The 56,353-nt window shown below is 63.0% G+C and carries 52 protein-coding genes (2 of these 52 only partly in view); 33 read left to right on the top strand and 19 right to left on the bottom strand.

Annotated features, from left to right (window positions below; genetic code table 11):
• The 4 genes from pruA to GMST_RS18655 form a co-directional block, all read left to right on the top strand.
• A protein-coding gene (gene pruA / locus GMST_RS18640; protein ID WP_183356215.1) for an L-glutamate gamma-semialdehyde dehydrogenase crosses the window boundary here: on the top strand, positions 1–599 show its 3' portion. It extends 2,410 nt beyond the left edge of the window; only the last 599 of its 3,009 coding nucleotides appear in the window; its start codon lies beyond the left edge, outside the window; its stop codon occupies positions 597–599.
• 501 nt (positions 600–1,100) lie between these two features.
• Entirely contained in the window at positions 1,101–2,042 is a 942-nt protein-coding gene (locus GMST_RS18645; protein WP_183356216.1) for a class 1 fructose-bisphosphatase, read from the top strand.
• 107 nt (positions 2,043–2,149) lie between these two features.
• On the top strand, positions 2,150–2,410 hold the full coding sequence (locus GMST_RS18650; protein WP_183356217.1) for a hypothetical protein: 261 nt from the start codon (positions 2,150–2,152) through the stop codon (positions 2,408–2,410).
• 248 nt (positions 2,411–2,658) lie between these two features.
• Positions 2,659–4,113, top strand: coding sequence for a sigma-54-dependent transcriptional regulator (locus GMST_RS18655; RefSeq protein WP_183356218.1), 1,455 nt, complete (start codon positions 2,659–2,661; stop codon positions 4,111–4,113).
• A 96-nt stretch (positions 4,114–4,209) separates the two neighbouring features.
• Here GMST_RS18655 and GMST_RS18660 read toward each other — a convergent pair whose 3' ends face one another.
• Positions 4,210–5,256 (bottom strand): HD domain-containing phosphohydrolase, encoded by a 1,047-nt coding sequence (locus tag GMST_RS18660; RefSeq protein WP_183356219.1) that lies wholly within the window; start codon positions 5,254–5,256, stop codon positions 4,210–4,212.
• Entirely contained in the window at positions 5,253–7,574 is a 2,322-nt protein-coding gene (locus tag GMST_RS18665; RefSeq protein WP_183356220.1) for a PAS domain-containing hybrid sensor histidine kinase/response regulator, read from the bottom strand. Before GMST_RS18665 ends, GMST_RS18660 begins: the two co-directional genes overlap by 4 nt.
• A gap of 339 nt (positions 7,575–7,913) precedes the next feature.
• On the opposite strand from GMST_RS18665, the gene fliK reads away from it, so the two are divergent.
• Both fliK and GMST_RS18675 read left to right on the top strand, forming a co-directional pair.
• Positions 7,914–8,864 carry a flagellar hook-length control protein FliK gene (fliK, locus tag GMST_RS18670; RefSeq protein WP_183356221.1) on the top strand — a complete coding sequence of 317 codons (951 nt, stop codon included), beginning with the start codon at positions 7,914–7,916 and terminating at the stop codon, positions 8,862–8,864.
• Positions 8,848–9,132, top strand: a complete 285-nt coding sequence (locus tag GMST_RS18675; protein WP_183356222.1) for an EscU/YscU/HrcU family type III secretion system export apparatus switch protein — start codon at positions 8,848–8,850, stop codon at positions 9,130–9,132. Before fliK ends, GMST_RS18675 begins: the two co-directional genes overlap by 17 nt.
• Before the next feature lie 123 nt (positions 9,133–9,255).
• Here the strand turns inward: GMST_RS18675 and purN are convergent, their stop codons facing one another.
• A complete protein-coding gene (gene purN, locus GMST_RS18680) occupies positions 9,256–9,867 on the bottom strand; it encodes a phosphoribosylglycinamide formyltransferase (protein ID WP_183356223.1) in 612 nt (203 codons plus the stop codon).
• Positions 9,868–9,882: 15 nt separating this feature from the next.
• The gene (gene purM / locus GMST_RS18685; protein ID WP_183356224.1) at positions 9,883–10,929 is read right to left on the bottom strand and encodes a phosphoribosylformylglycinamidine cyclo-ligase; all 1,047 of its coding nucleotides are present in this window, start codon (positions 10,927–10,929) and stop codon (positions 9,883–9,885) included.
• Between the two features lie 143 nt (positions 10,930–11,072).
• Between purM and rimI the strand changes: the two genes are divergently transcribed.
• The 5 genes from rimI (at position 11,073) to GMST_RS18710 (ending at position 15,044) form a co-directional block, all read left to right on the top strand.
• A complete protein-coding gene (rimI, locus tag GMST_RS18690) occupies positions 11,073–11,522 on the top strand; it encodes a ribosomal protein S18-alanine N-acetyltransferase (protein ID WP_183356225.1) in 450 nt (149 codons plus the stop codon).
• Positions 11,512–12,321: a dihydroorotate dehydrogenase electron transfer subunit gene (locus GMST_RS18695; RefSeq protein WP_183356226.1), complete on the top strand. Its 810-nt coding sequence runs from the start codon at positions 11,512–11,514 to the stop codon at positions 12,319–12,321. The genes rimI and GMST_RS18695 overlap by 11 nt, the downstream gene beginning before the upstream one ends.
• Positions 12,322–12,324: 3 nt before the next feature.
• Positions 12,325–13,242, top strand: coding sequence for a dihydroorotate dehydrogenase (locus GMST_RS18700; RefSeq protein WP_183356227.1), 918 nt, complete (start codon positions 12,325–12,327; stop codon positions 13,240–13,242).
• Positions 13,242–14,276 carry a KamA family radical SAM protein gene (locus tag GMST_RS18705; RefSeq protein WP_183356228.1) on the top strand — a complete coding sequence of 345 codons (1,035 nt, stop codon included), beginning with the start codon at positions 13,242–13,244 and terminating at the stop codon, positions 14,274–14,276. The genes GMST_RS18700 and GMST_RS18705 overlap by 1 nt, the downstream gene beginning before the upstream one ends.
• Positions 14,277–14,651: 375 nt before the next feature.
• Entirely contained in the window at positions 14,652–15,044 is a 393-nt protein-coding gene (locus GMST_RS18710) for a TraR/DksA family transcriptional regulator (RefSeq protein ID WP_183356229.1), read from the top strand.
• Between the two features lie 95 nt (positions 15,045–15,139).
• On the opposite strand, the gene GMST_RS18715 is transcribed toward GMST_RS18710, so the two are convergent.
• From GMST_RS18715 to GMST_RS18725, 3 genes are all read right to left on the bottom strand, one after another.
• Complete coding sequence (locus GMST_RS18715) at positions 15,140–16,231, bottom strand: AAA family ATPase (protein WP_183356230.1); 1,092 nt, start codon at positions 16,229–16,231, stop codon at positions 15,140–15,142.
• Positions 16,232–16,300: 69 nt separating this feature from the next.
• The gene (locus GMST_RS18720) at positions 16,301–18,211 is read right to left on the bottom strand and encodes a SpoIIE family protein phosphatase (protein WP_183356231.1); all 1,911 of its coding nucleotides are present in this window, start codon (positions 18,209–18,211) and stop codon (positions 16,301–16,303) included.
• Between the two features lie 159 nt (positions 18,212–18,370).
• Positions 18,371–18,931: an HD domain-containing protein gene (locus tag GMST_RS18725; protein WP_183356232.1), complete on the bottom strand. Its 561-nt coding sequence runs from the start codon at positions 18,929–18,931 to the stop codon at positions 18,371–18,373.
• Between the two features lie 210 nt (positions 18,932–19,141).
• On the opposite strand from GMST_RS18725, the gene GMST_RS18730 reads away from it, so the two are divergent.
• Complete coding sequence (locus tag GMST_RS18730; RefSeq protein WP_183356233.1) at positions 19,142–20,542, top strand: sigma-54-dependent transcriptional regulator; 1,401 nt, start codon at positions 19,142–19,144, stop codon at positions 20,540–20,542.
• 135 nt (positions 20,543–20,677) lie between these two features.
• Here the strand turns inward: GMST_RS18730 and gptM are convergent, their stop codons facing one another.
• A complete protein-coding gene (gene gptM / locus GMST_RS18735) occupies positions 20,678–22,015 on the bottom strand; it encodes a geopeptide radical SAM maturase (RefSeq protein ID WP_183356234.1) in 1,338 nt (445 codons plus the stop codon).
• Positions 22,016–22,690: 675 nt separating this feature from the next.
• On the opposite strand from gptM, the gene GMST_RS18740 reads away from it, so the two are divergent.
• From GMST_RS18740 to GMST_RS18750, 3 genes are read left to right on the top strand one after another with little or no spacing between them, the layout of a single operon-like run.
• Entirely contained in the window at positions 22,691–24,574 is a 1,884-nt protein-coding gene (locus GMST_RS18740) for a TonB-dependent receptor plug domain-containing protein (protein ID WP_183356235.1), read from the top strand.
• A complete protein-coding gene (locus GMST_RS18745; protein ID WP_183356236.1) occupies positions 24,562–25,416 on the top strand; it encodes an ABC transporter substrate-binding protein in 855 nt (284 codons plus the stop codon). The genes GMST_RS18740 and GMST_RS18745 overlap by 13 nt, the downstream gene beginning before the upstream one ends.
• The gene (locus GMST_RS18750; RefSeq protein ID WP_246399871.1) at positions 25,416–27,005 is read left to right on the top strand and encodes a sensor histidine kinase; all 1,590 of its coding nucleotides are present in this window, start codon (positions 25,416–25,418) and stop codon (positions 27,003–27,005) included. Before GMST_RS18745 ends, GMST_RS18750 begins: the two co-directional genes overlap by 1 nt.
• Here GMST_RS18750 and GMST_RS18755 read toward each other — a convergent pair.
• Entirely contained in the window at positions 27,002–27,307 is a 306-nt protein-coding gene (locus tag GMST_RS18755) for a hypothetical protein (protein ID WP_246399873.1), read from the bottom strand. The genes GMST_RS18750 and GMST_RS18755 overlap by 4 nt on opposite strands.
• A gap of 269 nt (positions 27,308–27,576) precedes the next feature.
• Positions 27,577–27,771 (bottom strand): hypothetical protein, encoded by a 195-nt coding sequence (locus GMST_RS18760; RefSeq protein WP_183356237.1) that lies wholly within the window; start codon positions 27,769–27,771, stop codon positions 27,577–27,579.
• Between the two features lie 311 nt (positions 27,772–28,082).
• Here GMST_RS18760 and GMST_RS18765 point away from each other — a divergent pair, with 311 nt between their 5' ends.
• On the top strand, positions 28,083–28,634 hold the full coding sequence (locus tag GMST_RS18765) for a cysteine hydrolase family protein (RefSeq protein ID WP_183356238.1): 552 nt from the start codon (positions 28,083–28,085) through the stop codon (positions 28,632–28,634).
• Between the two features lie 3 nt (positions 28,635–28,637).
• Here the strand turns inward: GMST_RS18765 and GMST_RS18770 are convergent, their stop codons facing one another.
• Together GMST_RS18770 and GMST_RS18775 are read right to left on the bottom strand one after the other, a co-directional pair.
• Positions 28,638–32,042, bottom strand: a complete 3,405-nt coding sequence (locus GMST_RS18770; protein ID WP_183356239.1) for a PAS domain S-box protein — start codon at positions 32,040–32,042, stop codon at positions 28,638–28,640.
• A 57-nt stretch (positions 32,043–32,099) separates the two neighbouring features.
• Positions 32,100–32,996, bottom strand: a complete 897-nt coding sequence (locus GMST_RS18775) for a transporter substrate-binding domain-containing protein (protein ID WP_183356240.1) — start codon at positions 32,994–32,996, stop codon at positions 32,100–32,102.
• Positions 32,997–33,450: 454 nt separating this feature from the next.
• On the opposite strand from GMST_RS18775, the gene GMST_RS18780 reads away from it, so the two are divergent.
• The 9 genes from GMST_RS18780 (at position 33,451) to GMST_RS22665 (ending at position 40,894) form a co-directional block, all read left to right on the top strand.
• Entirely contained in the window at positions 33,451–33,618 is a 168-nt protein-coding gene (locus GMST_RS18780; RefSeq protein WP_183356241.1) for a hypothetical protein, read from the top strand.
• Entirely contained in the window at positions 33,603–34,184 is a 582-nt protein-coding gene (locus GMST_RS18785) for a M48 metallopeptidase family protein (RefSeq protein WP_246399875.1), read from the top strand. The genes GMST_RS18780 and GMST_RS18785 overlap by 16 nt, the downstream gene beginning before the upstream one ends.
• 19 nt (positions 34,185–34,203) lie before the next feature.
• A complete protein-coding gene (locus GMST_RS18790) occupies positions 34,204–34,965 on the top strand; it encodes an SDR family oxidoreductase (protein ID WP_183356243.1) in 762 nt (253 codons plus the stop codon).
• 381 nt (positions 34,966–35,346) lie between these two features.
• The gene (locus tag GMST_RS18795) at positions 35,347–36,189 is read left to right on the top strand and encodes a DUF302 domain-containing protein (RefSeq protein ID WP_183356244.1); all 843 of its coding nucleotides are present in this window, start codon (positions 35,347–35,349) and stop codon (positions 36,187–36,189) included.
• Positions 36,190–36,280: 91 nt separating this feature from the next.
• The gene (locus tag GMST_RS18800) at positions 36,281–36,766 is read left to right on the top strand and encodes a ferritin-like domain-containing protein (RefSeq protein WP_183356245.1); all 486 of its coding nucleotides are present in this window, start codon (positions 36,281–36,283) and stop codon (positions 36,764–36,766) included.
• Positions 36,767–36,771: 5 nt separating this feature from the next.
• Positions 36,772–37,113, top strand: coding sequence for a DUF488 domain-containing protein (locus GMST_RS18805; RefSeq protein ID WP_183356282.1), 342 nt, complete (start codon positions 36,772–36,774; stop codon positions 37,111–37,113).
• Between the two features lie 349 nt (positions 37,114–37,462).
• Complete coding sequence (locus tag GMST_RS18810; protein ID WP_183356246.1) at positions 37,463–39,406, top strand: aconitate hydratase; 1,944 nt, start codon at positions 37,463–37,465, stop codon at positions 39,404–39,406.
• A complete protein-coding gene (gene pdhA / locus GMST_RS18815; protein ID WP_183356247.1) occupies positions 39,396–40,373 on the top strand; it encodes a pyruvate dehydrogenase (acetyl-transferring) E1 component subunit alpha in 978 nt (325 codons plus the stop codon). The genes GMST_RS18810 and pdhA overlap by 11 nt, the downstream gene beginning before the upstream one ends.
• Before the next feature lie 191 nt (positions 40,374–40,564).
• Positions 40,565–40,894, top strand: a complete 330-nt coding sequence (locus GMST_RS22665) for an Arm DNA-binding domain-containing protein (protein ID WP_183356248.1) — start codon at positions 40,565–40,567, stop codon at positions 40,892–40,894.
• Between the two features lie 87 nt (positions 40,895–40,981).
• On the opposite strand, the gene GMST_RS18825 is transcribed toward GMST_RS22665, so the two are convergent.
• Complete coding sequence (locus GMST_RS18825; protein ID WP_183356249.1) at positions 40,982–42,844, bottom strand: PAS domain S-box protein; 1,863 nt, start codon at positions 42,842–42,844, stop codon at positions 40,982–40,984.
• A gap of 426 nt (positions 42,845–43,270) precedes the next feature.
• Here GMST_RS18825 and GMST_RS18830 point away from each other — a divergent pair, with 426 nt between their 5' ends.
• From GMST_RS18830 to GMST_RS18840, 3 genes are read left to right on the top strand one after another with little or no spacing between them, the layout of a single operon-like run.
• Positions 43,271–43,438 (top strand): hypothetical protein, encoded by a 168-nt coding sequence (locus GMST_RS18830; RefSeq protein ID WP_183356250.1) that lies wholly within the window; start codon positions 43,271–43,273, stop codon positions 43,436–43,438.
• A 43-nt stretch (positions 43,439–43,481) separates the two neighbouring features.
• Positions 43,482–44,768, top strand: a complete 1,287-nt coding sequence (locus GMST_RS18835; protein ID WP_198424576.1) for an alpha/beta fold hydrolase — start codon at positions 43,482–43,484, stop codon at positions 44,766–44,768.
• A complete protein-coding gene (locus GMST_RS18840) occupies positions 44,765–45,550 on the top strand; it encodes an MlaA family lipoprotein (protein ID WP_183356251.1) in 786 nt (261 codons plus the stop codon). Before GMST_RS18835 ends, GMST_RS18840 begins: the two co-directional genes overlap by 4 nt.
• Positions 45,551–45,726: 176 nt before the next feature.
• Here the strand turns inward: GMST_RS18840 and GMST_RS22735 are convergent, their stop codons facing one another.
• The 5 genes from GMST_RS22735 to GMST_RS18860 all read right to left on the bottom strand — a co-directional run bounded on the left by GMST_RS22735 (position 45,727) and on the right by GMST_RS18860 (position 48,015).
• Complete coding sequence (locus GMST_RS22735) at positions 45,727–46,047, bottom strand: low affinity iron permease family protein (protein WP_443093446.1); 321 nt, start codon at positions 46,045–46,047, stop codon at positions 45,727–45,729.
• On the bottom strand, positions 45,971–46,177 hold the full coding sequence (locus tag GMST_RS22740; RefSeq protein WP_443093447.1) for a low affinity iron permease family protein: 207 nt from the start codon (positions 46,175–46,177) through the stop codon (positions 45,971–45,973). The genes GMST_RS22735 and GMST_RS22740 overlap by 77 nt, the downstream gene beginning before the upstream one ends.
• Positions 46,178–46,234: 57 nt before the next feature.
• Complete coding sequence (locus GMST_RS18850; RefSeq protein WP_183356252.1) at positions 46,235–46,522, bottom strand: sll1863 family stress response protein; 288 nt, start codon at positions 46,520–46,522, stop codon at positions 46,235–46,237.
• A gap of 162 nt (positions 46,523–46,684) precedes the next feature.
• Entirely contained in the window at positions 46,685–47,599 is a 915-nt protein-coding gene (locus GMST_RS18855; RefSeq protein WP_183356253.1) for a hypothetical protein, read from the bottom strand.
• A 113-nt stretch (positions 47,600–47,712) separates the two neighbouring features.
• Complete coding sequence (locus GMST_RS18860; RefSeq protein WP_246399877.1) at positions 47,713–48,015, bottom strand: hypothetical protein; 303 nt, start codon at positions 48,013–48,015, stop codon at positions 47,713–47,715.
• A gap of 859 nt (positions 48,016–48,874) precedes the next feature.
• Here GMST_RS18860 and GMST_RS18865 point away from each other — a divergent pair.
• From GMST_RS18865 to GMST_RS18885, 5 genes are all read left to right on the top strand, one after another.
• Positions 48,875–51,934, top strand: a complete 3,060-nt coding sequence (locus tag GMST_RS18865; RefSeq protein ID WP_183356254.1) for a PAS domain-containing sensor histidine kinase — start codon at positions 48,875–48,877, stop codon at positions 51,932–51,934.
• A 70-nt stretch (positions 51,935–52,004) separates the two neighbouring features.
• Positions 52,005–52,379: a response regulator gene (locus GMST_RS18870; RefSeq protein WP_183356255.1), complete on the top strand. Its 375-nt coding sequence runs from the start codon at positions 52,005–52,007 to the stop codon at positions 52,377–52,379.
• On the top strand, positions 52,376–53,956 hold the full coding sequence (locus GMST_RS18875) for a sigma-54-dependent transcriptional regulator (protein ID WP_183356256.1): 1,581 nt from the start codon (positions 52,376–52,378) through the stop codon (positions 53,954–53,956). Before GMST_RS18870 ends, GMST_RS18875 begins: the two co-directional genes overlap by 4 nt.
• Before the next feature lie 322 nt (positions 53,957–54,278).
• Complete coding sequence (locus tag GMST_RS18880) at positions 54,279–55,430, top strand: OmpA family protein (protein WP_183356257.1); 1,152 nt, start codon at positions 54,279–54,281, stop codon at positions 55,428–55,430.
• Positions 55,431–55,590: 160 nt separating this feature from the next.
• A complete protein-coding gene (locus tag GMST_RS18885) occupies positions 55,591–55,878 on the top strand; it encodes a sll1863 family stress response protein (RefSeq protein ID WP_183356258.1) in 288 nt (95 codons plus the stop codon).
• A 282-nt stretch (positions 55,879–56,160) separates the two neighbouring features.
• Here the strand turns inward: GMST_RS18885 and GMST_RS18890 are convergent, their stop codons facing one another.
• Positions 56,161–56,353, bottom strand: the 3' portion of a protein-coding gene (locus tag GMST_RS18890) for a phosphatase PAP2 family protein (protein WP_183356259.1). The gene runs 359 nt beyond the window's last position; only the last 193 of its 552 coding nucleotides appear in the window; the start codon falls outside the window, past its right edge; its stop codon occupies positions 56,161–56,163.

Consider the following 56,353-nt stretch of genomic DNA (forward strand, 5'->3'; position numbering starts at 1 on the left):
TCTACGACAAGTTCATCGAGCGCCTGGTCTCCATGGCCAAGGCGACCCTGGTCGGCCCCTCCGAGGATCCGGCCAACTACATGGGCGCCGTTGCCGACGACAAGGCGATGAAGACCATCCTCGAGTACGCCGAGATCGGCAAGAAGGAAGGGCATGTCCTCTACGAGAGCAAGGTTCCCTCTGAGGGTTACTTCGTGCCGATGACCATCATCGGTGGCATCAAGCCGGAGCACCGCATCGCCCAGGAGGAGATCTTCGGACCGGTCCTCGCCGTGATGCGCGCCAAGGACTTCGACCAGGCGATCGAGTGGGCAAACTCCACCAAGTTCGCCCTTACCGGCGGCGTCTTCTCCAGAAGTCCGGAACACCTGGCTCAGGCTCGTCGTGAGTTCCGCGTCGGAAACCTGTACCTGAACCGCAACAACACCGGCGCCCTCGTCGGCCGCCAGCCGTTCGGCGGTTCCCGGATGTCGGGCGTCGGCACCAAGGCGGGCGGGCCGGATTATCTGCTGCACTTCATGGATCCGCGCGTCGTCACCGAGAACACCATGCGCCGCGGCTTCGCACCGGTCGAAGAGGACGACGACTGGGTCGCCTAGTACCGGGCTGGTGAATGGGCACTGCGTGGATGAAATTGGGGAAGGGGGTGCACCCCGCGGTGCCACTTCTCCCCGAGTCCCCATCCATCCCGCCGACGCCCGCTACGTTCGCTTGAACGCCGTCCCTTCGGCTCCAGCGCCAGCGGCTCTGCTTTCATAAATTAATTGCAATAATTGCGGGAGGGTCGTGTCTGGTGCGACCCTCCCATTTTTGCGTCTCCGTCCAGGTCCCTGGCAGGGGTGGGGCGCGCCGCCCTGGGCTCTCCGACACTTTGACGCGTCATCTCCGAAGGTTAGCCAACCCGCCGTAGCTGCGGGTTTTTCCCGGGTCGGATACGGGATACCCCGGGTCCCCGCGCGGTAATCGTCGCACACCCATGAAAAAGGATTGAAGAGGAAACTCATGGAAACGCTCCGGCTTTTTTTCCTTGATTTGTCATGTGTTTTGACATACTCTACGGGCGGTAAAATAATTTTAATTTAATGATTGGGAGGGGGATCATGCCTACTGCACCCGGACAGTCCAAGTTTCAGATCGATCTGCGTCGTCACCTGCGCGGTCAGAATATCAGCGACAATCTCATCCATCTTATCTGCGAGATCGCCGAGGCCAGCAAGTACGTGATCAACGCGGTGCGCACCGGTGATCTGGGCGTGGCGGGTACCTCGAACCTGTACGGCGAAGAGCAGCTGGCGCTCGATGTCCTCTCCGACCGCATCATGCGCAAGCGCCTGATCCACTCTGGCGTGGTCTGCAACATCGCCTCCGAGGAGATGGACGAGATCTACCAGGCGCAGGCCCAGGCCGACGGGCTCTACTCGGTGGCCTATGATCCCTTGGACGGCTCCTCGCTGGTGGACGTGAACCTCGCCGTGGGTACCATCGTCTCGATCTACGAGGGATGCGACCTCTTGCAGCCTGGCCGCAACCAGGTCTGCGCCATGTACATCCTCTACGGGCCGCGCGTTTCCTTGGTCTACACCGTGGGCGACGGCGTGCACGAATTCACCATGAACAACCTGATGGAGTTCACCCTGACCCGCGAGAACATCAGGATGCAGCCGGAAGGGAACATCTACGCTCCGGGCGGGCTGCGCAACAAGTACGCGCCGGGCGTCGAGAAGTTCATCCAGCACCTGGAAGCCAAGGGGTGCAAGCTGCGCTACTCGGGCGGCTTCGTGCCGGACATCAACCAGGTGCTCATGAAGGGGAAGGGGCTCTTCATGTACCCGGCGCTCAACGGTTCCCCCAACGGGAAACTGCGCGTGTTGTTCGAGCTGAACCCGATGGCGTTCATCATCGAGCACGCCGGCGGCTCGGCCAGCAACGGCCAGATCCCCATCCTCGACATCGTACCGGAGTCGCTGGACCAGCGCGCCCCCATCTACATCGGCTGCAAGGCCGACGTGGAGCAGGCGATGTCGTTTGTCAACGCAGGCTAAAAAGAGTAGTATGACGGAAATGTCCGGGGCACTTTTCGTTTAAGCGCCCCTGCCGTTTCGTCGATAGAGGCATAACCAGCAACAAGCAACTTGTTTAGGGGAAAGGTATGGAAACACAGAAGCCGCAACGACTCTGCAGTGAAATCCAGCTCTTCGATCTCTGCGACCTGGACACCTGTTGTCAAAAGGACGGCCGCTACTGCACGAATCCGGAGGTCCTGGAGCGGTTTGAGGCTATCAAGGAAGAAGACGAGCGCTCGCCGCAGCAGTACCTGGGCGAGGAATTCGACGAAGAGGAAGAGGAAGAGGAAGAAGGCGAAGCCGACGACTCCTACGGTGACGACAGCTACGAGGATGACGACATGTAGCTGATTGCGCCACGAGTTGTTCGACACAGCGCGAGCACAAAAAACCGCCCCGGTATCCGGGGCGGTTTTTTTCGTTTTCCAGGGGAGATTTTCTCATCTTTTCTTAAGCTCCTGCCGATAAGAACCTCGACGGTGCAATTCTCTTTGTGCCGGCACCGATCACTTGACATATCGGTGCGGCGTGGTTTCATGGCATCTGCCACGCGGCACCTTGTATCGCCATATACGCCAGCGAGGGAGAACTGACGATGACCGCTAAACTTCTCATATTGGACGATGACCACGACATCCTGCTCATGCTGAAGAGCGTCTTTGCCGGGGAGGAGTACGAGCTCTTTCTGGAAAGCGAGAGCGAATCCGCCTTACGGCGCGTGGTTGCCGACCGCCCCAACGTGGCCATCATGGACATCAGCCTGCCGCAGAAGTCCGGGATCGAGGTGCTCAAGGAGGCCAAGAAGATCGACCCGGGGCTTGCGGTGATCATGGCCACCGGCTACAAGACCACCCAGAACGCCATCGAGGCGATGAAGCACGGCGCCTTCGATTACGTCACCAAGCCCTTCGACATGAACAAGCTCAAAGGGGCGGTGAAAAAGGCGCTGGAGTGCAACCTGTTAAGCCGCAAGGTGCGCTACACCCGGGAGCGCCCCACGGTCGAGGAGGACCTCACCGAGGACCTGATGATCGGCTCCTCTCCCGAGATGATCGAGATCTGGAAGATGGTGGGCACCGTCGCCGACTCCGACGCCACGGTACTCATCCAGGGTGAGTCGGGTACTGGCAAGGAGCTTTTGGCGCGCGCCGTCTACAACAACTCGCGCCGCAAGAACCGCCCCTTTCTGGCGGTGAACTGCGCCGCGCTCCCCGAGGCGCTTTTGGAGAGCGAGCTGTTCGGCCACGAGAAGGGGGCCTTCACCGATGCCCACTCGCGACGCATCGGGAAGTTCGAACAGTGCAACGGCGGCACAATTTTCCTGGACGAGATCGGCGAGATGAGCCCGACCAACCAGGGAAAATTCCTGCGCATCCTCGAGAACCAGGAGTTCGAGCGGGTAGGGGGGAACGAGACCATCAAGGTCGACGTGAGGGTGATCGCCGCCACCAACCGGAGCCTCTTGAACCAGGTCAAGGAGAAGGCCTTCCGCATGGACCTCTTCTACCGCCTGCGCGTGGTCAACTTCTTCCTGCCGCCGCTTAGGGACCGTGCCGAGGACATCCCCCTGTTGGTCGACCTGTTCGTCAAGAAGTTCTCCAAGAAGTACGGCAAGAACATCAAGGGGATCTCTCCCGACACCATGGGGCTCTTGACCACCCACCAGTTCGAGGGGAACATCAGGGAGCTTAAGAACGTGATCAACTCCGCCGTGGTGTTCTGTCGCGGCGATATCCTGGTCCCCGGCGATTTCGAATCGTTCCTCAAGGCAAAACCCGGAACCGGTATCAAGGAGGTCGACCTGGAGGCGGCCGGCGACGACTACTACGAGGTGTTCTGGAGCATGCTCGAACCTGTCTTCGACGGGATCTGCCAGAAGAACAAGGGTGCCATCTACGAGAACGTCAACATGGGGCTCGAGAAGGCGCTCATCCACATGGCGATGGAGAAGAGCAACAACAACCAGGTATTCGCCGCGAAGCTTTTGGGGATCAGCCGCAACACCCTGCGCGACCGCCTGGAGCGCTACCGCATCGGCGCCAGCGACTAGCTCCCCGGGTGCTGCAGAGCACTAAAAAGAGCCGGAAAGCGATCTGCTTTCCGGCTCTTTTATTTTGCCCCTCCCGGGGTCTGTGCTGAACCCTTTTTACAGCAGCTTCTTCCCCGCCGCGATCTCCCAGGCCGACTTCGGTATCCCCAGGAACACCTCGACCAGCTTCGGGTCGAACTGGCGCCCCGAGCAGCGCTGCACCTCCTCGCGCACCGCGTCGTAGCAGAGCGCCTTACGGTAGGGGCGGTCGGAGGTCATGGCGTCGAGCGTGTCCACCAGGGCGAAGATCCTCGCGCTGATCGGGATCGTCTCGCCGCTTAGGCCGTGCGGGTAGCCGGCACCGTCGTAGCGCTCGTGGTGCGAAAGCACCAGTTCCGCCGCCCCGGCGAAGTAGCGGATCCCCGAGAGGATCTCGAACCCGGTGCTGGGGTGCTGGCGCATCACCTCCCACTCGGCATCGTCGAGTTTTCCCGGCTTCAGAAGGATGTTGTCCGAGACGCCGATCTTGCCGATGTCGTGCAGAAGTGCTCCCTTGGCGAGGATGGAGCGTCCCCGCTCCTCGATGCCGGCCGCCTCGGCCAAAAGCTTCGCGTAGGCCATAACCCTCTCGGAGTGGCTCCCCACCTCCTTCTCCCGGGCGTCCAGCGCCCGGATCAGGGCCACCAGGGTGTGCTCGTAGGCCTGGTTGATCTCCCCCATGACCGTGCGGATCACCTCGGTCTGTTCGCGCACCTTCTGCTCGAGGTTTGCCTGGTATTCCTGGTTCTCCTGCACCAGGCGGCGCTTCTCCATGACGTTCTTCACGGTGAGAAGCACCCGGTCCAGGTTGAAGGGCTTGGTGATGTAGTCCTCGGCGCCGTGGTGGATGCAGGAGAGGGCGGTGTCCATGTCGTTGAGGGCGGTGATCATCAACACGGTCGTGTCAGGCGTGTACTCCTTGATGTCCTTGAGCAGGTCGATCCCCGAGCGGCCCGGCATCATGATGTCCAGAAGTGCCATGTCGAGCTTGGTGCTGTTGATGATCTCCAGCCCCTCCTCGGCACTGGCGGCCTGGTGGCAGGTATACCCTTCCTTGGTAAGGGTGATGTTGATGAGATCGCGGATCATCTCCTCATCATCGGCTATTAGGATGTTTCCTTTCAATGGCTACCTCCTGAAACTTCCGGGCCCGGCATGAGCGGGCTTCCGGCCAGCGTCTCTTTAACTTTACTGATCAGCGTATCGCTCGCAAACGGCTTGGGCAGGAAGGGGGCTCCCTGCTCCAGGATCTTCTCCAGGCTCGCCCGGTTCTCGGCATGCCCAGACATGAAGAGGATCTTCAGTCCCGGTTTCAAGCGGGTCAACTCCTCCGCCAGCGCGGGGCCGCTCATAAACGGCATCACCACGTCGGTGAGCAGCATGTCGATGGAGTCCTTGTGCTCCCGGAAGATCTCCACCCCCAGTTCGGGATCGGTGGTTTCCAGCACCTGGTAGCCGCGCTTGCGCAAGGTGTGCGTCACCAGGTTCAGTACCCCCGGCTCGTCCTCGACCACCAGGATGGTGTGGTGACCGCGGCTGGGATCCTCGAGGACCGGGCGCTTCAGGGGGTCGGCAGGCTGGTAGACCCGCGGCAGGTAGATGTCGAAGCTCGCCCCCTGGCCCGGCTGGCTGATCACGTCGATGTAGCCGCCGCTTTGCTTGACGATGCCGTACACCGTGGCGAGACCCAGGCCGGTGCCGCGCCCCATCTCTTTGGTGGTGAAGAACGGCTCGAACAGGCGGCGCTTCACCTCTTCGTTCATTCCCAGTCCCCGGTCGCTCACGGTGACCCGGACGTAGCTCCCGGCAATCGATCCCGGGTGCTGCTGGGTGAACTCCTCGTCGAGCTGGCGGTTCCCGGTCTCGATGGTGATGAGCCCACCGTTTTCCGAGGCGTCGCGCGCGTTGACCACCAGGTTCATGATGACCTGCTCGACCTGCCCGGGGTCCATCTTGATGAGCCCGACGTCGAGCGCCAGTTCGGTCGCCAGCGTGATGTGTTCGCCGATCAGGCGGCGCAGCATCTTCTCGGCGGACTGCACCTGGGTGTTGATGTTGAGAACCTTGGGCTCCTGGATCTGGCGCCTGCTGAAACTGAGAAGCTGCCGGGTCAGGTCGGCGGCCCGCTCGCCGGCACGCAGGATCTGTTCGGCCTCCTTGCGCATCGGGGTCCCCGGCTCGAGACCCTTGATGATAAGGGTGCTGTAGCCGTTTATGATGGTCAAGAGGTTGTTGAAGTCGTGGGCGATGCCGCCGGCCAGCTGGCCGATCGCCTCCATCTTCTGGACCTGGCGCAGGTGGTCCACCGAAATCTTCCGCTCGGTGATGTCTTCCTTCACGGCCACGAAATGGGTGATGCGCCCCTCGGAGTTCTTCACCGCCGAGATGCAGCCGCTCTCCCAGAACAGGTCGCCGTTTTTTTTCCGGTTATGAAGCTCCCCGTGCCATTCCCGCCCCGTGCTGATGGTCTGCCAGAGGTTCAGGTAAAACTCCCCCGTCATGGTCCCCGATTTCAGGATGCGCGGGTTTTGCCCCACCAGTTCCGCCTCGCTGTAGCCGGTGACCTCGGCGACCCGCGGGTTCACGTACTCGATGCGGCCAGCGAGATCGGTGATCACGATGGAGACCGGGCTCTGCTCCACGGCGCGCCAAAGCTTGCTCAGCTCCTCCTCGGCCCGCTTGCGCTCGGTTACGTCCAGGAGCGTGCCGATCACCGCGGGGGACCCGTTTAGCTGGGTCCTGGTCCCGTTCACCTCGAGTTCTATGAGCTGCTGGTCCTGGCGCCTGCCGCGGAAGGTGAAGTGCAGGCTGGTGCTCCCCTGGGTAAGTGGGCGCAGGAACTGGGTGCTGACCCGGATCTGGTCGTCGCGGGTCACCAGTTCGAGCAGGGACTTCTTCTCGATGAGATCGTCCTGCAGGTAGCCGAACACCTCGGCGAACTTCGGGTTCACGTAGGTGAAGACGTCGTCCTGCAGCATGAAGATGCCGACCAGGGACTGTTCCACGAGGCTTTGGAAGCGGGCTTCCGTCGCGGTGAGGGCGTCCTCGGCGAGGTTGCGCTCGCGACGCACCACGGCCTCGTTCAGTTCCCGCTTGATGGCGGGGACCAAGCGGGAGAGGTGGTCCTTGATCAGGAAATCGTGTGCCCCCGCACGCATCGCCTCGACGGCGACGTCCTCCCCCATCTGGCCTGAGACCATGATGAAGGGGATGTCCACCTCGCGCTCTTGCAGCAGGTGGAGCGCCGCGAGCCCGCTGAAGCAGGGCATGACCCAGTCCGAAACCACGAGGTGCCAACCTCCCTTGTCCAGGGCAAGGCTCATCTCTTCGGCGGTTTCGACGCGCTCGTAACGGGGGGCGAACTCCTGCTGAAGCTGACGTGCAATAAGGGCTGCATCCTCGGGCGAGTCGTCCACGATCAGGATGCGGAGTGCATGTTTCATCAGTTGCCCTCGCTGCAACACACCCGGAGTAACTGCTTCTCTCTTTGCTTATCGGATAGCCGAGAGATTTGTTTAGTCTAAAAACCCGGAGTTGATGCTCCCAGGGCGGAAAGCTCATTCAATACTACTGATATTGCCGGAAGATGCTATGGCTCAATTGTTTTTTTGCTCTGAAAAATGTGCCGAGTTTACACTGCGTCATTAAAGGGTGGCGCTACTGGTTCCAATTTTGTGCTTCAGAGATCGCGGTTTGTGCCGATAGGAAGAAGAGCTGCGCCTCTGTCCTGCGTCGTGCCGCACGACGCAGAGTTTCTCTTACCGGCAGTCCTGGGAATCGGCATGCTCATCAACGACCAAGTACAAAGACAGGTTCTGCCGGTACTGGCACGCTCGACGGTCGCACCTCCAGTCGAGGTGCAGCAGCGGGCGGGAAGCCACCTGCAACTCAACCCCGGGCAGCAGGTGAAAGCCGAGATCCTGGCGACCCTCCCCAACAACCTCTACCTGGCCCGGGTGGCCGGCGAGCTCTTCAAGCTGGAGATACCGCTCAACGTGCAGCCGGGGGAAACCCTCGAGATGACCTTCGTCTCGGCTGACCCCAAGGTCACCTTCAACGTGCTGCGCCCAGAGGTCGGTTCCTCGGTCTCCTTGAGTTCGCTTGGAAAGTGGCTGGCGGGCGTGGTCAACGAGGCCCCGGCGCTTCCACTTTTGCAGGGGACGCTGCTGGATGAGCCGCCGCACGGGACGGCGCTTCTGGGCGAACGGCTCAAGGAAGCGCTTACCCAGGGGGGGCTTTTTTACGAGGCGCACCTGGCGCAATGGGCGGCCGGCGGGCTCCCCCTCGGCGAACTGCTCAAGGAGCCCCAGGGAAAGCTCTCTCGGCGGCTGAAAGGTGCCGAGGAGGGGGATCCGGACCTCGACGGGGCCGAGATTGCCGACGGCAGAACCCTTCCTTTCATCAAGGAGCAGCTGCACCTGTTAAACAACGGGGTCCTAGCCTGGCGGGGCGAGGCGTGGCCTGGACAGGAAATGGAGCTTGCGGTGACGCTGCACGACGAGGCTGCCGGGGAGCGCGAGGTGGAGAGTAACCTTGTGCTGACGCTCCCCCAGTTGGGGCGTGTGGCCGCAACCCTGCGCCTGACGCCCCAAGGGGTGCAGCTGCAGCTGGTCTGCGACCAGCCCGGTTCTGCCGGCATTCTCAAGGGGGGGGTGGGAGAGTTGCGGGAGGCGCTTTGGGCGCGGGGACTTTCTCTGACCCAGATGGTGGCCAAAGATGCTGAGACGGCCTAGCGATCTGAAAAAGGCCGTGGCGATGGCCTACGGCTCCGACGACGGCGCGCCGCGCGTGGTCGCCAAGGGGAGCGGTGTCACCGCGGAGGCGATCATCTCGCTTGCCCAGGATTCCGGGGTCTACGTGCACCAGTCTGCGGAACTGGTGAACCTCTTGATGCAGGTCGACCTGGACAGCGAGATCCCCCCGGAGCTCTACCAGGCGGTGGCGGAGTTGCTCGCCTGGCTGTACGCCCTCGATGCAGGAGGGTATCTAAGCCAGGAGTAGGGAACCTTGCTGCCGGGAGAAATTGCTCGACTGGAGAAAACGGGCGAAGCGAAGAGTTGAAGAGTTGAAGAGGGGAAGACTAAGGAAGATTAGGGAAGGCGGTTCGGTGGTTTACTTTGGCTGTTACCTGATACGTACCAGCCGCCCGTCGACCGACAGACGCCCCTGGGCGAAGAGCCGAACCGCTTCCGGGTAGATGCGGTGCTCTTCCTTCTGGATGCGCGCCGAGAGGGTTTCCTCGGTGTCGCCCTCGAGGATGGGGACCGTGGCCTGGAGGATGATGGGGCCGGTGTCTGTGCCGGAATCGACGAAATGAACGGTGCAGCCGGCCACCTTGGCGCCGTACTCGAGCGCCTGGCGCGCGGCGTGCAGCCCGGGGAAGGACGGGAGCAGGGCGGGGTGGATGTTCATGACCGCCATCGGGAAGGCGTCCAGGAGCACCGGGGTGATGATGCGCATGAACCCAGCCATTACGACGAGCTCTACCCCGAACCCGCGCAGGGCAGCCACCAGCGCCTCGTCGTACCCCTCGCGCCCCGAGTAGGCGCGGTGATCGAGGTGCAGCGCCGGGATGCCGGCATTTTGGGCACGCTCCAGCGCGTAGGCGTCCGCCTTGTTGCTGATGACGCAGGCAACCCGGCCCGGCAGCTCGCCCCGGCTGCAGGCATCGATGATGCACTGCAGGTTGGTGCCGCTGCCGGATACCAGGACGCCGATGTTGAGGAGGTTATCCATGGGGGCCCTAAGGTCCTAGACGAGCTCGACGCATTCCTTGCCGGCTTCGCACTTGACGACCTCGCCGATGTGGAAGGCGGTCTCGTTCAGCCCGGAGAGACGGATCAGGATCTCTTCCGCCTCGCGCTCCGGCACGATGATCACCATGCCGATGCCGCAGTTGAAGGTGCGGAACAACTCGGACTCCTCGATGTTGCCGCCTTTCTGGATAATCTGGAAGATTTCGGGGACCTGCCAGCTGTCTTTGCGGATCACCGCCTTGCAGCCGTTGGGGAGTACGCGCGGGATGTTCTCCAGAAGGCCGCCACCGGTGATGTGGGCGATGCCGTTGATGGTGAAGTCGCGCAAGAGGTTCATGATGGAGCGGACGTAGATGCGGGTCGGGGTGAGCAGTTCCTCGGCCACGGTCTTGCCCAGGCTCGGGATCTGGTCGTTGATATCCATCCCCATGACATCGAGGATCACCTTGCGCGCCAGGGAGTAGCCGTTGCTGTGCAGACCGGAGGAGGCGAGGCCGATCAGGTGGTTCCCGACGGTGATGGAGGAGCCGTCGATGATGTTCTCGCGTTCCACGACACCGACGGCGAAGCCGGCCATGTCGTACTCGTCGCCTGAGTAGAAACCGGGCATCTCGGCGGTCTCGCCGCCGATCAGCGCGCAGCCGGCCTGGACGCACCCTTCGGAGACGCCCTTGATGATGGAGGCCCCCTTGGCAGGGTCGAGTTTCGCGGTGGCGAGGTAGTCGAGGAAGAAGAGCGGCTCGGCGCCCTGGACGATTATGTCGTTCACGCACATCGCGACCAGGTCGATGCCGATGGTGTCGTGACGGTCGGCCAGGAAGGCGAGCTTCAGCTTGGTGCCGACGCCGTCGGTGCCGGAGACCAGCACCGGGTGCTTATACTTGCCGGTGTTGAGGGAGAACAAGCCGCCGAAACCACCGATGTCGGCCAGCACTTCCGGCCGCGAGGTGGCCTTCACCAATGGCTTGATCATCTTGACAAACGTGTTGCCGGCATCGATGTCTACACCGGCGTCTTTGTATGTGATTTTAGTCTCGTTCAAGGCAGATCCTCCGATAAAATAAAGGAGAAATCTAACGCATGTAGCCCCAAATGTCAAAGCGAAAAATTTGTTTACTTCGCATGGTCCTTTGCTTATGATGCGCTGCAGTGACGGGTAAACCTACTGAAATAAAAGTCCGTTCCATGTCGGAAAATGACCTGGATGCGGTCCTCGAAATCGAGTCTGCGTCGTTCGCGCGCCCCTGGACCAGAGATCACTTCCGCGACGAAATACAGTCGCCCTTCGGTATCCCCCTCGTCGCACTGATTCCGGAAGGACACCTCGCCGGCTATCTCTGTTTGAAAGTCATCCTCGATGAGGCCGAGATCCTCGACGTCGCCGTCGACCCCGCTCAGCGCGGCCGCGGCATCGGACGGCTACTGGTGTGGCACGCCTTCGAGCTGTGCCGGGAACGCCAGGTCCTGCGGCTGGGACTCGAGGTGCGCACCGGCAACCGCGAGGCGATCACCCTGTACGGGTCGGTCGGCTTTCACGAGGTCGGCTGCCGCAAGGCCTACTATGAAAATGGCGATGACGCCATCTTGATGGAATACACCTTTGAGCAGCAGGCAGAGGAGAGCGATGCAGTTTAAATCAATGGTAGTCTCGAACGTGGAGGTCTCGCCGGGGTATTTCCGGATGAGGATGACCGCTCCCAAGGAGCTGGAAAAGACGCTCCCCGGGCAGTTTCTCATGCTCAAGGTGAGCGAGTCGATCGACCCGCTTTTGCGGCGCCCCTTCGGCTTCTTCGATGTCGGCGTCCTCCCCGCCGAGTACGCTGGCGGCGCGGACCAGACCTACGCCGAGATCCTCTTCAAGGTGGTGGGGAAGGGGACCAAGATGCTCTCCACGCTGCACCACGGCGACCTGGTCGACCTCTTGGCCCCGCTCGGGAAGTCCTTCAACCCCGGCCCGGCCGGCGAGGAGAAGCTCCTGGTGGGTGGCGGGATCGGCCTCGCCCCGCTCTATTACCTCGCCAAGGAGTTGGTGGCCAAGGGGGAGAAGGTGCGCCTTTTCGCCGGCGGCAGAAACCGCGACGACATCCTCTGCATCACCGAGTTCGAGCGTCTCGGCGTCGAGACCTACGTCTCCACCGACGACGGAACGCTCGGGGAGAGCGGCCTGGTGACCGAAGTGCTCGATCGGCACCTGGCGCCCGGCAAGCGGATTTTCGCCTGCGGCCCGACCCCGATGCTGCGCGCCGTGGCCATCATGGCGGAGCGGCACCAGGTCCCCTGCCAGGTCTCCATGGAGGCCTACATGGCCTGCGGCGTGGGCGCCTGCCTCGGGTGCGTGCTGCCCGGCGCAGCCCACACCGAGGAGACCCCCGACTACCGCTGCGTCTGCAAGGACGGCCCCGTCTTCGACAGCTTCGAACTTAAATGGAGTTAGCGCATGCATAAACCTGACATGACCGTCGAGCTGGCCGGTATCAAGCTGCGCAACCCGGTGATGACCGCCTCCGGCACCTTCGGCTACGGCGCCGAGTTCGCCGCGCACCTGGACCTGGAGAGCATTGGCGCCCTGGTCACCAAGGGGCTCTCGCTGCGCCCCAAGGCCGGCAACCCGACGCCGCGCATCGTGGAGACCCCGGGGGGGATGCTGAACGCCATCGGCCTGCAAAACGTCGGGATCGACGCCTTCATCACGGAGAAACTCCCCTACCTGGCCAAGGTCGACACCCCGGTGATCGCCAACCTCTACGGCAACACCCTCGAGGAGTACGGCGAGGTCGCCTCGCGCCTGGACGCCCTTTCCGGCGTGGCGGGGGTCGAGGTGAACATCTCCTGCCCCAACGTGAAACAGGGGGGGATCGTCTTCGGTACCGATCCTGCTGCCGCGCAGGAGGTGGTCCGCCTGGTGCGCCGCAATACCAAGAAGCCGATGATTGTGAAGCTCTCCCCGAACGTGACCGACGTGGTCGCGATGGCCAAGGCCTGCGCCGACGCGGGTGCCGATGCCCTCTCGCTCATCAACACGCTGACCGGCATGGCGATCGACCTGGACCGGCGCCGCCCGGTGTTGGCCAACGTGACCGGCGGGCTCTCCGGGCCGGCCATCAAGCCCGTGGCGCTGCGCATGGTCTGGCAGGTGGCTCGCGCGGTCAAGCTGCCGCTCATCGGCATCGGCGGTATCATGAACGGGCGCGACGCCCTGGAGTTCATGCTGGCGGGTGCCAGCGCGGTCCAGGTCGGCACCGCGAGCTTTCTCGACCCGGGTGCTGCACAGCGCATCGCGGCCGAGATGGAACAGTACCTGGTCGATCACAAGATCGCTTCCGTCGCCTCGCTCATCGGGGCACTCGAGGTCTGATGCAAGCCTGGGAGAAGAGCCTGAACCAGAGCGTTACCAGCCCGGAGGAACTAGCCGGGCTTTTTCGCGTGGACGCGGCTCCGCTTGCCGGGGTGGTTGGGCGCTACCCGATGCGCATCACCCCGTACTACCTCGGCCTGATCAAGGAGCCGGGGGACGCAATCTGGCGCCAGTGCGTCCCCGACCCTGCGGAACTCGCTGACCTCTCCCAGTCCCCCGATCCCCTCGACGAGGAGCGCCTCTCGCCGGTCCCCGGGCTCATCCACCGCTACCCCGACCGGGTGGTCTGGATCGCCTCCGCCTCCTGCGCCGTCTATTGCCGCTTCTGCATGAGAAAGCGCGGCGTGGGGTGCGCCGGGATGCAGGTGGCCCCGCAAAAAGAGGCCCTGGAGTACCTCGCCGGGCATCCCGAGATCCGCGACGTGGTCCTCTCCGGCGGCGACCCGCTCCTTTTGAGCGACGAGCGTCTGGAAGACCTCCTGGCCGGCCTGCGCCGCATCCCGCACCTTGAGATCGTGCGCATTGGGACCCGGGTCCCCGTGACGCTCCCCGAGAGGGTGACCCCGAAGCTTGCCGCCTTGCTCAAGCGCTTCCATCCGCTGTTCGTCAATACCCATTTCAACCACCCCGACGAGATCACCGATCGCTCGGCCCGGGCCTGCGCGCTTTTGGCCGACGCCGGGATTCCGCTCGGGAACCAGTCGGTGCTCCTCAAGGGGGTTAACGACGACCCTCAGGTGATGCGCCGGCTCATGCTGAAGCTTCTGCTCCTGAGGGTGCGCCCCTACTACCTGCACCAGATGGACCTGGTGAAGGGGACCGCGCACTTCCGCACTCCGCTCGCTAAAGGGGTCGAGGTGCTCAAGGCGCTGCGCGGCCACACCTCGGGATTGGCCGTCCCCCACTACGTGATCGATCTCCCCGGTGGCAAGGGGAAGGTCGAGGTCGCCGCGGAGTGCGTGCGGCGCGAAGGGTCGCGGCTCGTCGTTACCACCTACCTGGGTGAGACCCTCGAATACCAGGACGTCTGCTAGCCTCTGCCTCTCCGCGTCCCCCCCCACGTTCGTTCTCAGCTGGATTTCTTTTTACCCGCGCCGTGTCTCTGTTTTTTAAGGTATACTAACTCAGTTCGTTTTTGCTGGTCAGTAGCGGGGGGAAAAGCCATGAGAAGAGTGCCCACTGAAGAAGATATCCAGAAAGATCAACCAGTGAAAAAAGGCGAGGCTGCGCTTTGTGCCGTGTGCGGTGCCGAGTTGGAGATGGATCAGGAGAGTCACGAGTATCTTTGCCCGGTCTGTGACAGTGAAGAGGGTGAGTAGAGTGGTAACGAGCTGGTAGTGAGTGGCGCGAGGCAGCTGGTTGCTACCTATGATGGCGGTCAGTTCACCAGACGATGGAGGAGGTTTCCCATGCCGGAAAAATCGGATGTGGTCGATCTGGAACAGAGAAAGGTGCTGATGGAGCAAAAGCGCAGGCTGTGGGCCGAACTGCGCGAGGAGATCTTCACCAATGCCGGCGAGGAGCTGCATACCCAGTACGAGATCCCGCAGGACCCCGGCGAGATGAGCATCCTCGACCTCCTGGCGGATGCGGGACTCGCCATCGCGGAGGTACGGCGCGCCCAGTTGACCGCGCTGGAGGAGTCCCTGCGCCGGCTCGAGATGGGGACCTACGGGGTCTGCGAGGGGTGCGGTGAGCGCATCAGCCTGGAGCGGCTCCGGGTGGTCCCGTTTGCCGCCTTCTGCGTCGCGTGCCAGAAAGACCGCGAGGGTCCCGGCCGTCCTCCGGGGGTGAAGATCTGAAGAAGGCGGCGGTTGCCGCCGGTTCAACGAAAAAAGTCCCGCCTGGTTTGGCGGGACTTTTTTCGTTGCGGGCCTATGGTTCGGGGAGCTGACGGCTAGAGGAGCGACTCGATCGCCTCGAAGTCGAGGGATTTGTTGGTGTTCGCCATGATCCATTCGAGCTTTTCCTGGTCCTCGAAGGTGATCTTGGCGACGTCCTCGCTGAGGGCGCTGAAGACCTCGGCGGTGGTCTCCTCGACCCGGATATAGGGGATCTTGCTGTCTTTTAAGATCTGCTGGGTGATCTTCGAGACCGGTCCATGACCGGCCACCACCAGCCCCGCGATCTTCTCCTTGAAAGAGGGGATGTGGTAGAGCGAGGAGAGGGTCACCAGAAGCTCGTCGCGCGAGCTGGTCACGATCATGAGGGTCGAGTCGAGCAGGCCGTCGATCACCCGCTGCGAGGAGGCGGCACCGAGCTGGATGTTGTAGATGATGCGGCTTTTTTCGCTCAGGTCCCCCTGCAGGGGAAGTCCGAATAGCTTGGAGATGTGGTTCAGGGTCGGGTTCGCGAGGATAGGCGAGTAGTCGAAGCCGTCGATCACCTTGACACCCAGGGGATCGAAGGCCTGCTTCAGGTACTTGCGGGTGACTTCCTTCTTGCTCGGGATCAGCTTGTTGACGATCACCCCGCGTACGTCGGCTCTCTCGCGCTGGAAAAGCGCCATGTTGAGGTGCACGGCGTCGATCACCTTGCCGATGCCGCTTTCGGTGACCATGACCACCGGGGCGCCGATCAGGTTCGCCACCTTCGCGTTACTGAGTCCCACCACAGCGCCCACGCCGCCGTGCCCGGCACCCTCGATGATCAGGAAGTCGTACTTCTTCTCGAGCTCCTGGACCGCCTCGAGGATGCAGGAACTCAGCGACAGGTCGTCGAGTTTCCCGGTCAGGTAATCCTTGGTGAAATCCTTGTGGAGCGCCACCGGCGACATGATGGCGATGTCCTCCTCCATCCCGAAAGCCTTCGCCATGAGCAGGGCGTCCATGTCCACCATGAAGTCGTTGTAGAGCAGGACCTTGGGGCCGAAGGGCTTCACGAAACCGACCCGCTGGTACTTCTTGCGGGCATGGTGCATGAGCGAGATGCTGATGGTCGTCTTGCCACAGTTTTGCCCGGTTGCAGCTACAAAGATCTTTTTCGCCATGCCTTGACACCTCTCCACCTGGAAATGGGAGGTATGTTTACACAAGCTGCGGCGCTGCGTCAAGTGCCGTCACAGGAATTTCAACACGAGCATGGAGATGTCGTCGCGGAAGCTGGAGCCGCCGCTGAAGGCGCGCAGCGCGGCAAGCACCGCGTCGATCAGTTCGCCGGCCGGCTTGCGGTGCTCCCGGGCCAGGACGGTCTGCAGCCGGCGGGTGCCGAAGAGCTCGCCGCGCGGCCCGTCGGTCTCGGTGATACCGTCGGTGTAGAGAAACAGCAGGTCGCCAGGCTCGACCTCGACGCCGCGCTCCTCGAAGGTCACCCCCTTCTTGACCCCGATGATGAGCCCTTCGGCATCGAGCTCCTGGAAACGCTCGCGGCTGGGGCGATAGAGCAGGGGGGGAGGGTGACCGGCGTTGGTGTAGTGCAGCCTGCGGGTCTTGGCGTGGTAGCAGAGGTAGGACATGGTGATGAACAGCTCGGCGCGGGTCAGGTCGTCGTGCAGAAGGTCGTTTAGGGCGGCGAGCACCTGGGGCGGCCGGTGCAGGGTCTGCAGTTGGGCGCGCAGAACGCTCCTTGTTTCCACCATGATGAGCGCGGCCCCCACGCTGTGCCCTGAGACGTCGGCGATCACCATGCCGACCTCGTCGCGGGTCAGGAAGATGTCGTAGTAGTCCCCCCCGATGTGGGTCGCCGAGACGCAGCGGCCGGCACAGTCGATGCCGGGGAGTGGGGGGGGAGCGGCGGGGAGCAGCGAGAGCTGGATCTGCTTGGCGATCTCCAGCTCTTTTACCAGGCTCGCGTTCTCCAAAAGCGCGAGCTCGGCCTTCTTGCGCTCGGTGATGTCCTGCTTGATGCAGACGAAGTACTTGATGATCCCCGCCTCGTCGGTGACCGGGGTGATAGTCTGCTCCTCGGGGTACAGGGTGCCGTCCTTGCGCCGGTTCACCATCTCGCCGTGCCAGACCTCGCCCGCGTTGATGGTGCTGCGCAGCTCGAGGTAAAAGGCCGGGTCGTGTAGGTCGGACTTCAAAAAGCTCAGGTCCCGGTGCAGCGATTCCTGCGGGGTGTACCCGGTCATCTGGGTAAAGGCCGGGTTCACCCAGATCACCAGCCCCTGGTTGTCGGTGATGGCGATGGCGTTGGCAGCCGCCTCCAGCGCGGCGCTCTGCAGGCGCAGCGACTCCTCGGCCCGCTTTCGGTCGGTGATGTCCGAGATCAGGCCGTCGTAGGCGATCAGTTCCCCCTGCTCGCTGTAGCGCGGCACGATGGTGTTGCGCACCCAGCGGATGGAGCCGTCCTTGTGGCGGATGCGGTGCTCGAGCGAGGGGATGTCCTCTCCGGCCTGGACCTCGGCGGTGAGGCGGACCACGCCGGGGCGGTCCTCCTCGAGGATCATCTGGTACCAGAGGAAGGGGTTCTCGGTGTACTCCTCGTTGGAGTAGCCGGTGACGCTGAGGCACCCCGGGCCGTGGGTTGTCTTCACAACCTTCCCCTGCTCGATGCTGACCGTGTAGATGTAGTCGGTCACCGCGGCGACCAGCTTCTTGTAGCGCCGCTCGCTGCGCACCAGCGCGGCCTCGGCCTCGCGCCTCTTGCGGCGGACCTCGGCCTCCTGCATCTCCCGCTCGATGGCGGGAACCAGCCGGGAGATGTTTCCCTTGATCAGGTAGTCGTTGGCCCCCTCCTTCATGGCCTGCACCGCGGTGTCCTCGCCGATCTTGCCGGAGACCACGATGAAGGGGAGGTCGAGCCCGCTGCGCCGCACCAGCTTAAGCGCCTCGAGGCCGCTGAAACCGGGTAACACGTAGTCGGAGATCACCACGTCCCAGCTTTCCTCGGAGAGCGCCTGCTGCATCGCCTCGACACTCTCCACCCGTCGGGCGACCGGCGAATAATCGCCGCGCCTGAGCTCGAAAATGAGCAGGAGGGCGTCGTCCTCCGAGTCTTCCACGATGAGTACGCGCAGCGGTTTTCCCATGAGAGTCGACCTTCACGAGTTCTGAGAGGAAACGGCGCCGGCGGGCCGACCGAAGCGGCCGCCCCTTAAGCCGCGGCTGGCGCTCGTTGGCACCGCGGCCAGCCTAGTATAGCACACTTTGTTAATGCGGTTTTAATTCGTGAAGGCGCTTTTGGGGGGCTACTCATGAACCTGGGGCGGGAGGAGCTCCTCGAGCCACCCCTCGAAGATGGCTACCTTGTGGATCCCGAACTTGCCGAGGTCGGCGCGTACCTGGTCGAGGGACTTCTCCCGCTCCAGTTCGCCCGGCCGCTTCGAGAAGAAGAGATCGGCCAGGGTGACGATGCGCTCCTCGCGCAACTGCGGCGCCATTTCCCTGCTGGGGAGGGGGAGTCGTTGCGCCGCGATGTCCTCGACGCTGAGCCCCACACCTATGTGGCGTTCGCAGACCAGTGCGTGGCGCGGCAGTCCCTCGGCCTCCAGGATCTCGCGGCCCAGGATGCCGTGGCAGATATAGGGGGCGTTCCCAAAGCAGTTGAGCTTCGGGGCGTGCACCAGTGCCACGCCGATGTCGTGCAATAGTGCCGCCTCTTCGATGAAGGGGAGGTCGAGCGCAAGGTCTCCCGTCGCCTGTGCGATGGCGAGCGCCTTGTCGGCGACCATGCAGCTGTGCCGGTAGACCATCTCGCAGCCGGTCCGATTCGCGCCGAAGTGCTTTTCCAAAAGGGTGTAGGGGTTCATGACTGCTCCGGGTTAATCTCATGAGGATCAATCCTAGGGTAGGACGAAACGCGCGGCAATGCAAGAGGGGAGGGGGCCGGAAGCTTTTCTGGCGTGCCGCCAACAAAATGTTTGAATATCGTTTCGGCTCTGTATATGATGTGAAGCCTTTAAATAAAGCACGTGTGGGTGACTGCTCAATGAGAGCCGGAGCCCTTTGAGGAGTGGCAGATGACGGTGCAACTGGAACAGCAGCAGGTGCTGGTGGTGGACGACGAGCCGGGGATCCTCGCCAAGGTGTCACTGCTGCTCGCCTCGAGCGACATCCAGCAGGTGATCACCCTCTCGGACAGCCGCGAGGTGCTCCCCTACCTGAGGGAGAACCCGGTTGCCGTGGTGGTGGTCGACTGGGTGATGCCCCACGTGACCGGAGGGGAACTGTTGCAGCGCATCACCACCGATTACCCGCAGATCCCGGTCCTGGTCATGACCGCCATGGGGGACGTGGACACTGCGGTAAGCTGCATGAAGGAGGGGGCCTTCGATTTCCTGACCAAACCGGTGGACCCCAACCGCCTGGTGGCGAGTATCCGCAAGGCGCTCCAGGTGAGCGACCTGGGGAACCAGAACCGGCTTTTGAAGGACTACCTTTTGGGGGACCGGCTGCGCTTTCCGGACGCCTTCGAGGGGATCGTGACCCAGTCCAAGAAGATGCGTTCCATCTTCCAGTACATCGAGGCGATCGCCACCTCGCGGCTGCCGGTCTTGATCGCCGGCGAGACCGGGGTCGGCAAGGAGCTCCTGGCCCGCGCGGTGCACCGGGTTTCGGGGGTGCGCGGGCCGTTCATCTCGCTCAACGCCGCGGGGCTCGACGACTTCATGTTCTCGGACACGCTCTTTGGTCACAAGAAGGGGGCCTTCACCGGCGCCGACAGCCAACGCGACGGGCTGATCAGCGCGGCTGCCGGGGGGACGCTCTTTCTCGACGAGATAGGCGACCTGAACCACTCCTCCCAGATCAAGCTATTGCGCCTTTTGCAGGAGCGCGAGTACTACCGGATGGGTTCCGACCTTTTGCTCAAGAGCGATGCCCGCATCGTGGCTGCCTCAAACATGGACTTCGAGGCGCTGCGCACCGCCGGCACCTTCCGAAACGACCTCTACTTCCGGCTCTGCGCCCACGAGTTCCGGGTCCCGCCGCTGCGCGAACGGCTGGAGGACCTGGAGCCTTTAGTGCAGTACTTCGTCGCCAGCTTCGCGCTGCAGCAGGGAAAGCCGGTTCCCGCAGTCTCCCCCAACCTGATCCCGGCACTCTCGCAGTGCAGCTTCCCCGGCAACGTGCGCGAGCTCTACAACATGGTGCACCACGCCGTGACCTGCAACGAGGGGGGTGTGCTCGACATCGGCGACTTCCCGGGATTGAAGCCGGCACCGGCACGCTCGATCCAGATCACCCCCGGGGAAAACCCGCTCATCTCCCTCTTCGGCCGCTTCCCGACGGTAGTGCAGGTCGAGGAGTACCTGATTGCCGAGGCGATGCGGCTTACCGGCGGCAACCAGACCGCGGCTGCAGAGATGCTGGGGCTTGCCCGTCCCACCCTGAACAAGCGACTCAAGCACGATCGGCAGTAGGGGCTGGGTCTCGGACCGCGCCCGGCGCAAGGCCGGGGGGGCGGACGCAGCGATCGCAGGTGCCAGGGGAGAGGAAAGCGCGGCTCCTCAGCCGGAGCTTGCCGCTCTCCCTCCGCCAGGTGGGGGGGCGAGCAGCTAGGCAGGAACCTGGGACGGCGGCGCGGCCGATGCTGACGGTGCGCCCTTTGGGACCGGGGAGGGATAGCTCTGGTTTTGCAGCAGGAAGGTTTCCAGGGTTGCCTCGAGGAAGTCGAAGTGGCACTCGACCTCGCTGAGCGGCTGGTCCTGGAGCAGGGTGAGGAAGCGGCACCCGCCGAAGCAGATGGGGAGATAGGCGCAGTCGAGGCAGCGCTCGTTCTGCCAGTTGCGGATGCAGTGCGAGGCGCGGTAATCCGCAATCCCCGTGGCAAGGTGGCCGACACTCAGGTCGGGATAGGCCATGAAGGTCGGGCACTTGTACAGCGAGCCGTCAAAGTTCACCACGAAGTTGCGCTTGAGTTCCACCACGCAGGCCGAGACCTTGGGCTTGGAGGTGGCAAAGCCCCGCGACAGGATCGCCTCGCGCAGGAACAGCTGCGCGTCCACAAGCCACGACGCGCTCGAGGAGGCGCACCCCGCGCTGTACTCCGAGCACCCCGCCTGGGGGGTCACCGGAGTGAAGAGCACCTGCATGAGCCGGTCTCCGGTGATGCCGTACTCGAGCAGGCAGTCGAGGAGCCGGGGGAACTCCCGGTAGTTCTCCTGGGTGAAGTTGCCCCCCAGCTGGATAGGGATCAGGTCGCAGACCGCCGCGAGGTTTTCCACGATGGTCTCAAAGCTGCCGGCACCCGAGGCGTAGGGACGCTGGGCGTTATGAACCTCGGGGGGGCCGTCCAGGGTGAACTTGGCACCGTTGAGCCCCAGGGGGGTCAGCTCCTCGGCCAGGGCGCGGTTCAAAAGGGTGCCGTTGGTGACCAGGTTGAAGTTGTAGCGTACCTGATGTTCCCGGGCCGCCGCCAGCAGGGGCTCCGAGATGCGGCGGATGAGGTCGGGGGTAAGCAGCGGCTCGCCGCCGTAGAAGGAGAGGGAGACGTCGCACCCCTGGGAGATCTGCTCCCGGACCAGCCACTCAACCAGGAGTACGGCCGTTGCCTCGCTCATCTGCACCCCGCCCCTGAAGCCCCCCTCGTAGCAGTAACCGCAGTCGAGGTTGCACTCGAGGTTCAATACGACGATCCCCCGAAAGACCCTGCTGAGCCCGTCGACCTGGTCGATGATGCCCAGGATCTGCTCTCTTTCCCGGTCCAGGTCTGGAACTAGAAACCCCAGGCGCTGCAGGGGTTCCGCCTCCGGTCCCACGAGGGTGCCGGCCCGCGCCAACTCCAGGGTCTTGTTGGCGATCCTGACCGAGGAGCCGCGCAGGGTCGAGTAAAGAAGATTGTATCCTGGGCGTTGCTGGTCCTCATAGACTTTCAGGTATCGTGACAGTGGCATGGTGAGTTCCAATAGATCGGATAAGGATTCGACAGCTGAAGGAAGGCGTGTTCCGTCAAAGAAACACGCCTTTTCTCTTAGAAGGTGAACAAGAAGACCGCCCAGCAGCACAAGAATTGTTCGGTCTGGTTTCCGACAGCGGTACCTTCCTCGATGATGACAACCTTCTCCTCGTTCATGTCAATTCCTCCTTTTTGCGGATGTAAATCTTGGTGTTCGCAAATTAGCACCACTTAAAATAATTGACAATATAAAAATTTTATTGATGGGTAAAAATTTATCGAAAGGATCTGGGGAGTCGGTTCCCTAGCAATATGCCTGTTGGGAGCGAGTCTTAGCCCTCGGAACCAGATATGGGGGAGAGGCAGCAGTCGAGGACGGGACACGCCCCGCAGATGTGTGGAACGTGCCCCTTACGCCTAGAAGGTGAATAAGAAGACAGCCCAACAGCAGCCCAACGCCTCCATCTGAGTATCAACATCGTTACCTTCTGCGATTACTACCACTGCACCCTTGTCGTTGCTCATGGCTCATTCCTCCTTTGTTAAAAAAAATTTGGACTTCGCAGACACGTTGTGGTAGATTAGCACTCATTTATCTCTTATGCAAGAAAATAATTTGCGTTGGTTTATTAAAAGTACTGCTATGCCAGGTGGCTTTGAAAAAGGGGGTAGCGTGAGGAAGTTCGCAATCAGAGAGTCGAAGATCAATGTAAGAACTACCTCGCTCTCTGTCATGCTGGCGTGCTGGTTGATCCTGATCGCTCTTCCGGCGAGTGCTGAGGATGAGGACCGACGCTCACTGGAACTGTATAACGGCGGCACCAGTGAGCTGGTTTCCGCCAGCCGTTCTCCGCGGCCGGCTTCACAGACCGCCGAAAACATCACCGTCGTTACGGCCCAGGAGATAGAGGCTCTCAACGCTCATACCCTGACCGACATCCTTGCCGTTGTTCCCGGACTCCAGCTCGAGGTCAACCGGACTCCCGGCACCGCCGCCAACGTCGAGGTGCAAGGGGCGAGCTTCAACCACGTCCTGGTGCTGGTCGATAATATCCCCATCAACAACCTCTCCGATAACTACCCCGATATCGGGGCCATTCCGGCCCAGATCGTGGAGCGGGTCGAGATCGTCAAGGGAGCCGCCTCGACCTCCTGGGGAAGTGCCCTGGGCGGCGTCATCAATGTGATCACGAAGGCTGCGCAGCCGGACCGCCCGCTTGGCGGGATGTTGTCGGCCTCGCTGGGGAAAAGGACCACGGCGGACACACGCGCCGAAGCGACCGGGTCCGCGGAAAACTGGGGCTACTACCTAAGCGGTGGCAACCTGCGTTCCGATGGCCTGCTCCCCAACAACCACATCAACCAAAGTAATGTCTACGGCAAGGTCCATTACGATCTCCCCCAGCACGGGGTGCTCGGTCTGTCCACGCTCTTTGTCAACGGCTCCAGCGGTCAATTCGCTTTCGCACCCTACGAGTCGGACCAGTCCGGGCACCAGCTCTACTCGAATCTTTCCCTTTCCCACCCGCTCTCCGATCACCTTACCCTGGACGCCGCCTTGAAGGCGCGGATTGCCAACCAGGAGGTGAACGTCAAGTTGCTTGATGGTCCCCTGCTGCAGACCCACCGCAACGAGGAGTCTTCCCTGGGGGGCAGCGTGAGCGTCATGTGGCTCAACGACCTGCAGAGGGTCGCGGCCGGGGTCGATTACGATCACGCCAAGGCGCACCTAAGCCTCCCCCAGGCGCGCCAGGACCTTTTGAACCGCAGCGCGGACCGCGTCGGGGTCTACCTCAACGACACCTTCACCCTCGGCAATTTCGCCATCACCCCCTCCGCCCGCTACGACCACACCGGTACTGGCGACGACCTCTTCAATCCCAGCCTCGGGGTTACCTACGCCATCACCGAAAACAGCGTGCTCAGAGGCTACACTTCGCGTGGCTACTCGATCACCTCGCTCAACCAAAACGATGCCATCGAGAAGGTCTGGACCTCGCAGATCGGGGTCGAGTCGGGTGATTTCCCCAACCTCTGGCTCAAGGCGACGCTCTTTAGAAATGACACTTGGAACGTAAGCTCCGCTGTCGCGAACCCGGACTACAACCCCAATGTCCCCGGCTCCAGCCCGACCATCACCCTCAAACGCCGAGTCCTGAAGCAGGGTGCCGAATTCGAGGTGCGCACCTTGCCGTTTTGGGATGTCTCCTTTTCGGGCGGCTACACCTTCATCGACGCCCGCGCCGATGATGTGAGCGGGGTCTTGAGAATGGTCCCACGGCATACGGTGAAGGTCGGGATCAAGTACCAGGATGCCAGGAACCTGCGGATTCTTCTGACCGGCGGTTATATCGACTGGAATGGGGACAACGGCAACGGCAAGTACGACGACGTCATCTGGGACCTCCACGTTGCCAAGAAGTTCTCCCTGAGCGCTTCTGCTTCCCTGGAACTGTTCATGTCGGTCCGCAACCTCTTAAACGGCGACTCCTACGTCTCAGAACGCTACAAGAATCCGGGAACCTGGGCCGAAGCGGGGGTCAGATGCAATTTCTGAGGACCCTGGTGGTAGGTCTGTTGCTGCTGCCGCTTCCCGCCCTGGCGTACGACGTCCTGGTACTGCAGTCGCTGCGGGAGAAGAGCTACGAAGAGGCGCTCCGCGGGGTCAGGCGCGAGTGCCCGGCGAGCATGCGCACCGTGGTCCTGTCGGACTACGCCGAGATCGACCTCACCCGCCTGCTGCGCGAGGAGCACCCGCGCCTCATCATCGCGGTCGGGGACCGCGCGCTCGAGTTCGCCGAGCGCCAGCGCTCCATCCCGGTGCTCTTCATGATGGCCCTGCAGGCCAAGGTCCGCACCGGCGCACCGGTTGCCGGGGTCTGGATGCTCCTGGATCCGCAGCGCTACCTCTCCATATTCGATACCCTGGGGACTCGGCGGGTCGCGGTGCTCTACGACCCCCAGCGCACCGGCGCCTACCTCAAGCGCGCCCAGCTTGCCTCCCGGCGCAGCGGCATCGAACTCTACGCGCGCGAGGTCCGCTCGCCCAAGGAAACGGTCGCCGTGCTGGAGTCGCTGCGCGGCAAGGTGGACGCGCTTTGGATGCTTCCCGACCTGACCGCCGTCTCCACCGAGACCACCGAGGCCTACTTCCTGTTCTCCCAGGGCGAGCGCATCCCGGTGGTGACCTTTGCCGATGCCTACCTCGCCATGGGCGGCGCCGTCGCCCTTTCGTTTGACCGCTACGACATCGGCCGCCAACTCGGGGGGATGGCCCAGAGCCTCCTCGAGGGGACTTCCGTCGAGGAGCTGCAGACCCAGTACCCCCGCAAAGTGCTCATGAAGGTCAACGACGGCGTGTTGCGCCGGTTCAGGCTGGCCCTGCCGGGGGGGAGCTGATGCCCCTTAGGTTCCGTATCCCCCACGTCGCCAAGAACTTCCGGTTCCGGATCTACATCACCTTCACCGCGACCATCGCCCTGTTGACCGCGGCCTTTGCCGCGTTCTACGTCATCACCGAGGTGAACGGCTTTCGCGCCACCATGGAGCGCGAGGGGCGGCTTTTGGCGACGGTCCTCGCCCAGAACTCCCGGCTGCCGCTTTTTGCCGAGAACCGCGAGGCGCTCGCCCTCTTGGCCGCCGGCACGGCGCGCTACCCGTCGGTCCTCTACGTCTCCATCAACAACACCGAAGGGCGCCCGCTCACCGAGGTGCACAACCGCAAGGAGACCGCCGGAGGGGCGATCGACATGGTGGTCGAGGTGACCTCGCCGGGGCTGGTGAGCTCCCCGGAGGCGGTGCTTTTGGGGCATGCGCCGGTGGATCAACAGCGGGTGATCGGACAGGTGCACCTGCGCCTGGACACCTCGAGCGCCCGGGAGCGTCTGAAGAAGCTGGTGGCCGCCACCCTCGCCATCGGGACCCTGTTCTGGATCGTCGTCTCGCTTTTGAGCTACCAGATCCTGAAAAGGGTTACTGCCTCCTTCAACATGCTGATGCGCGGCATCGAGGATATCGGCTCGGGAAACCTCTCTGCCCGGGTGAACCTGGACAGCGACGACGAACTCGGCCGTGCGGCCAACGCCATCAACGCCATGGCCGCCTCTCTGGAGCTGCGCGAACTGGAGAACCTTTCCCTGCAGGAAGAACTTCTGAAGGCGATGCGGCTCGAGGTGCAGGAAGAGAAAAAGCGGGTGATGGCGCGGCTCATCCACACGAACAAGATGACCTCCCTCGGGCTTTTGCTCTCCAGCATGGCCCATGAGATCAACAACCCCAACGCCTCGATCCGCTTCTCCGGTCACATCATCGCGAAGATCTGGAACGACGCGCTGCCGCTTTTGGACGGGGTGTGGCGCGAGGAGGGGGCATTTTACCTGGGGGGGCTCCCCTTTCAGCAGGCGCGCGCTGCGTTGCAGGAGAATGCCGACAAGATCGTGGAGAATTCCGAGCGGATCGCCCGGGTGGTCCAGGGGCTCAGGGATTACGGGGTAGGGGACCGCTCCGGCCTGCGTCCCGACCTGCAGGTGAACGCGGCCGTCGAGGCGGCGCTTTCGGTGCTCGCCTGCCAGATGCACAAGGATATCTGGCTCAAGACCTCTTTGAACCGGGAGCTCCCGGTCATCACCGGCAACCAGCACCAGATCGAGCAGGTGCTAATCAACCTGGTCCTGAACGCGATGCAGGCCTTCCCGGAAGGGCGCGGGGTGGTGCTGCTCACCACGAGCTACGACCCCCTAGCGGGTGAGGTGGTCATCGAGGTAGAAGACGACGGGGTGGGGATCAGTGCCGAGAACCGGGAGCGGCTCTTCGAGCCTTTTTACTCCACCAAGCTGGACCGCGGCGGTAGCGGGCTTGGCCTGTACATCTCCCAGTACATCGTGGCTGAGCACGGCGGGCGGCTGGAGCTCGTGCCCCGGCCCGGGGGCGGGACCCTGGCCCGGGTACTGCTCCCCGCCGTGCCGGAAGTGCCGGCGCCGGCAGGCTAGTGGGGCGGCGAGGCCTGCTCCGAACCGAGGATGCTCAGCATGCCGCTGATCCGCTCCATCAGTTCGCTCAGCGCCTCGCCGTCGTATCCTCCGCAGCAGATCCCCTTCATCTGGTGCAGTAAACCCTCGAACACCTCCTCGCCACACGAGCCCGATCTCACCTCGCTGGGGAGCGCGTCGTTGAGCAGCAGGCGCTTCATCTGGATCAGCTGGATCTCCACGCGCAGCTTCTTTATGGTCGGCATCTCGCTCTGTTTGAGCAACTGCAGGCATTGGTTGATGATTCGGTACTGGTTGTCCATGGCGTGGCTTCCTCCGGGGTATTGCTCGCTGGTGCGGCCTTTGACCTTATACCAGAAGCGTACCAAGTAGCCGCATCGTGTTTTCTTGCGAAATATCGGTGGGTTAGCCGCGGGGCTGCGGGGGCGGGGCCTGGCGGGGCTGTGAAATAATTTACAATAGCTTGTCGTTGCGGGTGCAAGTTGGCGGATTAGTGCCGCTTTTCCCGGTTTCGTAAAAAAAGGCACAGGTTTCCTTTTTTTACAGCGGCCTTCCCTGCGTGACCATCCAGTTACCGGGAGTAGCGCCGGGGGTGGGGGGTGGACCGTGCACAGAACGCCAGGTCGTCAGCGGTCCCATCGCCCTTCGGCATCCCCCAGACGGCCAGGGTGGCGGTGTCGGAAAGGCCGTGGGCGGTCGGCTGCTCGCAGCTCGTTTTCCGGGTAATTTCGCAGGTCAGCTCGTCGTAGGAAACCGTGATCCTCATGGTGCTCCTTTTGGTGCGCGGCGCTCGGTGCGTGTTTACTCATCGCACGGGTACTGGTATCGGCTGCGCCGGCGCTTTCCTTACAAAAAACCTTCCTGCTAAATTCCTGAAACGCTCATGTGCGGCTCCGGCCGGCGCCTGGCCGCTCGGCACCTTGGATGCGCCGCAGGCAAGGATGGTGCGCGGCAGACAAGGGGGCAGCGGCTGAGATGGCGGTTGACTTTGCAGGGGAGTACCCTAGAATGGGCACGGCGCCAGGGGGGAGCCCCGATGCGGGTGGGATTTTCCACGAGAGAAAAGCGAGGTGAACCATGAAGAACTGCCTGATCTTGGTAGACATCCAGAACGATTACTTCACCGGTGGCAGGATGGCCCTGGTCGGTATGGAGGAGGCGGCGTCGCGCGCCCAAAGCCTCCTGAAGCGGTTCCGCGCCGCAAACCTGCCGGTGATCCATGTCCAGCACGTAGCCGCCCGCCCCGACGCGACCTTCTTCCTTCCCGAGAACCAGGGCGCCGAGATCCACCCGCTGGTGACGCCGCTTCCGGGGGAACCGGTCCTAGTGAAGCACTTCCCCAACAGCTTCCGGCATACCCCGTTGCTGGAGACCCTCAAGGAACAGGGGACCTACGATCTCACCATCTGCGGCGCCATGAGCCACATGTGCATCGACGCCACGACCAGGGCCGCCTTCGACTTCGGGTTCAACTGCACCGTCGCCGAGGACGCCTGCGCCACCCGCGACCTGGTCTTCAAGGGGAAACCGGTCAAGGCCGCCGAGGTTCATGCCGCCTTCATGGCGGCTCTCTCCGTTCCCTATGCCCAGATCGCCCAGACCCGGGATCTAGTCGAGCGGCTGGGGTGATCCCTAGGCGCTCGGCCTCAGGCCGGCCAGGGTCTCAGCCAGCTCGGAGACCTTGTACGGCTTGCGAACCGCACCGCAGAACCCGAAATCCGTGTAGTCGGAGAGGGCGAGGTCGTTCGAGTAGCCGCTGGAGACCACCAGCCGCGCGGTCGGGTCGTAGGCCAGGATGTGCTGGGCCGCCTCCTTCCCCCCCATCCCCCCCGGGATGGTGAGGTCCATGATCACTGCGAGAAAGGGGGCCCCCTGCTCCCGGGCCTCACGGTACTGCGCTATGGCCTGCGCGCCGTCGGTGCAGGTGGTCACCTGGTATCCCAGGTAGTTGAGGATCTGCGCGGCGAGTACCCGGACCATCTCCTCGTCGTCCATAACCAAAACGCAGCCGCCGGCTGGTTCCCCGCGCACCGCCTCGCGCAGGGGCTCGTGCTCAGGGGCGCGCTCCTCGGTGGCCGGCAGAAACAGGTCGAAGCTGGTACCCACCCCCAGCTCCGAGTTCACCATGATGTGGCCGCCGTGCTTGCGGACGATGGAGAGGGTCGAGGCGAGCCCCAGGCCGTTGCCGCCGGATTTGGTGGTGAAATAGGGGTCGAAGATGTTCTTCAGGTCGGCCTGCCGGATGCCGCAGCCGTCGTCCTGAAACTGCAGCTTCACGTAGGGCCCCGGCGGCAGCGAGAGCCGGTTCCCCGGCTCCAAAAGCACGTTCTCGCCGCTCACCGCCAGGGTGCCGCCGCCGGACATGGCGTGCACCGCGTTGATCACGATGTTGTTGAAGGCCTGGTTCATCTGCCCCGCGTCCGCCTCGATGTGCCTGAGATCCATGGCGAGCGAGATGCGCGCCTGGACGCTGGTGCCGCGCAGCGCGAGCGACACCGATTCGGCCACCAGGTTCCTGAGCGAGACCACCTTTTTGAGCGGCTGCCCCCCCTTGGCGAAGGTGAGCAGCTGGTGCGCGAGCTCCGCCGCCCGCAGCGAGGCCTTCTCAGCCGCCTGCAAGGGGAGGCGCGCCTCGCTCTCTTCCTTTAGGACCATCTGGGCAAAAGAGATGTTGCCCATGATGCCGGTCAGGATGTTGTTGAAGTCGTGCGCGATCCCGCCTGCCAGCACCCCCAAAGACTCCATCTTCTGCACCTTTAGAAGCTCGTTGTGGATGAACTCCTGCTCGGTTATGTCGGTGAGGATCTCCAGGGTCCGCCCCTGGGAGAGCTGGGTGTTCACGATGACGTGGCGCAGGTTCCCGTCGCGGCAGGTCACCAGGGTCTCCAGGGGGGGGACCGTCCCGGTGCTGCGGCGCGCCTCGGCGATGAGCGCCTGCCGGCTCTCCCTCTGGAATCGGCGCTGCTCCGCGTCGGGATAGGCCTTTTCGTACCACTCGTCCACGGTCGCCAACTCGTCCATCCCGTAGCCGAACAGCTCGGCGAACCGGCCGTTCAGGTATTCCACGACCCCCGCCCCGTTGTACCACCAGACCCCCGCCGGCATGTTGTCCATGAGGGTCCTCAGCGTCGCCTCGCTCTCGCGCAACAACTGCTCGGCCCACAGCCGCTCGGTGGAATCCCGGATGCACTCGATCGCCGCGATCACCTCCCCCTGGGAGTCCCTGAGCACCGATGCGGTCGCCGAGAGGAAGGGGGCCCGGCCGTTGCGGCTGGGGAGGCTCCCCGTGTAGGCCTCCCCGAAGGTGGTGTCCGCCTCCCGGTGCAGGACCGCGTACTCCTTGCGGTCCCGGCAGGCAGGGTTCAGGGCGAGGTCGATCAGGATCGGGCGGCGCTCGCCGTAGAAGGGGAGGGCATACTCGAAGTCCCCTTTGCCGATTATTTCGTGGGCCTTCACGCCGGTCATCGCCTCGATGGCGCGGTTCCAGGCGAGCACCCGCCCCTCCTTGTCGATCACCAAGGTGGCGTCCGGGAGGAAGTTGATGATGTCCAAAAGCTGCTGCCCGGATTCCCTGAGGGCGAGGTCCGCCTGCTTGCGGTCGGTGATGTCCTCCAGGCAGCCGGTCCAGACCAGGTCGCCGGGCGCTGCGCCGGGCTGGGGGAGCGAGGTGGCCAGGATCCAGCGGGTCTCGCCGTCGGGCCTCAGGATGCGGAACTCGCGGCTGAAGGGGCCGCAGGCGTCCACCGTGAAGTCGCCGGTGCAGAGGCTTCCGGCCCGGTCCTCGGGGTGGACCAGCTCGACGAAGCGGGCGGTATCGGCGGTAAGCTCCTCGGCGGCGACCCCGGCCAGTTGGTAGATCTTGTCCCCCACGAAGCTGAACCCTTCGCCCCGGTCGCTTTTGCGGTACTCGTAGATCACCACCGGGACCGCCCCCACCATGGCGCGGAAACGGGCCTCGCTCTCGCGCAGGGCCTCCTCGAACTGGCGGCGCTCCTCGATCTCGGAGGCCAGCAGGCGGTTGCGCTCGTCGACCGCCGCCTCGCGCAGGGTGGTTTCCGCAAGGTGCACCTGCAACACGGCGGTGCGGGTGTTCATGCGCTGCAGATAGAACATGCCGAACAGGATGAAGAGGGCGATGCCGCCGGTGGTGTAGAGCATGCGGCGCGGGGCGCGGGCGTCGAACATCTCGGCCCCGGGGACCACGGTGATGAGGGAGAGTGCCGTCCCCTGCACCGGCACCAGTATGGCGTGCCCGAGGGAGGCGGTCTCACCCGGCGCTGGCGGGAGGCGGTAGGGGACCAGCGGCCGGATGTCCGGTGGGAGGGAGAGCTCCCGGGGGCCCAAAAGGGTGCGCAGGCGGGCCGGGAGGTTCAGGTAATCCTGCCCGAAGACCAGGGCCACCGGGAAGCGCGAGGTCTCAGCCGATGCCTCGATGAAGTACTGGTAGACCTGTGCGGCAGAAATCCACCCCACGACCTCCCCGGCGTAGCGACCCTTGAAGCTCACCGGCTCCGAGAGGACCAGCTTCGCCTCCCCCCCCTTGAGTTCCAGGGTCATCCGGGAGGTCGGTTTCGCGGAGCCGAGGTAGCGCTGCCAGGAACCTTGGGTGGCGCCGCTGCGGTGCGCGGTGTCGGCGAGGAGTGCGCCGGACTCCTCGACGAAGACGATCCGTTCGAAGATGGGCGAGCCCCCCAGGCGCTTGGAACTGCGCTTTTTCAGAAACAGCTCGTCGATCATGATCTGGCTGGCCCGCAACCCGTATTCCAGGGACATCCCCAGGGCCTGGTTCTCGAAGTACGCCGAGACCTCGCGGGATTCGCCCAGTTCGTGAAGCCCGTCTTTCTGCTCCCCGAAGAAGTAGCTCAGCGCCGTGGCGCGCCGGGAGGTGTCCGAGGTCAGCTGCTTGAGGGCGGCGTCCTGGACGGCGAGCTGGGTCCGGTACTGGGCCAGTACCAGGTAGCCTATGTAGCCGACCAGGGCGAGGCCGATAAGCGTCGCCAGTACCCTGCTTGTCTGACTGAGGATCTTGAACACCATGAAGGGTCAACCTTTGGTTCCGGCGCGACCGTCTGGTGCGGGCGCCGCGTCCGGGGGCTACTTGCCCCTGAAGAAGTCAGGGAAGAACGCCGAGGCGCTCGGGTAGTAGCGCTTGACGATCCTCGCGTAGCTCCCGTCGCGCTGGGCCTGCTTCAGGAAGCTGTTGAAGGCGTCGCGCAGTAGCGGGGAGCTCTTGGGAAAGGCGACCGCCATCTCCTGCTTGTGCGATACCGGACCGAGGATCTTGATCTTCCCCGGCCATTTGTTCAGCGCCACCAGGGCGTCCGGGACGTCCAGGATGGTCATCTGTGCCTCGCCGGCGATCACCGCGGGGGCCAGTTCGTTGAGGCTGCCGTTGTAGCAGATCACCTTGGCGCCGGTCGCCTCCAGGTTGTAGAGATCCGGGTCGAGGCAGGTCTTCTTGAGGGCCAGCACCTCCCGGTTCTTCATGAGCTGTTTGGTGTGCGCGATGTCCTTGTCGATGTTGCCGGAGGGCTTGATCGGCTTCACCTTGGCGTCCACCCGCGCCACGAGCCAGATCTGGCTGGGGAAGGTCGGGTCGGAGAACAGGACCACCTTCTGGCGCCAGGGGAGCACCGTGAAGCCGTTGGCGACCAGGTCTCCCTTTACCGGGGTCTCTTCGAGGAGGGCGACCTCGTCCCCCTGGGTCTGGACCTTTTTCCCGATCAGGTCCTGGACCACGGTCCCCCAGTCCGTCTTCACGTACTCGTAGCGCACCCCGAGGTGCTTGGCGAAAAGCCGCATCAGTTCGACGTCCATCCCGTCGCCGGCGCCGGTGACGAAGTTTGCGTAGGGAATCCCCAGGTGGCGCAGGACGCCGCTTTTACGTACCTGGGGGAGGTCGCCGCTGAATGCCTGGCCGGAAAGGGAGAGGAAAACGCTGGCTGCTATGATAGCTAGGCCCAGCTTGCGTCTCAGAAAAGGTGTTGCCATGTTGAAGACCTCGGGGGAGATAGGGTGCCTGCCTGCTCTGTTCGGCATTTCCTGCAGAAGGTTCAGACAAAAAACGGCTGCGGCCTGCCGGTTGTACCTCAGCCTGATTGGTTGGATCTAACAGCTGTTGCCTGTCACGGGCATTCTCCCACGTTTAGGGCGTACTTCCGGTACAACATCGGGAGATCACCCAGAGCGTGCCGGAAAGTACTGACAGTGGTTGCTGCCGGGAGTATCGATTCAAGTTTTGGTCTGCAATTGTGTAGCTAACTTAGTTTATTGTCCAGTCTTCTTTGTCTTAGTGCGCATATTTTGAATCACTAAGACGGGTTTTTTTCTCGGTCGGTTGCGTCAGGTTTGCCGCAGAGTGGATAGCCCTTAAGGCTGAGAGGATTTTGATTTATCTTGGAGTCAGGATGGGGTAAGGTAGCATGCTTCGAGGGAGGTGTCGCACGTGTTTGAGCAGCAGTACGATGAGGAGATGAGCGCCGAGATCAGGCGTCTTGAGGCGAGCGCGCGGGCGGCGCGTGCCGGGCACCCCGAATGGGAGAACGCCTGTGTCGCGTGTGGCTGTCGTCTGGCGGGAACCGAGGAACGCTGCGCCCCGTGCGGCGGGAACTGACCGTGCACCAGGACGCGGGGCGCCCCGCCGACCCCCTTAAGTACCTTGCCGGCTACCCCGACAGGATCCTGCACGAGGTCGGCCTGCTCATTGCCGAGGGGCGTCTGGGGCAGCTGCTCACCCGGCGTTACTCGGCGGCGCACGCGATCCGCACCGATCGCGCCCTCTACGATTACGCCGTCCGGCTCAAAAACGACTACCTGCGCAGCTGCGGGCCGGTCAGCAGGGTGCTCTACGACAGCCGGATCACCCTCGAGCGCCAGGCGCTCGGGTTGCACCGCTACCAAAGCCTGGTCCAGGGCTCCAGGCTCAAGACCAAAAACGAGATCCGCATCGCCTCGCTTTTCAAGACCGCGCCCCTCGAGTTTCTCCGTATGATCGTGGTCCACGAGCTGGCCCACTTCAAGGAGCGCGACCACAACAAGGCCTTCTACCAACTCTGCGAGCACATGGAACCCGACTACCACCAGCTCGAGTTCGACCTGCGGCTCTATCTGACCCTGCTGGACCGGGGGGAAACGCTGTACGGCACGGCTCCCGCGGGGGCCGCAGCCTTGTCCGACTGACAACCTACAAGGAGGAACCATGGAGAAAACTGTCGTCATCACCGGTGCCACATCCGGTTTCGGAGCGGCCTGCGCCCGTGCCTTCGCGAACCTCGGCTGCCGGCTCGTCCTGACCGGGCGGCGCAGCGAATTGCTGGAGCAGGCCAAAAAGGAGCTCTCGGCGCTCTGCCCCGTACATACGATCACCCTCGACGTCCGCGACCGCCAGGCCGTTGAGGCGGCCTTCGCAGCACTCCCCCCGGAATTCGCCGAGGTCGACCTTTTGGTGAACAACGCCGGGCTCGCCCTCGGGCTCGAGCCTGCGCAGCGCGCCTCGCTGGACGACTGGGACACCATGGTGGACACCAACGTAAAGGGGGTCATGTACTGCACGAGGGCCCTTTTGCCCGGGATGGTGACGCGCAACCGGGGCCAGGTGGTGAACATCGGGTCGGTGGCCGGCAGCTGGCCCTATCCGGGCGGCAACGTTTACGGGGCGACCAAGGCCTTCGTGGAACAGTTCTCGCGCAACCTGCGCGCCGACCTCTTGGGGACCGCGGTGCGGGTTACCAACATCGCCCCCGGCATGGCCGAGACCGAGTTTTCCAAGGTCCGCTTCAAAGGTGACGAGGAGCGGGCCCACCAGGTCTACCTGGGGACCGAGGCGCTGCTTCCCGAGGACATCGCCGAGATCGTGGTCTGGGTCTCCACGCTTCCCACCCGGGTCAACATCAACACCCTCGAGGTGATGTCCGTGAACCAGTCCTGGGGCCCCTTCGCGGTGCACCGCATCCAATCCTAACCCGTTGCTGCTCGCCGGGCCCCCTTTTTCGGGGGCCCGGCACACAAGCCTCCGGCAGCGCCGCCCGAGGCGCTCCCGCCCCCGTCTCCTCCACCTCCGGAGCAGGCGGCCCTCGCCCCTTTCCGCCTGACCTGTCCTCCCCGTAATTAATGAACCGATTTACGGTTCCGGTTTCCCGCGCCTCGGGCCGCGCCTTTTTTCCAGCAGAATCAGCTATTGCCAGGGTGGCCCCTCCTGTAGCAAAATGTGCATGTCTACATGAAAAAATAAGCAGTGTGCGTTGCTCCTGTATGACTATCGGGTAAAGTTATGGTTGGGCCGGGAGGTTTCAGGCCGTTTCCGCGACCCGGTGCGTCCGGGTCTCAGTGTAAGGAGCCCATCATGCCGAAGATTTCCTATAGCTGTTCCGTCGCCGCCGCCCTCGATACGGTGTGGAAACTTATGATCGAGAAGGTGGAGCAACCCCAAAGCTACCTCCCGGGGGTGATCCATTCCCGCATCCTGCAACACTACGGTAACGGGGTGCTGCGCGAGGTGAAGCGCGACGGGATGCTGATCAAGGAGAAGGTGGTGATCGACCGGACCCATGGCGAGATCCACTATTTCCTCCTGGAACATCCCGGTTTCAGCGGCCGGGTGGTGAACCGCGTGGTCGCCTCGGCCGCCCAGAACCCGGCAGCCCCGCAGCTTTTGACCATCGAGCTCGACTGGACCCCCAAGGACGAGGAGGCCGAACGCCAGCTCGCAAACGAGCTCCCCGCACAGGTGCAAAGAGAGGTGCTGATGCTCAAGGAACGGGCCGAGTCCCTGGAACAGGAAGATTCCGAGCCGATCACCACCCCCTATGCCTTCGGGATGACGGTGGCGCTCCCCTTCGCCGACGCGGTACGCCGGGTCCAGGAGGAGTTGCAGAAAGAGGGTTTCGGCATCATCTCGCAGATCGACATCACCCAGAAGTTCCGCGAGAAGCTGCACAAGGAGTTTCGCAACTACCTCATCCTCGGGGCCTGCAACCCGGGGCTCTCCTACCAGGCCTTCGGGATCGAGCTCAACATAGGGACCCTGCTCCCCTGCAACGTGGCCATCTACGCCGTCTCCGACTCGCGCACGGTCGTGATGGCCATGGACCCCGTCGCCGCGCTCTCCCTGGTCGGCAACCCGCAACTCACCGAACTCGCCCATGCCGTGCAGCAGAGCATGAAGCGGGCGGTCTCCGCCTTGTAGCGGCTCCGCGGGGGAGCGCGCTTTGCCGCGTCATTTCCCAAACTGCAGCGCATCGGGTGGTACCGCGTGCCCGGGTAGAAAGGGGGTGGATATGGACGTCATCGATCAGGCACTGCAACTGGAGGCCGACGGCAGGGACTACTACGAGCGCCTGGCAGCCGAAACCGACTCTCGCGAGCTTAAGACCCTCTTCACGCTCCTGGCCCAGGCCGAGCAGACGCACTACGATGCGCTCAAGGAGCGCCGGGTCGAGCTTTTGACGGGGAAGGAAAGTGTGGCCGAGCAGGCCCGGAACATCTTCCAGACCTTGCTGGCCCAGCGGGAGCTGGACCGCGAGCTGGCAGCCCCTCCCGATCACGACGCCTACCGGTTGGCGATCCGCGCCGAGGAGGAGTCCATCGCCTACTACAACCGGGCGGCCGAAGAGCAAGGCTCGCCCGAAGTGAGGGAGCTGCTGCTCAACCTGGCCGCCGAGGAAAAGCTGCATCTCAACATCATCGAGAATATCTGCGAATTCGTCGAATCACCCGAGTACTTTCTCGAGTGGTGCGAATTCGGCAACCTGAAGGAGCTCTGAGCGTGATGATCGGTATCAAGCGGATCTACGACCCGGCCGAGGAGGCCGACGGCAGGCGCATCCTGGTGGACCGGCTCTGGCCCCGCGGTCTCTCCAAGGACAAGGCACACATCGACGACTGGCTCAAGGAGATAGCCCCCAGCGACGAACTGCGCCACTTCTTCGGCCACGACCCGCAGCGCTGGCCCGAGTTCAGGGAGCGCTACCGCCAGGAGCTTACGGCCCACCGTGAGGAACTCGACAGGCTGCGGGAGTTGGCTGCCGGGGGGCGGGTCACCCTGGTCTACGCCGCACGGGACATCGAGCACAACAACGCCGTAGTGCTCAAAGAACTGTTGCTGGAATAATCCCCGCTTTCTCCCCTTCCGGGTGTGCGAGCTGCGCCTGGCATCTGGCAGCTGCAGATCGGCACCCACACGGTTTTCCCCACACCGCCAGGCGAGTGCACTACCTGTAAGAGAGAGGATTGGTGGTATCATGTATCTGATATGGTGACGTGCCGTTTATGACTGGCAACCTCGCGGTGCAGGGTACGCACGATCTGTAAAACACAGGGCGCTCGATCCTCATAGCACCATCAGCAGCAGTTTCGAGAAGGAAACAAGCCTGAAGGCAACAGCCTCTGTGACAAAACAACCAAGATCCGGTCCTTAAGCTGCTCACGTTTTGTGACTGGACCGGTCGGGAGGATCAATCATGGGACAGAATCTGGCAAACAAAATCCTGGCCAGCCACCTCGTTGAGGGAAAACTGATACCCGGGCAGCCGATCGCCATCAAGATCGACCACACGCTCCTGCAGGACGCCACCGGCACCATGGCGATGCTGGAGTTCATCGCGACCGAAGTGCCACGGGTCAAGGTCGACCTCGCAGCGCAGTACGTCGACCACAACCTCCTGCAGACCGACAACAAGAACGCCGACGACCATGCCTTCTTGGCCAGTTGCGCCCAGAAGTTCGGCATCTACCTCTCAAAGCCGGGTAACGGCGTCTCGCACCAGGTGCAACTCGAGCGCTTCGGGGTCCCGGGGACCACGCTTCTGGGCGCCGACTCGCACACCCCGACTGCCGCGGGGCTCGGGCAGCTGGCGATCGGCGCCGGCGGGCTCGACGTGGCGCTCGCCATGGCCGGGCACCCCTTCCACCTCACCTGCCCGCGCATCTGGGGGATCAGGCTGACCGGCGCCCTGCGCCCCTGGGTCTCCGGGAAGGACGTGATCCTCGAGATGCTCAGGCGGCACAGCGTGAAGGGCGGGGTGGGGCGGATTATCGAGTACTACGGTCCAGGCGTCGCCACCCTGTCGGCCACCGACCGCGCCACCATCGGCAACATGGGGGCGGAACTGGGCGCCACCACCACCATCTTCCCCAGCGACCAGCGCACCCGCGAGTTCCTGGAGGCGCAGGGGAGGGGAGAGTGCTGGCGGGAGCTCGCCGCCGACCCCGACGCGACCTACGACGACCATGACGAGATCGATCTCTCCCAGGTGGAGCCGCTCATCGCCTGCCCCTCCTCGCCCGACAACGTGGTGCGGGTGGCCGAGATCGAGGGGCTCAAGGTGGACCAGGTGATCGTGGGGAGCTCGGTGAACTCCTCCTTTCGTGACCTGATGACGGTCTGCCGCATCCTCGAGGGGAGGCGCATCGCCCCCGGGCTCTCCTTCCACATCAACCCGGGGAGCCGGCAGGTGCTGGAGAACGTCGTGGACAAAGGCGGACTCATGATGCTCCTTCTGGCGGGGGCCCAGGTGCACCAGCCCGGCTGCCTCGGGTGCATCGGGATGGGGCAGGCGCCGGGTACCAACCAGGTCTCCCTGCGCACCTTCCCGCGCAACTTCCCCGGGCGCAGCGGTACCAAGGAGGACCGGGTCTACCTCTGCTCCCCCGAGACCGCAGCCGCGGCCGGGGTCTTCGGCGTGGTGACCGATCCGCGCAAGCTGGGGGACCTGCTCACCTGGCCGGCGGTGCAGAACCCCGAGCGCTACCTGGTCGATGACTCGGGGATCCAGGCGCCTCCCGAGGAGGGCTCGCAGGTCGAGATCGTCACCGGCCCGAACATCGTGCCGTTCCCCGCTTTCGATGCGCTCCCCGACCAGCTCGACCTCGAGGTGATGATCAAGGTGGGGGACAACATCTCCACCGACACCATCATGCCGGCCGGCAACAAGGTGCTCCCCTTCAGGAGCAACATCCCGGCCATCAGCACGTTTGTCTTTGAGCAGGTCGACCCGGAATTCTCCGAGCGGGCCAAGGCCAAGGGGGACGGCGCCGTGGTGGCCGGCGAGAACTACGGCCAGGGTTCCTCGCGGGAACACGCGGCCCTCGCACCGCGCTACCTCGGCATCCGCGCCAAGTTCGCCAAGGGGTTCGCCCGGATCCACCGCGCCAACCTGATCAACTTCGGGATCCTGCCGCTTACCTTCAAAAACCCCGGGGACTACGACCGCCTGAACCGCGGCGACCGGCTGCGCATCTCCGGGTTGCGCGAACAGGTTGCCTCGGGTGGGGTGGAGCTTACCTGGCAGGTAGCTTCCGGCGGCGAGGTGGTGACCCTGTTAAACGCGAGCGAACGCGAGCGTGCCGAGCTTTTGGCGGGGGGGCTCTTGAACAAGGTCCGGGAGGAAAGCCATGGACGATAGCCTGAAAGGGGTGCTTCCCGACGAGGAACTGCTGCGCTTTTACGAGCAGATGGTCTTGTGCCGCGAGTTCGAAGAGAGCTGCGCCGAGCAGTACGCCAAGGGGGAGATCACCGGCTTTTTGCACCTGTACTCCGGGCAGGAGGCTGTGGCGGTCGGTTGCACCGCGGCCCTTGAGCAGAAAGACTACATCCTCTCCGCCTACCGCGACCACGCACAGGCCATCGTGCGCGGGGCCGACCCCAACCGCGTCATGGCCGAACTGTTCGGGCGGGCCACCGGGATCTGCAAGGGGAAGGGGGGCTCCATGCACCTCTTCTCCCCAGAGCACAACTTCATGGGTGGCTACGCCATCGTGGGCGGGCAGTTCCCCATCGCCGTGGGGCTTGCCTTCGCCTCCGCGGTGCGCCGCGAAGACCGGGTCACCGTCTGCTTCTTCGGCGACGGTGCCATGAACCAGGGGACCTTCCACGAGTCGCTCAACTGGGCGAGGCTTTGGGAGCTCCCGGTCCTCTTCGTCTGCGAGAACAACTTCTACGGCATCGGTACCGAGGTGCACCGCGCCTCGGCCGAGGCTGTCCTGCACCGGCGCACCTGCGGCTACGACATCCCGAGCGAAAAGGTGGACGGCATGGACGTGATCGCCATGTACCAGGCGACCAAAAGGGCCGCCGCCTGGGTGAGGGAGCGCCAGCGCCCCTACTTCATCGAGGCGGTCACCTACCGCTTCCGGGGGCACTCCATGGCCGACCCCGCCAAGTACCGCAGCTCCTCCGAGCACGAGATCTGGAAGAGCCGCGACCCGATCCCCAACCTGGCGCGGCGCCTGGTGGCAGAGGGGATCGCCGGCGAGGTGCTTTTGGAGGAGGTCCACAGCCGCTGCGTGGCCCAGGTCCAGGAGGCGGTCCGCTTCGCCTCCGAATCCCCCTGGCCCGACGACCAGGAGATCTGGGAGGATATCTATGTCTGATTTAAATTTGTCATTAAAAGTGGGTTTCGATCCGTTCGTATGATGTCATGCATGTGCACTAACCATTCGTAATTGTTGAGTAGTTTAGCATTTGATGTTAATGTGTTTTTCGTGCCCTACCAGCAAAATCACCCACAGTCAGGGTAAAAGAGGTTGTTTGGAGGTTGCTTGAAGGACGGAGCAACCCTGGTATGGCCGGAGGACATTATGAAGTTTACCGACATGATGATCAGGAATCTGAAGCCCCAGGAGAAGAAGTTTTACCAGAGGGAGGGAGCGGATTCGCGATCTGCGTCTACCCCTCGGGGGTAAAGAGCTGGTACTTCATCTACACCATCGACGGAGCCAGGAGGTATATTGCGTTGGGCAACTACCCTGCGGTTTCCCTCGGTGATGCCAAGGCAAGTACCATAAGTTGTGGGAGGTGTGGAAGGGAGGGAAGGACCTTGGGGAAAAACCGCCCCGCGAGGTCGCGCCGACGGTCAGGCATTTGGCGGAGGAATACCTTGTCAAGCCATTAAAGGACAGTGGAGGTGGCCGGCGCGCCCCGCTCGTGGTTCTTTTCGCCGCTTCGTTCCCTGACCTGGACGTCAGAATACTGTTCGCTGCTAATCCTCACATTTATCGTCGATGAGGGGCTTTTGAGCAGCCTTGTCGAGATACATCAACTCGTCACTCTGCTTTAGTGCAGCTCCCACCTGATCCTTCCCTTGCGCGCAGGCCACGCCGAACGCGATGCTCAGCTTCCCTCCGGTCATCTCGGGGGAACGCCTGATCCTTTCCACCGCTTCTTTCGTTACCTCCAGGCTCGCTCCAGGTAGCAGGATGGCGAATTCGTCCCCGCCGATCCGCGCCACCACCTCGTCAGACCTAAAGGCCCGCTGGATGACCCGCGCCGCCAGACGGATCAGCTCGTCGCCCGCTTCGTGCCCCCGGGTGTCGTTGACCATCTTGAGCCCGTTCACGTCGGCCATCACGATGCAGAGCGGCAATCTCCTCCCCTGGGCCAGGTGCTCCAACTCTGCTTCGAAGAAAGCCCGGTTGTAAAGGCCGGTTAGGATGTCGTGGGTGCTGTCGTGGCGCAGGGTTACCTCCACTTCCTTGCGGCTGGTGATGTCGTGGGCGATGCCTATGATGCCGATCACGATCCCCTTGTCGCCGAAGATCGGGGTCTCGATCTTTTCGAGGTAGCGCATTTTACCCGCTGCGTCCACAGTTGCCTCCTCAAAGTAGCGGCGCCTGCCGGCCGCCATGACTTCGCGGGAGTCCCTTTCGTACTTCTCGGCCAACTCCGGCGGGTAGATGTCGCGGTCGCTTTTGCCGATCATTTCCTCGGGGGGCACCAGGAAGGCGCTGGAGAATGGCTGGTTCACCGCTACGTACCTGCCGTCACGGTCCTTGAGCCAGGCGATGTTGGGGATGTTGTCGAGGATGGCCTGCTGCTGCCCGATCACCTCGCTGATGCGCTCCTCGGCCAGCTTGCGCTCGGTGATGTCCTCCATGGCCAGAAGGATGATGTGCGAGCCGATGTTCTCCCGAAAGATCTGGCGCGCGTTCAGGAGGATGATCTTGCGGCCGATCTCCTGAAAGTCGTGCTCGACCTCGTAGCCGTTGAACACCGTGTCCTTGGGAAGGATCTCCTCGAAGAGCACCCGCAGCTTTGGGATGTCCCACTGCCGGTTGCCCAGGTCGTAGATGAAATTCCCGATGGTCTCCTCGCGGGTCACCTGGAAGGTGTCGTAAAAGCTGTGGTTCGCTGTGAGGATGCGCAGCTGCGAGTCGAGCACCACCAGCGGCTCGCGCACGGTCTCTACGATGTTCTCGGCGTACTCCCGCGCCTCCTGGACCTCGGCCTCAAGCTTCTTGCGCTCGGTGACGTCCCGCATGATCCCGATGGCGTGCCAGGCCCCGCGCAGCATGAGAGCGGAGACTGAGAGCTCTAGCGCGAACTCGCTGCCGTCCGTGCGGCGCGCCGGGAGCTCGGTCAGGGTGCCGATGAGCGGTCCGGTTCCGTCCTTGCTGAACAGGTCGAAGCCGGTCTGGTGGGCCTCCTTGAGCCGCTCGGGGAGGAAGAATCGGTGGAAGTCGCTGCCGTTCACCTCGGAGGCGTCGCAGCCGAACATCCTCTCGCAGGCTGAGTTGCAGAAGGTGACCACTCCCGTGTGGTCCAACATGACGATGGCATCTACGGCGATATCTGCCAGCCGGTACATCAGCTCCTCGCTATCCCTCAAGGTCGACCCGGCCTGTTCCGGCGCGGGCAGCTCCGCCTGCCTCGGTGCTCCGGGGGCCTCGGCCAAATCCCTCGCCTCGCGCAGTTCGGCGTTCTGCATCTCCAGTTCCACCAGGCGCAGCAGTTCCGTTTCCTTAGCAAAGGAGGCTTCCTGGCGCTCGGCCTCCCACGGTTTTGGGGAATGCTGGAGCGGATGCCTGCCGTTATCGGCCTGATCCTTGTCCCGATGACTTGCCATGTGTAGTGCCCTTATTCGATCGTTACCCGACGTTGCCTTCAGGTGGCGCAGCACCGGCTCATGCTACCCGGCCTGCGTCAACTCAGGGATGGATAGCGCAACTAACATGCCAGAGCGGGAGAAGCCGAGCCAGCGGAGCCAATGGCCCGAAAGGATGGGCTTTAATGGGGGAGGGCGGCTGGATCGGCGGGTGAAAGCCGCGTGCGGAATCCGTCACGCGAGGTGGTGCCGTCACATATGACGGTTATGCACCGGATGACGGTTACCACGGGCGGCTTCCCCGCCGCGCAGGCCCCCCGTACCCAAGGTAGCTAACGAATACGACAGGTTGTCGGCTCGGCATCCCCTGGCACGTAACCTGCTCAGGTTCTCCCTAGCTGAACCTGACTGGCAACGGTCCTTACAACAATGCAAAAGGAGCACTCAATGAAAACATCATCGATAGTTTCCCTGATAACGGTTCTGGCGGCAGGTCTCACGTTGTCGGGCTGCATCTTCCCCTATTGGTACGACGACGGCGGGCGAGGCGGCGGGTACCACGACGGCGGCGGGCGTGGCGGCGGCGGACACCACGACGGCGGCGGACGCCGCTAGCGGTCGACGTCCACCAAGGAGGATTCTCTCCGGGAGTTTTACCATGTGCCTGAGACTGCTTGTCATTCTTATTCTAGTTTGTCTGCCCCTGCCGGGGCACGCTGCGGACCCCGAGTATGGTTATCCGATCACGGGTTCCTACGAGGCGACCATCCTGGGGACCCCGCCGGCGCTGATGCCCGAGTTGCCTGCGCGGATACCGCTTCGGCAGCTCGTGCTGAAGGTGCTGCCCGATCGAAAGACCCCTGCGGTGTTCTTCTACAACGACGGGCTGCGCTGCACCCTGGCCTATCAGAAAAAGAAGGCGCCGCTGGTATTCCTGATCGCCGGGGCCGGCTCCAACGACCGTTCCTTCAAGCTGATGACCATGATGCGGGCACTCTACGCCGCCGGCTTCCACGTCATCACCCTGCCGTCCACCACCCACGCCAATTTCATCATCTCGGCTTCCCGGGGAGGCGTGCCGGGCGACCTTACCGAAGACGCGGCGGATATGTACCGCGCCATGCAGATCGCCTGGGAAAAGGTGTCCGGCGACATCGAGGTCTCCGACTTCTACCTGGGCGGCTACAGCCTGGGAGCTGCCCAGGCTGCCTTCGTGGCCAAGTTGGACGAGGAGAGCCGGGTCTTCAACTTCAAAAAGGTTCTGCTGATCAACCCGCCGGTCAGCCTCTACAGCTCGGTGACCCGGATCGAGGAGATGCTGAAGCAGATTCCCGGCGGGCCCAAGAAGCAGGGGGTCTTCTTCAACAGGATGCTTTCCCGGTTCAGCGAGTTCTACAGCTACGGGAACTACGTCGCCATCAACGACGACTTCCTCTACGCGATCTACCAGGAGAAGCTGTTTTCCCGCGAGGAGACGGCGGGGCTCATCGGGCTCACCTTCCGCATCAACCTGGCCGGCATGATCTTCGCCTCGGACGTGATCACCAACAGCGGCTACGTGGTGCCCAAAAACCGGGTGCTCAAGCCCGATGACTCGCTCTCCGACTACTTCCTAGTCTCCACCCACCTGAGCTTCTACGAATACCTGAACGAGTACCTCTACCCCTATTTCGCGAAGCAGCAGCCGGGGCTTACCAAGGAGGCGTTCATCGAGTCGCTCAGCCTGAAAAGCATCGAGGGGTACCTGAAGTCCTCCGGGAAGTTCGGCGTGATGACCAACGAGAACGATTTCATCCTCACCAAGGCGGAGCTGGACTACCTGCGGGTCGTGTTCGAGGGGCGCATCACCGTCTACCCGCGCGGCGGCCACCTGGGGAACCTGGAATACCGGGACAACCTGGCCCGCCTGGTCGGGTTCTTCAAGGAAGCGGAGGTGCAGCCATGAGACGAGATATGCTGCGCCTGTTAGCTGTCCTTACCCTGGGGCTCTCCCTGGCCGGGTGCGCCAGTACCCGCGAGGCGAGCCTGGCGGAAGTGCGCCCCTGGCACTCGATCAAGGAATTCCGCGATCAGCGCATGGCAGACGTGGCTGATCCCTGGGAAGGGTTCAACCGGAGCATGTACCGGTTCAACTTCAACCTAGACCGCTACCTGCTCCTCCCGGTGGTGGAAGGCTACGAGTACCTGACCCCCCGCTTCGTCCAAAAGCGGGTCTCCGGCATCTTCAACAACCTAAGCGAGCTGCGTAACCTGACCAACAGCATCTTCCAGCTCAAGGGGACCGAGTCGGCGACCACCCTGGGGCGCTTTCTCACCAACAGCACTCTGGGGCTGGCGGGCATGTTCGATCCCGCCACCTCGTTCGGCCTGGCCCGCCGCGACCAGGACTTCGGCAAGACGCTGGGGTACTGGGGGGCGGCTTCCGGCCCCTACCTGGTGCTCCCCTTCTTCGGCCCTTCCTCGGTGCGCGACACGGCGGGGCTGGCCGTGGATAGCGGCATCACCTACGGGATCTATACGGTGGTCGACCCCTTTGCCGCAACCGGCAACAGCCTCGCCTACAGCGCGGGATTGACCGCCCTTGAAGGGGTAGACATGCGGCACCAGCAGAGCTTTCGCTACTACGAAAGCGGCTACCCGTTCGAGTACTATATGGTCCGCTTCCTCTACCATGAAAAACGCGAGATAGAGACGGGCAAGGCGCTCCCGGCCGAGCCGGACCCCTGAAGAGGCGTAGCTCGAATGGCTTTATCGGAAATTTGGTGGGTGGTGCTGGCTTTAGTAGGGCGCGCGTGGCTGTGGGGGTCCTCAGCCCGCGCGCATGGTACGTCCCGCCACTAGGTTCCTCCCGGTTAGCGGAATTCTCCCGCAAGCAGCGCTCATCGGAAAAGGATTTCATCGTACTACCGGCAACTGTCGTAGTATCCCCCGTCTTCCCCTCCGGCTGCGATCGTTTGTTCGCGCGCGGGGCCCCGTTTTGGTTCATGTCGGGGCGGCCGGTATCGGTTAATCCCTTGCGCAGTTCGGCGCGGGCCTGTTTGGCCAGGGTCGAGTAACTGGAGCGGATGTGGTCCAGTTCGTGCTCCTCCAGCTCCTCCAGGTCCAGGAGTGCGTTGTGCGCAACCCTCGTGGGCGCGGATCAGCTCGTCAAGCTTGATCTGCACCGCCTCGGAATCGCGGTTCTGGGTGTTCTGGATCAGGAAGACCATCAGGAAGGTGACGATCGTGGTTCACGTGTTGATCAGTTTGCCAGGTGTCGGAAAAACCAAAGATCGGGCCGGTCACAATCCAGATGAGGATGACCGCGCGCGAGCGCCTTTGCGAAGCTGGTGAACCATGAGGTGCTTTTTCCAGGTTTCATGCCGGTCTCTCCTTGTCGTCGGCTCATTTCACAGGGGCCGGCGTAGCGAACTATTTGATCTTCAGTATGGCGTCGCGCAGGTTGCTCCTGACTTCGTTCCACACCCGGTCGGTTCCTTCCTTCATATCCTCCCACTCGTCCTCGCCTGCCGCAGAGATTCCCTGCAGCTTTTGCGCGGCCTGGTCCCGCTTCGTTTTGAGCGCGGCTATCGCCTTGGAGTAGCCCTCGCCCGAGTCGGGCGTGGCACTTAAGGCCTTGTCCTGCAACTGCTCGATCTGGTTATCCCATTCGACCAACTGGGCGGATAGTTTTTCGACGTATTCGTCTCGCTTTTTCATGTGCAATCTCCTTTGGCCGGACGCAGCTCGCCCCTACAAAGATGATAATTCGTAGGGGCGAGCCGTGTCTGCATTATCGTGCGGTGCGTGAGGGCGAACGGTTGCCGGGCACCCGGTTCCCGCACCCGTGTACCACCGCCCCGGTTGCCGGTTCGGATCCCGTTATCTGTCGTGCCCCTGGCCGCGTTCCTGACCGCCGCCCTGCTCGCGCTCCTGTCCCCCGCCACCTTGCTGTCTTTCGTGGCCCTGCGGAGCCTGTTGCCGCTGTTGCTGAGGCGGAGCCTGCTGCTGGCGCTGTTGCTGTTGCTGCGCAGGAGCCTGCTCCCTCTGCTGGTACTGCTGGGCTGGAGCCTGCTGCTGGCGTTGAGCGCCGGCAGAGCCCTGCTGCCGCGCGTCCGGATGCTGGTTGTTCTGCTGCTGCGGGCGGGCCTGGGGCCTTTCCTGTTTGCCGCGCTCGGCTGCGGGCGCCTTGCGTTCGATCTGCTGGACATGCTGGCGTACTGCCTTGTCGCGCGGCTGGTAGCGGTACTGCTGGCTGTGCAGCTGGTGCTGCTGCTCGACGCGGGGGTAACGGTCGCCGGAATACTGACGCTGGTAGGTGGGCAGCGGAGCGGGCCTCGGTGCGGAGCCGCGCTTCCAGTGATCCCAGCCGCTGCGGCGCTGTTCCCAGTCACGGCCCCAGTGCTGGCCCCAGCGCGGCGGCGCATTGGACTGCCAGCCGCGGAAGTAGGTCGGGGGCTGGCGGTAGTAGCTCACCGGGACGCGCAGGACGTACGCTGGCACGGACATCGGGTCCACGAAACCCCAGGGTCCGTTGTACCAGGTGCTCGCGTACCAGTTGTCGTTCTGGAACACCCAGTACATGCCGTCGTAGAAGAAGTAGTTGCCGGAAACGCGCGGCGCGTAATAGACGGGGTAGCCCGGTATCGGTGACAGGTCCGGGTAGAGCGGCAGGTTGATCCCGATGCTCACGTTGGGCAACCCGATACCGATGCCGACACTGACCCCTGCCACGGCGCTGTGCGCCGTTATCATCACTAGGCATACTGCGATAATTCCGTGACGTAGTTTGCGCATGCTGTCCTCCTTGTCTTGCCTGTTCGAATTCGCCTATCCCCGCGACCCAAAGGACCCCAAGCACTCAAGAGGCACCAGAGGTCTCAAGTCTTCAGAAGTCCCCGGAGACGGTGTTAGCGTCCGTGCCCCTCGTGTTTGTCACGCCCTTCGTGCCGGTCCTGGCCGTAGTGGTTGCCGTTGTCGTGCTTCTTGTGGTGCTTCTTTTTGTAATGCCGGGGCTCCTTCTCGATGTAGACCCTGCGCTCGTCCTGGACATAATAAGGGCGGCCGGCGTCGACCTGGACTGAGACACCCGGAGGCGCCGGCAGGTAGCCGTTGATCTGGACTGCCACATTGGCGGCGTGGGCGGATCCCGGACCGAAGCTTAGGCTAAGTGCCGTGATTAAAAGCGTGGGTACCAACAATTTGATGCGCATGGGTTGCTCCTTTTCGACTGACAGTTTTTACGTTCACTTCACAACCTGAGGTTTCGTAGGCTACCCCTCACATTCCACGTTGCGTGCCAAGGCGACAACTCAATCGCAGTGGTGGTCAACCTGCCGATATATCGAGACCAGCCGGAATTTCAGACGGGGAAGGGGAGGATTGCCGCCGCAGCGGGCCGTCATATGCGACGGAGCCGCCAGATGCCACGGCCGCAGGATCGCCATCCAAGCGCTGCCGGCTTCTCCTGTTAGTCGTCGCTCCACCAGAAGCTTCAAACTCCATGCTGTCTTCCGGTAAGTGGGCTGCAGCTGTTGCTCCGGAGGCAGTTAGTGCCGCTGCTACAATCGCAGCGGTGACTCCTGGCCCTCTCACAGGCTGCCCTGAGGTCCGTTGTCACGTGTACCCTCAACCCGTTGCGGATACGTATCATATGATGGCTCTGGTTACGGTTTTCTCCCTCCACTGCGGCACCCTTCGGGCGATTCTCTCCGAGTATCGGCGGCTTGCAGCCCGCTCTCATGCCTTTTTTCCACGGCACGTTAATTGCGAGTCTGAACTTGTTGGAATAGACCAAGTACAGGTTACTTCATCTGTCTTAGTCAGGAATATAGGCCATAAGGCATAGTTGCTGCCAAGACAAAACAGTACACCTTTCAAAGATATTATTCAGCAAATTCGGGAAATATAGCAATGTCAGAGTCTGCAAGGAACCGATCTCTATCCGCATTATTTGACGGTGTTGCGACATATTCAGGTGTACTTTGCAGATAATGAGGTATAGCCTCATTCAATGGGCGATGTTTCAGATTGTTTGTCTGAAGCTGTTATTCCCGGAAAAGAGAGAAAATAATGGAAAGTAATATCGACACGACTCAGTCATCTGCCCTTGAGGTGCACCAGAGCGAGCTGGAGATGCAGAACCTGGAGCTGCTGCGGACCCAGCAGGAGCTGGAGAACCAGCAGATCGAACTGGAACTGCAAAACGACGAGCTGCACCGGGCCCAGGAACAGCTGGAGACGCAAAAGGTCGAGCTGGAATTGCAAAACGACGAACTGCTGCAGGCCCAGGAACAGCTGGAAGTGCAGAAGATCGAACTGGAACGGCAAAACGAGGAGCTGCTCCGGGTGCAGGGCGAGCTGGAGCTCTCCCGCAACCGGTTTGCCGAGTTCTACGAACTGGCGCCGGTCGGCTACTTCACCTTCGACCCCGCCGGAAGGATCCGTGAAGCGAACCTCGCCGCAGCGCAGCTGGTGGGGAGCAAGCCTCAGCTTTTGGCCGGTACACCCTTCGACAGTCTCGTGGCGGGGGAGCAGGGGAAGGAGATCTTCGCCGGGCACCTGGCCACGGTGCTGCACGAGGAAGGGGTGCAGCGCTGCGACCTGATGCTGGCGGGGAAAAACGACAGGCAGCTCTACGGCCAGCTGCAGAGCATCTGGATCGCGGAGGGCGCAGGCAAGGATGGCTACGTGCTCTGTTCGGTGGTGGACGGCACCATGGCCAGGAAGCTGGAGCACGAGATCCAGGAGGCCCGGAAATACGCCGAGAGCATCGTTGATACGGTCCACAAGCCCCTGGTGGTCCTTAGCCCGGAATTGAAGATCCTCAGCGTCAACTTCAGCTTCTACGAAACCTTCCGGACCACACCCGAGGAAACCCTCGGCTGCTTCATCTACGACCTGGGCAACGGCCAGTGGGACATCCCGGCGCTTCGGGTGCTCTTCGAGGACATCCTCCCCAACGAGAGCGCCTTCAACGGCTACGAGGTAGACCACGTGTTTCCCGGCATCGGCCGCAAGGTCATGCAGCTGAACGCCCGTGAGATCCGTCGGGAGAACATCGGGTCGCACATCATCCTGGTGGCGATGGACGACATCACCGCACGCCGGGAGGCCGAAGAGGCCCTTCTCAAGGCGGGGGCGCTGCAAAACGCCATATTCGATTCGGCCAGCTTCTCCTGCATCGCGACCGACGCCAAGGGGGTGATCCAGATCTTCAACGTCGGCGCCGAACGCATGCTGGGGTACAGCGCCGCCGAGGTGCAGAACTTCATAACGCCGGTCGACATCTTCGACTCCCAGGAAGTGCTCACGCGCGCCCAGGCGCTCAGCGCGGAACTGGGCACACCCATCACCCCAGGGGTCGAGGCCTTGACCTTCAAGGCTTCCCGCGGCATAGAGGACATCTATGAACTTACCTACGTCAGGAAGGACGGCAGCCGCTTTCCTGGTGTGGTGTCCATCTCGGCACTGCGCGACCCGCAGGCTGCCATCATCGGCTACCTGTTGATCGGCACCGACAACACGGTGCGCAACCGGATCGAGACCGAGCAGATGCAGCTGAGCCAGCGCCTGCGGGACCACCAGTTCTACACCCGCTCCCTCTTCGAGGCCAACGTCGACGCCAGCATGACCACCGACCCCTGCGGCATCATAACCGACGTCAACAAGCAGATGGAGGCGCTCACCGACTGCACCCGCGACGAGTTGATCGGCGCCCCCTTCAGGAACTACTTCACCGAGCCGGAGCGGGCCGAGAGCGGCATCAAGCTGGTGCTGGACGAGCGCAAGATCACCGACTTCGAGCTCACCGTACGCACCCGGGACGGCCGGGAGACCGTGGTCTCCCTGAACGCGACCACCTTTTACGACCGGGACCGCAAGCTGCAGGGGGTGTTCGCCGCAGCCCGCGACGTCACCGAGCGCAAGCGGCTGGACCAGGTGCTCCAGGAGAAGAACCTGGAACTGGAGAACGCCCGGGCCGTGGCGGAAAAGACCAGCCTCACCAAGAGCGATTTCCTGGCCAACATGAGCCACGAGCTGCGCACCCCGCTCAACTCGGTGATCGGCTTCTCCGAGGTGCTGCAGGACCAGCTCTTCGGGGCGATCAACGACAAGCAGCAGGAATACGTGAACAACATCATCACCAGCGGCCGCCACCTGCTCTCCCTCATCAACGACATCCTGGACCTCTCCAAGGTGGAGTCGGGCAAGATGGGGCTCGACCTGAGCACCTTTTCGCTCAGGGAGGCCCTGGACGCCTCGCTGAAGATCCTCAGGGAGCGGGCCGTCAAGGCGGGCCTTTCCCTGGAGCTGGACCTGGCCCCCGAGGCCGAGCTGCTCATCAAGGCGGACTCGCGCAAACTGAAGCAGATCCTCTTCAACCTGCTGTCCAACGCGGTAAAGTTCACCCCGACCGCGGGGAGCGTCACGGTGAGCGCGCGCAGGGACGGTGCTTTCATCGAGATAACGGTGGCGGACACCGGCATCGGCATCAGGGAGGAGGACGTCCCCAGGCTGTTCCAGACCTTCACCCAGCTGGAGTCGGTGTACACCAAGGGATTCGAGGGGACCGGCCTGGGCTTGGCGCTCACCCGTCAGCTGGTGGAGCTGCACGGGGGGAGGATCTGGGTGAAAAGCGAGTTCGGCATCGGCAGCAGGTTCAGCTTCACCATCCCCATCACCCAGGTCGCGCGCCGCGCTGACGAGCCTCCGCTTCACGATGCCGTCGCCGGCTCCGGTTCCGGTCACACGGTGCTGCTGATCGAGGATGACCCGCTCACCCTGACCACCCTGGAGAGCGCGCTGCAGCACAGGGGGTACCGGGCGCTCCGGGCGAGTAACGGCCTGGAAGGGGTCGAGATGGCCCAGCGCAACTCGCCCGACCTCATCGTCCTCGACCTGGTCATGCCCGGCATGAACGGTTTCGAGGTCGCTGACCGTTTGAGCCGGGAGATCCCGGGCTCGGAGGTCCCCATCCTGGTGCTCACCTCGATGGACCTCTCGGCCGCCGACCGCAGCCGGCTCACCGGAAAGGTCTGGCGCATCGAAGGGAAGGGGAGCCTCTCCACGCACGAGTTCCTGAGCCTGGTGGAGAGCGTCGTCGGGCAGGGCGAGACCACAGTAGCCTGACGTTTTCAGCGTCAACGGCGGCATTGCCGCGCAGGCGGGAACCCCGGCAGAACCGAACAGGAGCCAAGACATGCCCAACAAGATTCTGATCGTCGAAGACAACGACAACAACCGCCGTCTCTTCCAGGACATCCTGAGCTTTCACGGCCACGAGGTGGCGGTGGCCAGCGACGGCCAGGAAGGGGTCGCCCTGGCGCGGCAGCTGATGCCGGACCTGGTCCTCATGGACATCCAGATGCCGGGGATGGACGGCATGTCCGCCGGCTGCCAGCTCAAGGCGGATCCCGCCACCCGCGGGCTCAGGATCATCGCCCTCACCTCCTTCGCCATGCAGGGGGACGAGGCCAAGTTCCTGGCGGCCGGTTTCGACGGCTACCTCTCCAAACCGGTCAGCACCCGGGAGCTCCCGATACTGGTGAAAAAATGGCTGGAGGCGACACCATGACCCAAAAAACCACCGCGCGCATCCTCTGCGTGGACGACGGCCCTCTCAACCTGAGCCTTTTGGAGGCGATGCTGGCTCCCCGCGGCTACCAGGTGGTCCAGGCGACCGGCGGCCCGCAGGCGCTGGAGATCATCGCCGCGCAACCTGTCGACATCTGCCTTTTGGACGTGTCCATGCCCGGCATGGACGGGTTCGAGGTCTGCCGGCGCATCAAAGGCGACGCCAAGACCCGCAACATCCCGGTGGTGATGATCACCTCGTATGCGGACTTGGCCAACCGCATACGCGGCACCGAGGCGGGCGCCGAGGATTTCATCTCCAAGCCCTTTGAATCGGCCGAGGTGCTGGCGCGCATCAAGATGCTCCTGGAGCTCAAATGGCTCGACGACCGGCGCGTGCAACTGGAGGCGGACCTGCAGCTGGCGCACGACAGCCTGGAGCTGACCGTGTCCGAACGCACCGAGGAGCTTACCCGGGCAAACCTCAAGCTTACCCAGGAGGTGCAGGAGCGCACCAAGGCTGAAGAGTCGCTCCAGGGGGCCTACGCGGAGATCAAGGGGCTCAAGGACCGGCTCCAGGCGGAGAACGTCTACCTGCGCCAGGAGGTGGGACGGCAGTACAACTTCGGGGAGATCATCGGCCAAAGCGACCAGCTGGAGCAGGTGTTCCTGCGGGTGTCGCAGGTGGCACCCATGAACGCGACGGTGCTGCTTTTGGGCGAGACCGGCACCGGCAAGGGGGTGGTGGCGCGTGCCATCCACAGCAGCAGCTCGCGCAAGGAGCAGCCCCTGATCACCATCAACTGCACCACGCTGCCGGCCACTCTGGTGGAGAGCGAGCTCTTCGGGCGCGAGCGGGGAGCCTTCACGGGGGCCGACACCCGGCAGATCGGGCGCTTCGAATTGGCCGACGGCGGCACCATCTTCCTGGACGAGATCGGCGACATGCCGATGGAGTTGCAGTGCAAGCTGTTGCGGGTGCTGCAGGACGGCGAGTTCGAGCGCCTGGGGAGCCCGCGCACCATCAAAACGGACGTGCGCATCATCGCGGCCACCAACCGCAACCTGGAGGTCGAGGTCCGGGAGGGGCGCTTTCGTGAGGACCTCTACTACCGGCTCAACGTCTTCCCCATCACCATGCCCCCCCTGCGCAAGCGCTGCGCCGACATCCCGCTCTTGGTCAACCACTTCGTCACCAAGTTCAACAAGAAGATGGGGCGCAAGATCGACACCGTTTCCCGGGACACCCTGGAGCTGTTGTCCGGCTACCACTGGCCCGGCAACGTGCGGGAGCTGGAGAGCGTAATCGAGCGTGCGGTGATCACCAGCACGGGCAGGTCCCTGCAGGTGCTGGACCGCTTCGACAGCTTCAGGAAGCCGGAGCATCCGGATCAGCCGGGGCGGGGCGAGGAGTATGGCGTCAAGCCGCTCATCGAACTGGAGCAGGATCACATACTCCACGTCTTGCAAAAGACCGGCTGGCGCATCGAGGGGAAAAACGGAGCGGCGGGGATCCTGGGGCTGAACGCCAGCACCCTGCGCGCCCGGATGCGCAAGTACGGCATCGTGCGCGTGTAGGGCGCCGCACCTGGCACCTGCCGGAGAGCGACACTGACAACTTGGCAGGAGCGGCTGCAAACAACTCAAACGACCCGCCCACTCCCCCGTCACATATGGCAGTTATGCCGAAATGCAACCGGTCACCGTGACGGCTTAATCAGGCCCCGCGCACCCCGATTCAAAATCACTCTTTTTATCAGTGTCTTACCTGTGTGTGACGGCCGGTTCCCACTGGCCCGCTAGTTGCAAAATCCTCTGCAGTTATCATGAACGATGGTCATGCCGGCAGCATGTTGCGGCAGACTGTACTTCACTACGATGGTCTGCAAAGGAGAGCAATATGAACCTGCCTAAACTTTTACGAGTATCCTCATTCCCGGTGACGCTGGCCTCTCTGGGGGCGTTGTCCGGGTGTGCACATTACGAGGTCAACAACGGCCGCGGCAACATCCCGGGGTACTACATCCGTTCCGAGATGCCGGACGCGGACCGGGCCCTGGAAAAAGCGCGCAAGGACGGGAAGGCCACCCTCTGCCCTGCCGAATACAGGTCGGCAGAGGCCGCCAGGGACAAGGCCTATGACGTGTTCCGGGCCTGCTTCACCGAAGAGGGCGCCGCCTTGGCCAAAGAAGCAACGGCCAAAGCCAACGCCCTCTGCCCGCCGCAGGCGGCCCGGCTGGAGCCGGTCGGGACACCCGCGCAGCTGGTAGCCGAACCGCCCCTGGCGGTCCTCCCGGTCGCCGAGCCCACCCCGGAAAAGATGAAATACTGCGTCTCCCTGGGCATCGAGTACGATATCAACCAGGCGGAGATCCGCCCCCAGTACCGCGATGAGGTGGCCAGGGTCGGCGACTTCATGAAAAAATATCCCACGACCACCGCCGTCATCCAGGGGTACTCCGACGAGGTCGGTAACGACGCCGACAACTTGAGACTCTCCCAGCAGCGTGCCGAGGGAGTGGTGAGCTACCTGGAGCAGAACTTCGGCATCGCTAAAAGCCGGCTCTCGGCCAAGGGATACGGCAAAGCCCAGCCGGTGGGCGACAACGCCACCGATGCGGGAAGGCAGAAAAACCGCCACATCAACGCCGTCATCGACTGCGCCCTCGACGTGAAGGACCTCGCAGTCCCGCCCGAGAGGCTCTGCATCAGCCTGAAGGTTGAGTTTGACTCGGACAGCGCCCGGATCGACCCGCGCTACTACGACCAGATCAACGGAGTCGGCGAATACCTGAAGAAGTACCCGAGCACCACCGCGGTGATCGAGGGACACACCGACAGCCTCGGTACTGCCGAGCAGAATCAGAAGCTTTCCCTGCAGCGTGCGGACAGCGTGGTCAACTATTTCAGCGAGAAGTTCGGCATCGAACTTTCCAGGCTCTCCGCCAAGGGGTACGGCGCCACGAGGCGCATCGCCTACAACAACACCCCCGAGGGGCGTCAGATGAACAGAAGGATCAACGCCATCATCGACTGCGTCATCAAGAAGTAGTCTGCGGCGTCAACACGGAAGCACAAACAGGGAAGGGCGTACCGAGGTACTCCCTTCCCTGCATTGTACGGCGGCTTCGTCCGGGAGCCCTGCCTGCACTGAACAGCACTGTGCCGCCCTCAGTGGCAGCGCAGAGGAACAACTGAAAAAGGAGAAACAGATGAACAGCAAGGATCGATACATGCAGAAGATGGAGGATAAGCTGGAAGAGTGGAGTGCGGAGATCGACCTGATGGCCGCCAAAGCCGGCAAGGTTGCGGCGGGTGCCCGGGCCGAGTACCACGAGCAGATCGCTGTGCTCAGGGGGAAGCAGGAGGAGGCCCGTCAAAAGCTCAAGGAGGCTCAACAGTCAGGAGAAAATGCCTGGGAAGATCTGGCGGCAGGCATCGATCTGGCGTGGACTGCCATGCGGGAGGCGGTAACCTCGGCGCGCACCCGCTTCAAATAGATAGACAGGTGTAAAAGCCGGTCGGGGAGGGCGTTCGCGTGGTGCGGAGGCCCTCCGGCCGGCAGCAGGCTTTTCCCTCCCCCCGCATCGCAAGTCACGCCCAAGCGCTCCCCCAAACCTTAGCTGATAGCAACCAACTTCCGCAACTCCTCGGGTAGCACCTGTAGGAGCGGCTTTAGCCGCGTTTTGAACGGGTGATATCGCGGCTAAAGCCGCTTCCTGCAGCGCAAGTTCCTGACCTCGGCGAGCCAGAGGTGTGGGAGCACTGCGGGCTCGGTTCCCTTAAAAGGAGCGCTCGAAGCGCATCCCCAGAAAGTCCGGTCCGATTACCGGTGCCAGGTGCGTCGCCAGTTCCGGTGTGACGAACAGCTTGCCGACGCCATAGGCCAGTACGCCCGAGGCGATCACGTCACGCCAGTGATGATGCTCGTTCTGGACACGATTGGCGGCCACATAGCCGGTCAATAGCCAGGCG

This window comes from Geomonas silvestris, from assembly GCF_014193515.1.
GTDB classification, from domain to species: Bacteria; Desulfobacterota; Desulfuromonadia; order Geobacterales; family Geobacteraceae; genus Geomonas; species Geomonas silvestris.

What these genes read in the sequence shown, in the direction of transcription:
- GMST_RS18645 (WP_183356216.1), top strand. Translation starts at nt 1,101, where the DNA reads ATGCCTACTGCACCCGGACAGTCCAAGTTTCAGATCGATCTGCGTCGT.
- GMST_RS18650 (WP_183356217.1), top strand. Translation starts at nt 2,150, where the DNA reads ATGGAAACACAGAAGCCGCAACGACTCTGCAGTGAAATCCAGCTCTTC.
- GMST_RS18655 (WP_183356218.1), top strand. Translation starts at nt 2,659, where the DNA reads ATGACCGCTAAACTTCTCATATTGGACGATGACCACGACATCCTGCTC.
- GMST_RS18665 (WP_183356220.1), bottom strand. Translation starts at nt 7,574, where the DNA reads ATGAAACATGCACTCCGCATCCTGATCGTGGACGACTCGCCCGAGGAT.
- fliK (WP_183356221.1), top strand. Translation starts at nt 7,914, where the DNA reads ATGCTCATCAACGACCAAGTACAAAGACAGGTTCTGCCGGTACTGGCA.
- GMST_RS18675 (WP_183356222.1), top strand. Translation starts at nt 8,848, where the DNA reads ATGCTGAGACGGCCTAGCGATCTGAAAAAGGCCGTGGCGATGGCCTAC.
- purN (WP_183356223.1), bottom strand. Translation starts at nt 9,867, where the DNA reads ATGGATAACCTCCTCAACATCGGCGTCCTGGTATCCGGCAGCGGCACC.
- rimI (WP_183356225.1), top strand. Translation starts at nt 11,073, where the DNA reads ATGTCGGAAAATGACCTGGATGCGGTCCTCGAAATCGAGTCTGCGTCG.
- GMST_RS18695 (WP_183356226.1), top strand. Translation starts at nt 11,512, where the DNA reads ATGCAGTTTAAATCAATGGTAGTCTCGAACGTGGAGGTCTCGCCGGGG.
- GMST_RS18700 (WP_183356227.1), top strand. Translation starts at nt 12,325, where the DNA reads ATGCATAAACCTGACATGACCGTCGAGCTGGCCGGTATCAAGCTGCGC.
- GMST_RS18705 (WP_183356228.1), top strand. Translation starts at nt 13,242, where the DNA reads ATGCAAGCCTGGGAGAAGAGCCTGAACCAGAGCGTTACCAGCCCGGAG.
- GMST_RS18710 (WP_183356229.1), top strand. Translation starts at nt 14,652, where the DNA reads ATGCCGGAAAAATCGGATGTGGTCGATCTGGAACAGAGAAAGGTGCTG.
- GMST_RS18715 (WP_183356230.1), bottom strand. Translation starts at nt 16,231, where the DNA reads ATGGCGAAAAAGATCTTTGTAGCTGCAACCGGGCAAAACTGTGGCAAG.
- GMST_RS18720 (WP_183356231.1), bottom strand. Translation starts at nt 18,211, where the DNA reads ATGGGAAAACCGCTGCGCGTACTCATCGTGGAAGACTCGGAGGACGAC.
- GMST_RS18725 (WP_183356232.1), bottom strand. Translation starts at nt 18,931, where the DNA reads ATGAACCCCTACACCCTTTTGGAAAAGCACTTCGGCGCGAATCGGACC.
- GMST_RS18730 (WP_183356233.1), top strand. Translation starts at nt 19,142, where the DNA reads ATGACGGTGCAACTGGAACAGCAGCAGGTGCTGGTGGTGGACGACGAG.
- gptM (WP_183356234.1), bottom strand. Translation starts at nt 22,015, where the DNA reads ATGCCACTGTCACGATACCTGAAAGTCTATGAGGACCAGCAACGCCCA.
- GMST_RS18745 (WP_183356236.1), top strand. Translation starts at nt 24,562, where the DNA reads ATGCAATTTCTGAGGACCCTGGTGGTAGGTCTGTTGCTGCTGCCGCTT.
- GMST_RS18750 (WP_246399871.1), top strand. Translation starts at nt 25,416, where the DNA reads ATGCCCCTTAGGTTCCGTATCCCCCACGTCGCCAAGAACTTCCGGTTC.
- GMST_RS18755 (WP_246399873.1), bottom strand. Translation starts at nt 27,307, where the DNA reads ATGGACAACCAGTACCGAATCATCAACCAATGCCTGCAGTTGCTCAAA.
- GMST_RS18760 (WP_183356237.1), bottom strand. Translation starts at nt 27,771, where the DNA reads ATGAGGATCACGGTTTCCTACGACGAGCTGACCTGCGAAATTACCCGG.
- GMST_RS18765 (WP_183356238.1), top strand. Translation starts at nt 28,083, where the DNA reads ATGAAGAACTGCCTGATCTTGGTAGACATCCAGAACGATTACTTCACC.
- GMST_RS18770 (WP_183356239.1), bottom strand. Translation starts at nt 32,042, where the DNA reads ATGGTGTTCAAGATCCTCAGTCAGACAAGCAGGGTACTGGCGACGCTT.
- GMST_RS18775 (WP_183356240.1), bottom strand. Translation starts at nt 32,996, where the DNA reads ATGGCAACACCTTTTCTGAGACGCAAGCTGGGCCTAGCTATCATAGCA.
- GMST_RS18790 (WP_183356243.1), top strand. Translation starts at nt 34,204, where the DNA reads ATGGAGAAAACTGTCGTCATCACCGGTGCCACATCCGGTTTCGGAGCG.
- GMST_RS18795 (WP_183356244.1), top strand. Translation starts at nt 35,347, where the DNA reads ATGCCGAAGATTTCCTATAGCTGTTCCGTCGCCGCCGCCCTCGATACG.
- GMST_RS18800 (WP_183356245.1), top strand. Translation starts at nt 36,281, where the DNA reads ATGGACGTCATCGATCAGGCACTGCAACTGGAGGCCGACGGCAGGGAC.
- GMST_RS18805 (WP_183356282.1), top strand. Translation starts at nt 36,772, where the DNA reads ATGATCGGTATCAAGCGGATCTACGACCCGGCCGAGGAGGCCGACGGC.
- GMST_RS18810 (WP_183356246.1), top strand. Translation starts at nt 37,463, where the DNA reads ATGGGACAGAATCTGGCAAACAAAATCCTGGCCAGCCACCTCGTTGAG.
- pdhA (WP_183356247.1), top strand. Translation starts at nt 39,396, where the DNA reads ATGGACGATAGCCTGAAAGGGGTGCTTCCCGACGAGGAACTGCTGCGC.
- GMST_RS22665 (WP_183356248.1), top strand. Translation starts at nt 40,565, where the DNA reads ATGGCCGGAGGACATTATGAAGTTTACCGACATGATGATCAGGAATCT.
- GMST_RS18825 (WP_183356249.1), bottom strand. Translation starts at nt 42,844, where the DNA reads ATGGCAAGTCATCGGGACAAGGATCAGGCCGATAACGGCAGGCATCCG.
- GMST_RS18830 (WP_183356250.1), top strand. Translation starts at nt 43,271, where the DNA reads ATGAAAACATCATCGATAGTTTCCCTGATAACGGTTCTGGCGGCAGGT.
- GMST_RS18835 (WP_198424576.1), top strand. Translation starts at nt 43,482, where the DNA reads ATGTGCCTGAGACTGCTTGTCATTCTTATTCTAGTTTGTCTGCCCCTG.
- GMST_RS18840 (WP_183356251.1), top strand. Translation starts at nt 44,765, where the DNA reads ATGAGACGAGATATGCTGCGCCTGTTAGCTGTCCTTACCCTGGGGCTC.
- GMST_RS18850 (WP_183356252.1), bottom strand. Translation starts at nt 46,522, where the DNA reads ATGAAAAAGCGAGACGAATACGTCGAAAAACTATCCGCCCAGTTGGTC.
- GMST_RS18855 (WP_183356253.1), bottom strand. Translation starts at nt 47,599, where the DNA reads ATGCGCAAACTACGTCACGGAATTATCGCAGTATGCCTAGTGATGATA.
- GMST_RS18860 (WP_246399877.1), bottom strand. Translation starts at nt 48,015, where the DNA reads ATGCGCATCAAATTGTTGGTACCCACGCTTTTAATCACGGCACTTAGC.
- GMST_RS18865 (WP_183356254.1), top strand. Translation starts at nt 48,875, where the DNA reads ATGGAAAGTAATATCGACACGACTCAGTCATCTGCCCTTGAGGTGCAC.
- GMST_RS18870 (WP_183356255.1), top strand. Translation starts at nt 52,005, where the DNA reads ATGCCCAACAAGATTCTGATCGTCGAAGACAACGACAACAACCGCCGT.
- GMST_RS18875 (WP_183356256.1), top strand. Translation starts at nt 52,376, where the DNA reads ATGACCCAAAAAACCACCGCGCGCATCCTCTGCGTGGACGACGGCCCT.
- GMST_RS18880 (WP_183356257.1), top strand. Translation starts at nt 54,279, where the DNA reads ATGAACCTGCCTAAACTTTTACGAGTATCCTCATTCCCGGTGACGCTG.
- GMST_RS18885 (WP_183356258.1), top strand. Translation starts at nt 55,591, where the DNA reads ATGAACAGCAAGGATCGATACATGCAGAAGATGGAGGATAAGCTGGAA.